The 54333-nt window shown below is 63.7% G+C and carries 49 protein-coding genes; 23 read left to right on the top strand and 26 right to left on the bottom strand.

Going from position 1 to position 54333, the window contains the following annotated elements; genetic code table 11:
• Positions 1-80: 80 nt before the first annotated feature.
• The 4 genes from MPN20_RS09900 to MPN20_RS09885 form a co-directional block, all read right to left on the bottom strand.
• Complete coding sequence (locus tag MPN20_RS09900; protein WP_242781621.1) at positions 81-1088, bottom strand: glycine betaine ABC transporter substrate-binding protein; 1008 nt, start codon at positions 1086-1088, stop codon at positions 81-83.
• 32 nt (positions 1089-1120) lie between these two features.
• Positions 1121-1993 (bottom strand): ABC transporter permease subunit, encoded by an 873-nt coding sequence (locus MPN20_RS09895; RefSeq protein ID WP_347566818.1) that lies wholly within the window; start codon positions 1991-1993, stop codon positions 1121-1123.
• Complete coding sequence (locus MPN20_RS09890; RefSeq protein WP_242781619.1) at positions 1993-3372, bottom strand: glycine betaine/L-proline ABC transporter ATP-binding protein; 1380 nt, start codon at positions 3370-3372, stop codon at positions 1993-1995. Before MPN20_RS09890 ends, MPN20_RS09895 begins: the two co-directional genes overlap by 1 nt.
• A gap of 386 nt (positions 3373-3758) precedes the next feature.
• Complete coding sequence (locus MPN20_RS09885) at positions 3759-4574, bottom strand: alpha/beta hydrolase (protein WP_242781617.1); 816 nt, start codon at positions 4572-4574, stop codon at positions 3759-3761.
• Between the two features lie 56 nt (positions 4575-4630).
• On the opposite strand from MPN20_RS09885, the gene MPN20_RS09880 reads away from it, so the two are divergent.
• Entirely contained in the window at positions 4631-5620 is a 990-nt protein-coding gene (locus tag MPN20_RS09880) for a type I 3-dehydroquinate dehydratase (RefSeq protein WP_242781615.1), read from the top strand.
• Between the two features lie 123 nt (positions 5621-5743).
• Here MPN20_RS09880 and MPN20_RS09875 read toward each other — a convergent pair whose 3' ends face one another.
• On the bottom strand, positions 5744-6043 hold the full coding sequence (locus MPN20_RS09875) for a DUF4235 domain-containing protein (protein ID WP_242781613.1): 300 nt from the start codon (positions 6041-6043) through the stop codon (positions 5744-5746).
• Between the two features lie 257 nt (positions 6044-6300).
• Here MPN20_RS09875 and MPN20_RS09870 point away from each other — a divergent pair, with 257 nt between their 5' ends.
• Positions 6301-6498 carry a hypothetical protein gene (locus MPN20_RS09870; RefSeq protein WP_242781612.1) on the top strand — a complete coding sequence of 66 codons (198 nt, stop codon included), beginning with the start codon at positions 6301-6303 and terminating at the stop codon, positions 6496-6498.
• Here the strand turns inward: MPN20_RS09870 and MPN20_RS09865 are convergent.
• Together MPN20_RS09865 and MPN20_RS09860 are read right to left on the bottom strand one after the other, a co-directional pair.
• Positions 6485-7375: an aminotransferase class IV gene (locus MPN20_RS09865; protein WP_242781611.1), complete on the bottom strand. Its 891-nt coding sequence runs from the start codon at positions 7373-7375 to the stop codon at positions 6485-6487. The genes MPN20_RS09870 and MPN20_RS09865 overlap by 14 nt on opposite strands.
• Before the next feature lie 107 nt (positions 7376-7482).
• Positions 7483-8586: a VIT1/CCC1 transporter family protein gene (locus tag MPN20_RS09860; protein ID WP_242781625.1), complete on the bottom strand. Its 1104-nt coding sequence runs from the start codon at positions 8584-8586 to the stop codon at positions 7483-7485.
• Between the two features lie 359 nt (positions 8587-8945).
• On the opposite strand from MPN20_RS09860, the gene MPN20_RS09855 reads away from it, so the two are divergent.
• From MPN20_RS09855 to MPN20_RS09840, 4 genes are all read left to right on the top strand, one after another.
• Positions 8946-10943 (top strand): M28 family peptidase, encoded by a 1998-nt coding sequence (locus tag MPN20_RS09855; protein WP_242781610.1) that lies wholly within the window; start codon positions 8946-8948, stop codon positions 10941-10943.
• Positions 10944-11139: 196 nt separating this feature from the next.
• Positions 11140-11601 carry a DUF3817 domain-containing protein gene (locus MPN20_RS09850; RefSeq protein WP_242781609.1) on the top strand — a complete coding sequence of 154 codons (462 nt, stop codon included), beginning with the start codon at positions 11140-11142 and terminating at the stop codon, positions 11599-11601.
• Positions 11602-11704: 103 nt separating this feature from the next.
• The gene (locus tag MPN20_RS09845) at positions 11705-13507 is read left to right on the top strand and encodes an SPFH domain-containing protein (protein ID WP_242781608.1); all 1803 of its coding nucleotides are present in this window, start codon (positions 11705-11707) and stop codon (positions 13505-13507) included.
• A 264-nt stretch (positions 13508-13771) separates the two neighbouring features.
• On the top strand, positions 13772-14680 hold the full coding sequence (locus tag MPN20_RS09840) for a cation diffusion facilitator family transporter (RefSeq protein ID WP_242781606.1): 909 nt from the start codon (positions 13772-13774) through the stop codon (positions 14678-14680).
• A 53-nt stretch (positions 14681-14733) separates the two neighbouring features.
• Here MPN20_RS09840 and menC read toward each other — a convergent pair whose 3' ends face one another.
• Complete coding sequence (gene menC, locus MPN20_RS09835) at positions 14734-15858, bottom strand: o-succinylbenzoate synthase (RefSeq protein ID WP_242781604.1); 1125 nt, start codon at positions 15856-15858, stop codon at positions 14734-14736.
• Between the two features lie 307 nt (positions 15859-16165).
• On the opposite strand from menC, the gene MPN20_RS09830 reads away from it, so the two are divergent.
• Positions 16166-17110 (top strand): FkbM family methyltransferase, encoded by a 945-nt coding sequence (locus tag MPN20_RS09830; protein WP_242781603.1) that lies wholly within the window; start codon positions 16166-16168, stop codon positions 17108-17110.
• Positions 17111-17217: 107 nt separating this feature from the next.
• Here MPN20_RS09830 and MPN20_RS09825 read toward each other — a convergent pair whose 3' ends face one another.
• Entirely contained in the window at positions 17218-18390 is a 1173-nt protein-coding gene (locus MPN20_RS09825; protein WP_242781602.1) for a M20 family metallopeptidase, read from the bottom strand.
• 117 nt (positions 18391-18507) lie between these two features.
• Here MPN20_RS09825 and MPN20_RS09820 point away from each other — a divergent pair, with 117 nt between their 5' ends.
• The gene (locus MPN20_RS09820; RefSeq protein ID WP_242781601.1) at positions 18508-19986 is read left to right on the top strand and encodes a glutamate--cysteine ligase; all 1479 of its coding nucleotides are present in this window, start codon (positions 18508-18510) and stop codon (positions 19984-19986) included.
• A 9-nt stretch (positions 19987-19995) separates the two neighbouring features.
• Here the strand turns inward: MPN20_RS09820 and MPN20_RS09815 are convergent, their stop codons facing one another.
• On the bottom strand, positions 19996-20292 hold the full coding sequence (locus MPN20_RS09815; RefSeq protein ID WP_242781600.1) for a cupin: 297 nt from the start codon (positions 20290-20292) through the stop codon (positions 19996-19998).
• Between the two features lie 116 nt (positions 20293-20408).
• Here MPN20_RS09815 and MPN20_RS09810 point away from each other — a divergent pair, with 116 nt between their 5' ends.
• Positions 20409-20990: a peroxidase-related enzyme gene (locus tag MPN20_RS09810; protein ID WP_242781599.1), complete on the top strand. Its 582-nt coding sequence runs from the start codon at positions 20409-20411 to the stop codon at positions 20988-20990.
• 135 nt (positions 20991-21125) lie between these two features.
• Positions 21126-22265 carry an aminotransferase class I/II-fold pyridoxal phosphate-dependent enzyme gene (locus tag MPN20_RS09805; protein WP_242781623.1) on the top strand — a complete coding sequence of 380 codons (1140 nt, stop codon included), beginning with the start codon at positions 21126-21128 and terminating at the stop codon, positions 22263-22265.
• Between the two features lie 15 nt (positions 22266-22280).
• On the opposite strand, the gene MPN20_RS09800 is transcribed toward MPN20_RS09805, so the two are convergent.
• From MPN20_RS09800 to MPN20_RS09790, 3 genes are all read right to left on the bottom strand, one after another.
• Positions 22281-22640 carry a metalloregulator ArsR/SmtB family transcription factor gene (locus tag MPN20_RS09800; RefSeq protein WP_242781598.1) on the bottom strand — a complete coding sequence of 120 codons (360 nt, stop codon included), beginning with the start codon at positions 22638-22640 and terminating at the stop codon, positions 22281-22283.
• 98 nt (positions 22641-22738) lie between these two features.
• Positions 22739-23767 carry an ABC transporter substrate-binding protein gene (locus MPN20_RS09795; protein ID WP_242781596.1) on the bottom strand — a complete coding sequence of 343 codons (1029 nt, stop codon included), beginning with the start codon at positions 23765-23767 and terminating at the stop codon, positions 22739-22741.
• Positions 23768-23770: 3 nt separating this feature from the next.
• Complete coding sequence (locus MPN20_RS09790) at positions 23771-24358, bottom strand: peptidoglycan-binding protein (protein ID WP_242781594.1); 588 nt, start codon at positions 24356-24358, stop codon at positions 23771-23773.
• Positions 24359-24530: 172 nt separating this feature from the next.
• Here MPN20_RS09790 and MPN20_RS09785 point away from each other — a divergent pair, with 172 nt between their 5' ends.
• The 4 genes from MPN20_RS09785 (at position 24531) to MPN20_RS09770 (ending at position 27530) form a co-directional block, all read left to right on the top strand.
• Positions 24531-24752, top strand: a complete 222-nt coding sequence (locus tag MPN20_RS09785) for a hypothetical protein (protein ID WP_242781592.1) — start codon at positions 24531-24533, stop codon at positions 24750-24752.
• An 80-nt stretch (positions 24753-24832) separates the two neighbouring features.
• Entirely contained in the window at positions 24833-25615 is a 783-nt protein-coding gene (locus tag MPN20_RS09780) for a HEAT repeat domain-containing protein (RefSeq protein ID WP_242781590.1), read from the top strand.
• A gap of 220 nt (positions 25616-25835) precedes the next feature.
• Positions 25836-26951 (top strand): MerR family DNA-binding transcriptional regulator, encoded by a 1116-nt coding sequence (locus MPN20_RS09775; RefSeq protein ID WP_242781588.1) that lies wholly within the window; start codon positions 25836-25838, stop codon positions 26949-26951.
• Between the two features lie 84 nt (positions 26952-27035).
• Complete coding sequence (locus MPN20_RS09770) at positions 27036-27530, top strand: SRPBCC family protein (RefSeq protein WP_242781586.1); 495 nt, start codon at positions 27036-27038, stop codon at positions 27528-27530.
• Between the two features lie 3 nt (positions 27531-27533).
• Here the strand turns inward: MPN20_RS09770 and MPN20_RS09765 are convergent, their stop codons facing one another.
• Positions 27534-28175, bottom strand: a complete 642-nt coding sequence (locus MPN20_RS09765) for a MarR family winged helix-turn-helix transcriptional regulator (protein ID WP_242781584.1) — start codon at positions 28173-28175, stop codon at positions 27534-27536.
• An 86-nt stretch (positions 28176-28261) separates the two neighbouring features.
• Between MPN20_RS09765 and MPN20_RS09760 the strand changes: the two genes are divergently transcribed.
• Positions 28262-29455: a hypothetical protein gene (locus MPN20_RS09760; RefSeq protein WP_242781582.1), complete on the top strand. Its 1194-nt coding sequence runs from the start codon at positions 28262-28264 to the stop codon at positions 29453-29455.
• Between the two features lie 142 nt (positions 29456-29597).
• Here MPN20_RS09760 and MPN20_RS09755 read toward each other — a convergent pair whose 3' ends face one another.
• Complete coding sequence (locus MPN20_RS09755; RefSeq protein WP_242781580.1) at positions 29598-31529, bottom strand: acetate--CoA ligase; 1932 nt, start codon at positions 31527-31529, stop codon at positions 29598-29600.
• Between the two features lie 218 nt (positions 31530-31747).
• Between MPN20_RS09755 and MPN20_RS09750 the strand changes: the two genes are divergently transcribed.
• Positions 31748-32557, top strand: a complete 810-nt coding sequence (locus MPN20_RS09750; RefSeq protein WP_242781578.1) for a hypothetical protein — start codon at positions 31748-31750, stop codon at positions 32555-32557.
• Between the two features lie 12 nt (positions 32558-32569).
• Here MPN20_RS09750 and MPN20_RS09745 read toward each other — a convergent pair whose 3' ends face one another.
• From MPN20_RS09745 to MPN20_RS09730, 4 genes are all read right to left on the bottom strand, one after another.
• A complete protein-coding gene (locus tag MPN20_RS09745) occupies positions 32570-33541 on the bottom strand; it encodes an NAD-dependent epimerase/dehydratase family protein (RefSeq protein WP_242781576.1) in 972 nt (323 codons plus the stop codon).
• A 61-nt stretch (positions 33542-33602) separates the two neighbouring features.
• Positions 33603-36461 (bottom strand): alpha/beta fold hydrolase, encoded by a 2859-nt coding sequence (locus MPN20_RS09740; RefSeq protein WP_242781574.1) that lies wholly within the window; start codon positions 36459-36461, stop codon positions 33603-33605.
• Positions 36462-36468: 7 nt separating this feature from the next.
• Positions 36469-37497, bottom strand: coding sequence for a 3-oxoacyl-ACP synthase III (locus MPN20_RS09735; RefSeq protein WP_242781572.1), 1029 nt, complete (start codon positions 37495-37497; stop codon positions 36469-36471).
• A gap of 127 nt (positions 37498-37624) precedes the next feature.
• Complete coding sequence (locus tag MPN20_RS09730; RefSeq protein ID WP_242781571.1) at positions 37625-38716, bottom strand: hypothetical protein; 1092 nt, start codon at positions 38714-38716, stop codon at positions 37625-37627.
• 192 nt (positions 38717-38908) lie between these two features.
• Between MPN20_RS09730 and MPN20_RS09725 the strand changes: the two genes are divergently transcribed.
• Positions 38909-39712 carry a 3-oxoacyl-ACP reductase gene (locus MPN20_RS09725; RefSeq protein ID WP_242781570.1) on the top strand — a complete coding sequence of 268 codons (804 nt, stop codon included), beginning with the start codon at positions 38909-38911 and terminating at the stop codon, positions 39710-39712.
• Between the two features lie 112 nt (positions 39713-39824).
• On the opposite strand, the gene MPN20_RS09720 is transcribed toward MPN20_RS09725, so the two are convergent.
• The 4 genes from MPN20_RS09720 to MPN20_RS09705 all read right to left on the bottom strand — a co-directional run bounded on the left by MPN20_RS09720 (position 39825) and on the right by MPN20_RS09705 (position 44091).
• Positions 39825-40385 (bottom strand): hypothetical protein, encoded by a 561-nt coding sequence (locus MPN20_RS09720; protein WP_242781569.1) that lies wholly within the window; start codon positions 40383-40385, stop codon positions 39825-39827.
• 622 nt (positions 40386-41007) lie between these two features.
• Positions 41008-41577 carry a dienelactone hydrolase family protein gene (locus MPN20_RS09715; protein WP_242781568.1) on the bottom strand — a complete coding sequence of 190 codons (570 nt, stop codon included), beginning with the start codon at positions 41575-41577 and terminating at the stop codon, positions 41008-41010.
• Between the two features lie 93 nt (positions 41578-41670).
• Positions 41671-43254, bottom strand: a complete 1584-nt coding sequence (locus tag MPN20_RS09710) for an FMN-binding glutamate synthase family protein (RefSeq protein WP_242781567.1) — start codon at positions 43252-43254, stop codon at positions 41671-41673.
• 141 nt (positions 43255-43395) lie between these two features.
• A complete protein-coding gene (locus MPN20_RS09705; RefSeq protein ID WP_242781566.1) occupies positions 43396-44091 on the bottom strand; it encodes a TM2 domain-containing protein in 696 nt (231 codons plus the stop codon).
• 181 nt (positions 44092-44272) lie between these two features.
• On the opposite strand from MPN20_RS09705, the gene MPN20_RS09700 reads away from it, so the two are divergent.
• Together MPN20_RS09700 and MPN20_RS09695 are read left to right on the top strand one after the other, a co-directional pair.
• Positions 44273-45493, top strand: a complete 1221-nt coding sequence (locus MPN20_RS09700; RefSeq protein ID WP_242781565.1) for an MFS transporter — start codon at positions 44273-44275, stop codon at positions 45491-45493.
• A gap of 79 nt (positions 45494-45572) precedes the next feature.
• A complete protein-coding gene (locus MPN20_RS09695; RefSeq protein ID WP_242781563.1) occupies positions 45573-46457 on the top strand; it encodes an enoyl-CoA hydratase-related protein in 885 nt (294 codons plus the stop codon).
• Positions 46458-46493: 36 nt separating this feature from the next.
• Here the strand turns inward: MPN20_RS09695 and MPN20_RS09690 are convergent, their stop codons facing one another.
• A complete protein-coding gene (locus MPN20_RS09690) occupies positions 46494-47192 on the bottom strand; it encodes an NUDIX hydrolase (RefSeq protein ID WP_242781561.1) in 699 nt (232 codons plus the stop codon).
• A gap of 272 nt (positions 47193-47464) precedes the next feature.
• Here MPN20_RS09690 and cls point away from each other — a divergent pair, with 272 nt between their 5' ends.
• Positions 47465-48961, top strand: coding sequence for a cardiolipin synthase (cls, locus tag MPN20_RS09685; protein ID WP_242781559.1), 1497 nt, complete (start codon positions 47465-47467; stop codon positions 48959-48961).
• A gap of 159 nt (positions 48962-49120) precedes the next feature.
• Here the strand turns inward: cls and MPN20_RS09680 are convergent, their stop codons facing one another.
• Positions 49121-49567, bottom strand: coding sequence for a YtxH domain-containing protein (locus MPN20_RS09680; protein ID WP_242781557.1), 447 nt, complete (start codon positions 49565-49567; stop codon positions 49121-49123).
• A 125-nt stretch (positions 49568-49692) separates the two neighbouring features.
• Complete coding sequence (locus tag MPN20_RS09675; protein ID WP_242781555.1) at positions 49693-50715, bottom strand: agmatine deiminase family protein; 1023 nt, start codon at positions 50713-50715, stop codon at positions 49693-49695.
• A gap of 214 nt (positions 50716-50929) precedes the next feature.
• On the opposite strand from MPN20_RS09675, the gene MPN20_RS09670 reads away from it, so the two are divergent.
• From MPN20_RS09670 to MPN20_RS09660, 3 genes are all read left to right on the top strand, one after another.
• On the top strand, positions 50930-52105 hold the full coding sequence (locus MPN20_RS09670) for a CoA transferase (protein ID WP_242781553.1): 1176 nt from the start codon (positions 50930-50932) through the stop codon (positions 52103-52105).
• A 185-nt stretch (positions 52106-52290) separates the two neighbouring features.
• A complete protein-coding gene (locus tag MPN20_RS09665) occupies positions 52291-53124 on the top strand; it encodes a DUF5819 family protein (protein WP_242781551.1) in 834 nt (277 codons plus the stop codon).
• Entirely contained in the window at positions 53114-54229 is a 1116-nt protein-coding gene (locus MPN20_RS09660; protein WP_242781550.1) for an HTTM domain-containing protein, read from the top strand. Before MPN20_RS09665 ends, MPN20_RS09660 begins: the two co-directional genes overlap by 11 nt.
• Positions 54230-54333 lie beyond the last annotated feature (104 nt).

Genomic DNA, 54333 nt, shown 5'->3' with positions numbered 1-54333 from the left:
GGATTCGACCGGACCACACGATGTCGCTTTCACCAGGAAATCGATTCAGGCGAACTGCCGGATCTCTTCCTCAGATTGGACTACTTCTTAGCGAGTTCGCCCTTCTTCCACTGATCGACGAAGTCCGAGTTATCCTTCAGCCATTCGGCAACGGCCTTTTCGTGGTCCTTGCCGTTGTAGTTATCCTCGGCGAACATGAGGTTCTCGAGGCTGGCGAGGTGCTTGTCATCGAGAACTAGGTTCTGCAGCAGCTGCGAGACGTACGGGTGAGCCTTCGCAGAGTCCTTGCCGGAGAAACTGAAGATCCTCTCGGCATCACCCATCGCGTTCTTCGGATCTTCCAGATCGCGAATCGGGAAAGCGTCGTAGGCCCAGTGCGGACGCCACAGGGTCACGGCCACGTTCTGCTTGGCTTCTGTCGACTTCTTCAGCTGCGCCAGCATGGCAGGCGTTGACGAGATCTTGAAATCGAGGTCCTCGAGACCGTATTCCGGAATCGCCTTTTCCTTCGTGGTCTTCGTCAGGCCGGCTCCGGCTTCGATGCCGTAGAGGGTGTTGTCGTATTTGTCGCCCATGTCCTTGAGGTCGCCGATGGTCTTGGCCGGCGAATCATCGTTGACGGCAATGGTCAGCTTGGCATTGTCATACCAGCAGCCGTGGTCGACGAGCTTGTCACCGAACTGTTTGATGTAGCTCTCGTGAGTCAGCGGCAGCCAGCCGTCGGTGAAGAAGTCGATATCGCCTTTGGCAACACCGGTGAACATCGGTCCGGCGTCGAGTTCCTCGGTCTTGACCGTGTAGCCATCCGACTCGAGGACGTTCTTGAGCAGGTAGATCGTGGCGTAGGACTCGTCCCAGCCGCTGAAGATGCCAAGAGTGACGGTCTTCTCGTCATCAGTGGTGCCTGCGACGTCCTTCGAGCCCTCGCCCGGCTTGCACTTCGCCCAGTCCTTGCCGCCGGCATTGGTTTCGTCACCGCCGCTACCGCCCGCAGGTTCTCCGCCGGAGTTGGAAGCACCGCACGCGCTGAGCACGAGGGCCGTAGCAGCGAGGACGCTGCCCAGCTTGGCCAGTTTTGTGTTTTTCATGGGATTCTCCTTTGTGTCTCGAATTGTGTGGATCAGGAAGAGGCTGCTGCGGCCTTGCGTGCCCGCTCGATCGGAGTTCTCTGTCCAAGCGCTGCCGTGACGCGGTCGAGGAAGATCGCCACGACGACCACCGACAGTCCGGCTTCGACAGCAAGCGGCACATCCAGGGAGCTGATGCCGCCCACGACGGCGCCGCCTAGGCCGCCGGCGCCGACCATGCCAGCGAGGACGACCATCGACAGCGCCAGCATGATGACCTGGTTGATGCCAGCCATGATCGTCGTCATTGCCAGCGGGATCTGGATCTTGGTCAGGATGTGTCCGGACGTTGCACCGAATGCCTGGCCCGCTTCGACGACCTCGGAATTGACCTGGCGGATCGCGAGCTCAGTGAGGCGGACGCCAGGTGGCAGGGCGAAGATGATCGTAGCGATTGCGCCTGGAGTCTGCCCGATGCCGAACATCAGGATCGCCGGCACCAGGTAGGCCAGGGCGGGCATCGACTGCATGAAGTCGAGGATCGGCTTGACCACGGCTGAGACCCAGCTGATCTTCGCGGCGAGAATGCCGAGCGGGATGGCGATGATGAGCGCGACGATGACCGCGACGATGACCAGGGCCAGGGTCGACATCGTGTTGGCCCATTGATCGAGGGCCCGAACAACGTAGAAGCCGATGAGGGTGAAGAGTGCGACCTTCCACCCGGCGGCGAAGTAGGCCACGACTGCAAGGATGACGATCATCACGAGGTAGATGGGGGTGGAGAAGGCGAGGTTGAGAATATCGTAGAGTCCGCCAAGGATGAGGGTGATGAAGTCCAGCAGCCACTGGAATGTGGCGGTGAACCAGTCGAGGAAGTCGCTGACCCAGGTTCCGAGCGGAAGTCGCGGATTCATGAAGTCCATTACAGACCCCTCCTTTCTGCGTCATCGCCGGCTTCGACGGCATCAGCGCTGGACACGGACTCATTGCTGGACACGGACTCACTGGGCAAGTCGTATTCGTTGGCGAAGGCCGCTCCGTCTTGGGAGTCGTTCTCACCAGCGGTCGGCGAGACGACCAACGGCTCGAGTTCCTCCTTGACGGCGGGTATCTCTCCCGTTGCCGGTCCCGGATCGGCCATCGAATTGAGAAGTGCCACGCGCGGAACGATCCCGAGCAGTCGATTGTTCTCGTCGACGACGGTCAGCGGCACCTTGGCGGTGGAGCTGGGCGCGAAGAGTTCGGAGATCGGAGTCTCCGGGCTGACCGAGTAGAGATCCGTCTTCTCGACGATGTCACGCAGGGTCCTGTGCCCCTCGCGTGCTGCTGTGACGACGGTCCGGTCGCTGACGAGTCCGAGGACCGTGCGGTCGTCGTCGAGGACGAGGAGCCCGGAGGAGTTATTCTCCTCAAGGGTCTTCATTGCCAGGCGCGGGCCCGAGTCGACGTTGATGAATGCCTTCGTCTGTCGCATGATCGACGAGGCGGTGAGGACACGTGTGCGGTCGACGTCCTGAACGAACTCTGCGATGTAGTCGTCGGCAGGTTCTGTGAGGATCTCTTCTGCGGTGCCGATCTGGACGATGCGGCCGTCACGCATGACGGCGATCCGATCGCCGAGGAACATCGCCTCGTTGAGGTCGTGGGTGATGAAGATGATGGTCTTGTTCAACCGTGATTGGAGTTCGACCAGCTGTTCCTGCATCTCACGCCTGATCAGTGGATCGAGAGCGGAGAACGCTTCGTCCATGAGCAGGATGTCGGTCTCTGCCGCGAGTGCGCGAGCCAGGCCGACGCGCTGCTGCATGCCGCCCGAGAGCTGCTGCGGGTATTTGTCTCCCCAGCCATCAAGCCCGACTGTCTTGAGCCATTCGTCGGCCTTCGCCAGTCGTTTGGCCTTAGACATCCCCTGGATTTCCAAGGAGTATGCGGCGTTCTCGCGGACAGTCCGGTGCGGCAGCAGCGCGAAGTGCTGGAACACCATTGAAACGTGTTTGCTGCGGACCTTGCGGACAGTGGACGCATCCGCCTTGGCCAGATCGGTGCCGAGGACCTCGACTGAGCCCGAGGTGGTGGACCAGAGTCCGTTGAGTGTGCGAATCAGTGTCGACTTTCCTGACCCGGACAGTCCCATGACGACGAAGATCTCGCCGGCTTCGACCTCGAAGCTCGCATCGATGACAGCGGCCATGCCGAGCTTGGTCAGATCGTTACGGTCCGCGCCCTCTTCGAGTCGTTTGACGACTTCGTTCTGGCGCTTGCCGAAGACCTTGTAAACGTGTGATGCCTTGACGACGCTCACGTGGTTCCTCCTTGCATCTTTGACACTCCGCAAGAACGAGAGGCTTCACCCCCGTTTTGTGTTTCGACAGAGGCGATTCGGATAGGTCCGATCGTTCGCTCGCCTCGTCGCACACGGATATCTCAATTCCTATTATAGATTTGTTCAGGCTTTTCAGCAGGAATTTTGTCGAAATGGCAAGGGGCCGTTATGTTCGCATGCGCTCTGACCTGGAGCGATGCATAAAGATACGTTACTTGATTGTTATAAATGATGGTTGAGGCATATAGGCATGACGTTATCCTTTTTGTTACATTTCGCGTGTCATTGATGCAGTAAGTCGATCTGGCGATGCCAGGGATTTTCTGAGGAACAGCTGCAGGGGCGGTTTCAGCCGCCGGACTCGGTCAGGAAGCGCCGGACTCGGTCAGGAAGCTGACGATCTCCGGTGTGATCACCTCGGCGAACTCCTCGAAGAAGCCATGGCGGCCGCCGGGAAAGATGAGGATGCGGGAGTCTGGGATCCGTTCATGCAGCAGATGCGCGTTCTCGACGGGATTCATCTGATCATCGTCCCCGTGGATGATGAGCGTGGGCGCAGTGATCTCCGGTAGGCGGTCCCACGCATTGTGATTGGCGCTGATGCGCAGATGAGCCGCTGACTCCTGGGAGCTCATCGTGTCATCGCCGAGCAGCTTGCTGTACTTCGGGGCTACGGCCCACTCCGGCGTGTAGAACAGCGCGGAGAGATACTCGGTGTGTTCACGACCGCGCAGACGCGCCAAGGACTGCCCCACTTCACGCGGTCGTTTGACGGAGTTCGGTCCGCCGGGCGTCGTGCACGCGAGAACGAGGGCGCTGACACGGTCAGGGAAGTCGAGTGCCAGCATCTGTGCGACGCGACCACCCATCGACGTTCCGTAGACGAAGGCGTGCGAGATGGTGAGATGGTCAAGCACCTCGGCAGCATCCGCCGCAAAGCTCGCCGTCGACAGCTCACCGAACTCATCGAGCTTCCCGCGACTGCCTCCGGTTCCGCGGTAGTCGAAGGTGACGGTCCTGAACTGCGGTTCGAACTCCGAGCGGAGTCCGTCCCACCATTCGTGCGAATTCGCCTGACCATGCAGGAGAAGGAGAGGAGGAGCCTCGGGCGGTCCGCTGACCTGGATTGCGAGGCGAAATCCGTCGCGTGCGGTCATGGTCAGGTGCTCGGTCTTCTCCACTGGGATCTTCCTCTTCGCTGTTCTGGCCGCCGGGCTCGAACGCCTACGCTTGAGCTATGAAGCAGCTGCCGTTCCTCAATGATGCCGCAGGCGGGTCCGCGACGCCCGCGGTGCTCAATCCTCGCCGCCCTGCCATCATCGTCCCTGTTCAGGTCACCGGCTCGGGAGGGTTTGCGGAGCGCTGCCGGACGATCGCGGCCACGGGGATCGTCGATGTCATCGAATGGCGCATCGATCTGCTGATTGCCGAAGCCGCCGGTGCGCTGGCCCTGGCCGATGATGATCGCACAGTCCAGGCAACGGCACAGATGCTCGCCGAGGCGGTCGTGGCGCTGGCTCCGGCCGCCTCGGCAGGACTCCCCGTCCTCGTCACGCTGCGAACCGGGTTCGAGGGTGGTGTCGTCGACATGAGTGAAGATCTCTATGCTCAAGTTCTCCTGCACCTGATCGCGCAGTTCTCCGACGTTACAGAGGGCGGCTCGAACAGTACTCGGATCGAAGCCGAGATCGATGCGCAGTCGAATGCGGTGGCCGAAACTCAGGTCGGTACTCAAGCTGAAACTCAGGTCGGCCGTCAGGCTGAAGGCCAGGTCGGTCCTCAGGCTGAAGGCCAGAGGGCGGATATGCCGATTGCTCTCGACGTCGAGATCGACCGTCATGCGGCGCGTGACCTCATTGCAGCAGCGCACGAGCGGAGAATTCCGGTCGTCGCATCGCACCACAACTTCTCGAGCACGGACGCGCCGGAGACGCTGCGCGCGACGTTCGAGACCATGTCGGCGGCCGGCGCTGATGTCCTCAAGGTCGCCATGATGCCGCAGTCCTCCGGCGATGTCGCGGACCTGCTTCGGACCACGGCTGAGGCGGATGCGTCCTTCGATCGTCCCGTGCTGGGGATCTCGATGGGAGAGGCAGGCCGGACCAGTCGGGTCATGGGCGGAGACTTCGGCAGCTGTGCATCGTTTGCGCAGCTGGGGCAGTCGTCGGCGCCCGGCCAGATCGATGCGCTCGACCTGGCCGGGATGTTCGACCGACTCTACTGCTGAGCGATCACTGCTGTCCGATCACTGCTGTGCGATCAATGCTGAGAGATCAGCAGGTGTGAGTCATCAATCGTGCGGCCGGGCGCGGCCGATCAGAGTATTGCCGATCAGCCGAAGCGCGACTGGTCAGTCGACGCCTTCTTCGATCTGCTTACGGAACTTCTTGGGCAGAGCCTGGTCGCCGAAGCTGTTGCGAACGGTGCTGGCGGCAACGCGCTGGACGACGAGCTGTGCCACTGCGACTCCGACACCGGAGACGATGGTCCAGGCGAGAGCCTCGGACATCGAGATTTCGTCATCGACGGGGTTGTTCGGTGCGGGGCGTTTGGTCGACTTCTCCCATGCGAATGTCAGCACCTTGCGAGCTGCGAATGCCGCCACGATGGGCGCTCCGACGCCGATAACCTGCCAAGCGAGCTTTCCCATGCTCGTGTCCTTTCGTTAGACGCTGTTGAACTGACGATGCTGGATCGCGCGAATGTCGCTGGGGCGCGAATCCGCACGGAACCACACTATCGCAGGAGACTGACGTTGATGCAGGTTCCATGCTCTCCGCCATCGGCGGGCCCCTGCCCTCCACCATTGCGCGGACACGATTTCATACTTTTGAGGGATGTGCGCGAGCCCCACTGCCGATACCTTTGAAGGACAATCGCAGAGAACGAGGCGTGGGAGAAGCGCGAATGCTCAGGAAATGGAAACTCGTGGTGGTCACAGCACTGTTCATCGTGGGCGCAGTGTGCTTCTTCCTCGGGCTCTTCCCCTCATTCGCTCCCCTCTTCTGGGGCCTGTGGATCGCAGGATGCAGCGCCTGCATCTTCGGACTCATCCTGGCCGTCGTCGTGCCGTCGAATCGCCCCGGAACAGTCAGCCGGCCTTGATCAGAGTCTGGAGCTTCGTAGTCAGATCATCGTCAACGGCGATCGGATTCCCGTCCAGCTCCCTGAGTGCGGCGGCCGTGCGCATCGAGGACACGTACCAGGCACCGTCGGCGCTCAGCACATCGGCGATGCTGAGATCTGCGTACTCGGCCGTGAGTCCGAGTCCGGCCGCATGATCGAAGATCAGCCGCTGGGTCGTGCCCGACAGCAGACCGGCCGCGGGATCCGGGGTCAGCAGATGGTCGCCTCGGCGGATGACGATGTTCGAGGTCGGGCCTTCGAGTACGACCCCGTCATGGGAGACGAACAGCGCTTCGTCGGCCCCGCGCTCGACCGCGTATCTGCCTGCGGCCTGATTGACCGCATAGGACAGGGTCTTGGCGCCGATGAGCAGCCAGGGTGCTTTGCTTCCCAAGTACGCGTCGTAGCCGCGATCGAGGCTGACAGCGCTGATGCCCTGGGCGCGGACGCGCTGGATCGAATCGTCTACCGGCACGGGGAATGCCCACCCGCGCGGAGCTTGCCCGCCGCCCGGCTTCTGCCCGCCGCGTGAGCATGCGTAGCGGACACCGAACTCGGTGATCGACGGATCGGCGGCGACGACCTCGGCGATCACGGTGTCGAGGGCTCGGTTCCACAGGTCCGGATCGGGATCCGGAAGCTCCAGCGCCGAGGCGGATGCCCGGAACCGTTCGAAGTGGCGACCACGTGACACCACGGTCACCTCATCCGGGGTCTCGACCTGCACCAGAACGGTCTCGAAGATGCCGTCGCCGCGGTGGGCGGACAAGTCCGTGACCGGAAGCTGAGCTGCGGCGAGGTCGGCCCGTTCGAGTGCGGGGGAGGACGGGTCGATGAGGACGAGGATTTCGTTCATGCCCTCAGTCTAGATTCCGTGGCCTTCGGTGCAGGACCGAGCCAGCGTCTGACGCCGAGGGTCCACAGCGCTCGCCGCCGACTCTCCACAGGGATCGAGGCGAAGCGTCAGCCGCCGCTGACACCGAAGAGCAAGCCGAGGCCGTAGGTCACGGCCGCCGCGCCGAAGCCCACTGCGAGCTGGCGCAGTGCCCGGGGTCCCGGTGCGGTACCCGAGAGCAGGCCCACAGTGCCGCCGGTGAAGAGAAGCGCAATGCCGACGAGTCCGGCGGACAGAGCCACAGCCGGGAGCCCGGACATGCCGAAGAGGTAGGGCAGGATCGGGATGACGGCGCCCGAGGAGAAGAAGCAGAAGCTCGACACGGCGGCGCCGAGGCCGGTGCCCAGCTCATCGCGGTCGACGACGGCCTCCGGCCCGGGCAGCTGCGGGGCCGTCTGACTCTTGGCTGCAGCGATTGACTTGTGTGCGCGGGCATCGGCCTCCCCGGCGTCCATGCCGCGGGCACGGAAGACGAGGGCGAGTTCGTTCGCATCGATGTTGAGGTCGGCGATGGCGTGCCGGGACTCGGGGTCGGGTGTCGAGGCGTCGAGCAGCTCGCGTTGCGAGCGGACCGAGATGTACTCGCCGGCCCCCATCGACAGGGCCCCGGCGAGCAGCCCGGACACACCGGTGAGCAGGATGACGTGGTTGCTCACGCCGGCCGCGCCGACGCCGAGGACGAGGGCGAGGTTGGATACGAGCCCGTCATTGGCGCCGAAGACCGCTGCACGGAAGTTGCCAGACAGGCGGGCTCGGGAACGGGCAGCGAGAGCGCGGACCACCTCGGCGTGGATCCGCTCATCCGCGGCCATCTCCGCCGAGGCGGCTTCCTCGTCATCGTAGGGGGAGCTCGTCTCGGACTGCTGTGCCAGTGCGAGGACGAAGACGGAGCCGAACATGCGACCGAAGAACGCCAGGCACAGGGTGATCAGGTCAGGGGTGCGCTTCTTCTGAGCCTGGTCGCCGAGGAGGTTGATCCAGTGTTCCTGGTGTCGGGACTCGGCGGTGGCTAGGGCGAGGAGGATTTCGCGGTCCTCGCCGGTCCGACGTTCTGCCAGATCGCGGTAGACGCGCTCTTCGAGGCGTTCGTTCGCAAGGTAGCGCTGCCAGCGTCTGATGGTCTTGCGGTCAGGGGTGTGGAGGCTGTCCGGGACCGTTGCTTCTTTGTTCATCACTGGTCAGATTCTAATCGAGACACCATCCTGAATTCAACACTTGCGCAATCGACGAAGTGTTGGTTGTTATCAATTCGTTACATCAAAGACGTTACTGGTGAGTTAGATTAAAGACCAATGTGAGTTGTGTCACCGTTTCGTTATAGAAATATGTATTTCGTGACCTATCGCGAAGTCAATGCGAAACGTCGGAATCAAGCTTCCCCTTGAGCGCAGTTGTCTGAACCAGTGCTGATGCCAACGTCGGTGCAGCCCTGGTGCCTGCCGTCGCGCCCATGCTCTTCGAGCGCCCGAAGAAGGTTGCAGTGGAGAGCATTCTGGTTCGTCTGGCACATACAAGGAGCGAAAGGAACTCCATGAAGTTAGGCATCAAAGCATGGTTCGCGGTCACCGCCACGGCCGGGCTGGTACTGGGCGGGATGACCCCCGCGCTGGCCACCGGGACCGCGGGGCCCACCGAACATACGGATATGGGCGTCACCGGCGACGCTGTGATGAATCATCTGCAGAAGATCTCGGACATCTCGACCGCTCACGCCGATGAAGGGTTCCGCGCACTCGGGACGCCCGGCTACAAAGAGGCCGTCGAGTACGTCGAGAAGACTCTCGAGGCCACCGGCGCCTACAACGTGAAACGCCAGGACCTCGAGCATGAGTCTCAGAAATTCCCCACCGTCGAGGTCAGTGTCGACGGTCAGGCGCTCAAGGTCATCCCTGCCAGCTTCACCGAAGGAACCACTGAGCCTCTGACGGATCTGCCGGTCGTCCTGCCTGTCGACGATGACTACAGCGACCTTGCCAGCGGACAGCTCGGCTGTGCGTCCAGCGACTTCGACGACAGTGCCAAGGGTGCACTCGTCCTCGTCGCCCGCGGCACGTGCGCCTTCGGAGAGAAGACGCAGGCCGCCACCGACGCAGGTGCCGCCGCGGTCATCCTCTACAACAACGACACCTCGGCCCCCGATGAGGACCTCAACGCCACCCTCGGCGAGCGCATCAAGAACGGCGCACCGACCGTCGGTGCCAGTTACAACGTGGGCAACGATCTGCTGACCGCGGTGCAGGAAGCCGGTGCGGACGAGGCTCCGCTTGCGGACTTCACCCTCGAGACCGAATACACGACCGAGACCACGTGGAACGTCATCGCCGAGACCAAGGCCGGCGACCATGACAACGTGCAGATGCTCGGCGCGCACCTCGACGGTGTGGACGAAGGTCCGGGCGTCAACGACAACGGTTCCGGTACTGCAGCCCTCCTGGCCAGCGCCGAGGCGCTCGCGAAGCAGCCGACGGATCCGGACAATGCCATCCGCTTCGGCTGGTGGGCTGCGGAGGAGGAAGGCCTCGTCGGATCGACGCATTACGTCGAGAGCCTCAGCAAGCCCGAGCTTGCGAAGGTCAAGTCCTACATGAACTTCGACATGATCGGCTCCGACAACTACATCGTCGGCACCCTGGACTCCGACGGCTCGGACGTTCCGATTCCGGACGGCGTCAATGTGCCCGAAGGATCGGCAGAGCTCGAGAAGATCTTCACCGACTACTTCGCCGACAACGATCAGAAGAACGTCGGAACCGACTTCTCGGGCCGTTCGGACTACCAGGCCTTCATCGACAACGGAATTCCGGCCAGCGGCCTGTTCTCCGGTGCTGACGGAACGAAGACGGAGCAGGAAGCCGAGTGGTTCGGCGGCACTGCGGGCGACAAACACGACACGAACTACCACCAGGCCACGGACACGATCGAGAACGTCAACAAGGACTCGATCGATATCTTCGCCCCGGCCATCGCCTATTCGGTCCACACCTTGGCCTACGACTTGAGCGCTGCGCCGACCGATCCGCCGGCGCCGACGGAGCCTCCCACAACACCGCCGACCGATCCTCCGACGGACGGCCCGACGGATGATCCGACGGATCGGAGTCTGACCATCGATCCGAAGACGATCGAGGCGGCTGACTTCGTGGGGAAGAAGGGCGTTCAGGTTGCGGCCGCCGGCTGCACCGCCGACACCACCGCGACGATGACGGTCGAGCCGCGTAACGGTGAGATCGAGAGCTTCGAGCAGAGCGCGGATGTCGCTGCCGATATGGTCGCGAAATTCGGCGTCCGCGGTCTCGATGAGTCGGCTGCTGAAACCTATATCGGAAAGTACGACGTCGCGGTCGACTGCGATGGCGGAGATTCGCTGCAGGGAACCTTCGAGGTCGTTGCAGCCGACGAGGGCCCGGGAGCAGGCGGTGGGGGAGACCTGCCGCGTACCGGCAGTGAAGCGCTGCCGCTCGTGATCTCGGCCGGAGCACTCATCCTGCTCGGCGTCGTGATGACGATGGGTGCTCGCCGCAAGCGCTGAGCAGCCGCAGAGAGAACCTGAGGCCGGGCGTCGGCCGGATCGTTGATCAGTGAGACCTGATCGCTGAGATTCGATCGACGCACGGACCGCAGGCCCCGATGCCACGCGGGCCGGTGACTGGACAAGTTCGCCGGCCCGCGTGTTCATTCATTGCTCTTCAGCACCCGCTCATCTTGGTCAGGCACAATAGTCTCCCGTGACCCCCAAGCGCTTCTTCAGATTCTTTGCCATCGCCGAGACCGTGACCTGGTCTCTGCTCATCATCGGAATGATCCTCAAGTACGTCACCAAGACGACTGAGATCGGTGTGCGCATCGGCGGTGGAATCCACGGCTTCGTCTTCATCTGCTTCGTCATTGCCGTCATCGGCGTCGGAACCTCGCAGATGTGGAGCAAGCGTCGGATTGCCACCGGTCTTGCCTCAGCGATCATTCCCTATGCCACGATTCCCTTCGAGGTCTCGGTCGCGAAAGCCGGTCTGCTCGAGGGTGGCTGGGGGCTCGGCGCCGATGGCCGGACACCCAGGAACTGGTTCGAACGGCTCACCTCGTGGGCAATCCGCAAGCCATGGCTGGCGATCGCCGTCGGAATCGTCGTCGTCATCATCATCTTCAGCGGGCTCCTGTTCCTGGGCCCTCCCGGCGACTGGGGCAAGTGACTTCCCTGGGCAATGTCAGGGGCCTCGCATAGGATGATGGCAATGGGCCCGGTCCTCAGCGACCGCCCTGCACGCACATCCTCGAGTGTTGGAAGGCCCACTGATGGACCTGCTTCTAGGCGCCGGCGGTATCGGTGTCATTGTCATAGTCGTTCTGATCGCACTCATCGTGATTCTGCGGTCCTACAAAATTGCCTCCCCGTCGGAGGCTCTGATCATCACCGGGCGGAATGCCTCGGGTGCCGGCGGTAGCGGGCGCATCGTCATCGGCGGTCGCGCGGTCGTCTACCCGATCGTTCAGAAGGCGTTCTTCCTGTCGCTGTCATCGCGCCAGATCGCCGTCGCGATCGACGGAATCTCGATGAACGGCATCGCACTGCGACTGCACGGAGTCGCTCAGGTCAAGGTCGGCGGCACCGAGGACGATGTCCGCAAGGCCGCCCAGCGCTTCCTCGATCAGCAGGACCAGATCGAGCCCTACAGCACTGAGATTCTCTCTGGCACCCTGCGTGCCGTCGTCGGCACGCTCACCGTCGAGCAGATCATCCAGGATCGCGCCTCCTTCGCCGCTCAGGTGCAGGAGGAGTCCGCGCACTCGATGAACAACCAAGGTCTGGTCATCGACACCTTCCAGATCTCCGCCGTCGAGGACGAAGGCAGCTATCTGCGTGACTGGGGTCGTCCGCAGGCGGCTGAAGTGGCGAAGAACGCCGCCATCGCCGAGGCGAATGCCAGTCGTGCATCGGCCGTCGAAGAGGCGTTGCAGAACGAAGAGACCCAGAAGCAGCAGGCGCTGACCGACCAGGCCATCGCCGAACAGCAGCAGCAGCTCGCCCTGCGTCGGGCGGCGCTGAAGGAAGAAGCTGATCAGCGTCAGGCCTCGGCCGACAACGCCGGTCCGCTGTCCGCCGCGGCAGAGAAGCAGAAGCTGCTCGAACGCGATCGGGTCGTGGCGAAGGAAGCTGCGGAACTGCGTGCCGAACAGCTCGATGCCGAGGTCAGGCGACCTGCCGATGCTGAGCGCTACCGCCAGCAGGCTGAATCGGACGCTCGTGCCTATGAGATCGAAGCTCAAGGTCGAGCTGAAGCCGCAGCTGAGCTGCACCGTCGATCGAAGGACGCTGAGGCGATCCGGCTTGAAGGTGAGGCTGAGGCCGACGCGATCAGGGCACGCGGTGCTGCTGAGGCCGAGGCGCTCCAGGCTCAGGCTGAGGCGTACAAGAAATTCAACGACGCCGCAGTGCTGTCGAAGGTCCTCGAGGTTCTGCCGAACATCGCCGGAGAGCTCGTGGCCCCGTACGCGAACATCAAGGATCTCTCGATCGTATCCACCGATGGGGAGTCGAAGCTCGCGAACTCGGTGTCGAACAATCTTGCACAGGTCCTCGAAGTCGTGCGGGGCACGACTGGAATCGACCTCGGCGATCTTGTCACCAAGGCGAAGAATCAGGGCGGATCAACGTTCTCGCGCAGTCAGGACCGGGACGATTCCGGACCGTCGGATGCAGGGTCAAGCAAGGACTCCGCGGATGACGGACAGATCGTCGAAGGGCAAGTCTCCGGCGATCGCGAGGAGCGCTCGAAGCGTCAAGGTCCGGGGCCCGTCGATTGGACTGATCCCAGTGCATGGGCTCGCAGCGGCTTCGATCCGAAGGACTACCTCGACGAGCACGGCGACCTTGACCTCACGCACATCGGCGACGAGGTGAAGAAAGCCACCGGCATCGATGTCCAGTCCTACATCGCCGAGGCGAAACGGCGCCGCGATGAGCGCGACGGCGGGTCCGATGGTTCGGGCGGAACCCATGGCAAGGGTCCCCGTGACCAGGGTCCGAACGGCGGCGGTCCGAAGGACGGCGGTCCGAAGGACGGCGGCCCGAAGGGCAGCGGGCCGGACAAGAAGTGAGTCGCACGCTTGGCGAATGTTGCGCTGGTCGCGTCGCGTTCGGAAGCGGCGTGAGGATTCTTGAGCGATTCCGAACTGTGAATGGCTTTGAGTTCTGAGCAGTGAATGACTCCCCGTCGTGGGCAGTGAATGACTCATAGTCCTGAGTTGTTGAAGTGCAGGTGGCCAGCGCGGAAGCGGGCACCTGCACTTCTTCTATTGAGGATTCTCACCAATGCATAAAGACATGCGCATATGTTAATGTGATGGTGTAGGGAGGTTTCCATGGCACACGATCACTCACACACTTCCGGGTCGCGTCGACGGCTGGCCGTCGTGTTCGGCATCGTCCTGGCGATCTTCGTCTTCCAGGTCATCGGCTCGATCATGACGGGCAGCTTGGCGCTCCTCATCGATACCGGCCACAACGCCGTCGACCTCATCGGGATCGGCATAGCCCTGTTCGCCGCCACGTTGGTTCGCACGCCGCCGAAAGGTCAGAAGACGTGGGGGTTCCGTCGCGCAGAGGTCCTGGCCGCCGGTGCTCAGGCCACACTGCTGTTGGGCCTCGGTGGATACAGCCTGATCGAGGGCATCCGCCGCTTCTTCCTCCCACCAGAGGTCCCCGGGCCCGAACTCATGGTCTTCGGCGCGATCGGGCTCGCTGGCAACATCGTCTCGATCATCATCCTCAGCTCAGCGAAAGAGGACTCCCTCAACCTCAAAGCTGCATTCCTCGAAGTCATCGCCGATGCTCTCGGATCGGTCGCCGTCATTCTTGCCGCCGTCTCGATCTGGCTCTTCGACTGGGGCCGGGCCGATGCCGTGGCAGCGCTGTTCATCGCCGCCCTGATCGTTCCCCGGGCATTTTCGATCCTCCGCGAAACGGGATCGATTCTGCTCGAGGTCGCTCCCAAGGAGCTCGACCTCGACAAGGTCAAAGCACATATCGAAGGAATCGAGCACGTCCGCGAGGTTCACGATCTGCACGTGACGAGAATCGACTCGAACCTGCCCGTGCTCACGGCACATGTGGTGCTCGCCGACGAGTGCTTCTACGACGGACACGCGCCGCGAATACTCACAGCACTCCAGGAGTGCCTGGCCGAGCATTTCAAGGTAGCGATCGAGCACTCGACCTTCCAGTTCGACCGAGCGAAGGACGCTGCCCAGGAGACGCACACCCACAACTGAGCGACTAGACGCGGGCCGAGGGAGTCGCTGTTGCCTCCTGGGGGAGCAGCCGATCAGCCCTGCGGCAGCAGCTCGACAGAATCGGTGCGGAACCTCTCGAACTTCGCCGGATCGATCGAGACGCCGAAGCCGACACCCGTTGGCACGTCGACCTTGCCGTCGTACATGACGATCTCCTCGGTGATGTCCTCGTGGAAGAAGCGGTTCGAACCCGAGATGTCGCCGGGCAGCGTGAATCCGGGCAGCGACGCCAATGCGGCGTTGGCCGCACGGCCCAGCCCGGTCTCGACCATTCCACCGTGCCAGACGGCCACACCGTGAGCGGCCGACAGGTCGTGGATCTTCTTCGCCTCGATGAAGCCGCCCACTCGGCCGGGTTTGATGTTGATGACCGCAGCCGCGCCCATCGAGATCGCGTCAGCGGCCGCCTCGGCGGAGACGATCGACTCGTCGAGGCACATCGGCGTCTCCATCAGCTTCGCGAGCTCGGCATGCTGACGGATGTCGGCCTCACCCAGAGGCTGCTCGATGAGCAGAAGACCATATTCGTCGAGGCGGCGCAGATGCGAAGCATCGACGAGGGTGTACGCGGCGTTCGCATCGACCTGGAAGCCGAAGTCGTCACCGAAGGCCTTGCGCACGGCGGCGATGGGCGCGATGTCCTTCCCGGGCTTGATCTTGAGCTTGATGCGGGCGTAACCCTCTTCGAGGTAGCCGCCGATGACGCGCACGGTCTCCTCGACGGAGTCCTGAATGCCCACCGACACTCCCGACGGGACCGAATCGACGACCCCACCCAGGTAGTCCTTGAAGGACTGATCATTGAGTTTGAGCTGGGCCTCGATGACCGCCATCTCGATCGCGGACTTCGCCATCGGGTGACCGATGACGTGGCGCAGGTGCCAGGACACCGTTTCTGCGGTGAGGTCATCGATGCCGAAGAGGATCGGGGCCAGCCAGCGCTTCGTGACATCGATGCCGGACGCCACGTACTCGGAGGAGTAGAGCGGAGAGATCATCGCGACGGATTCTCCCCACCCGGTGATCTCGCCCTTGGGGGTGTCAAAGGTCGCCTCGACAAGATAGCAGTCCTTCTCGGTCTCCCTCATGAACGAGGTCTCGAAGGGAGTGACCAGGGGAATCGATACCTGATGGAGGGTCATTGACTTGAGTTTCATGCGCCGTGCACCTTCTTTGTGATTGGAGCTGATGATCCTGGTCTCCAGCCTATAGCTTCGGCAGCAACCGCCTCGGCGCTGGGCTTGCGGCGAGATCGGACCGAGCGCCCGGCTCCACCGTGAACCGCACGATTCTGAGGTGAACGAACGGTGGTTTCCAGCCCGGATATCGACGCTCTGTCACCTCACTCCAGCACACAGCGGTCGGGCCAGGTCGACAAACCTGCCCGTGCAGTCGGATCCGACGCTGGATGGTGCGTCAGCGACATTGGTACGGTGGACAAAAGAGTCACCGAGGGGGATCACCGTGAATGACTACCTGAGTACGCTCAAGGCCCGGAAGCAGTCATGGTTCGGGCTGAAGCTGCCGGTCAAAGCCGCCCTCGCCCAGCCGATCCTCCACCCGCTGCTGCGCACCGTCGCGCCTCACGTCAAAGGGATCAAGGTCGGAAGACTGCCTGCCCCGATCGGTCTCACCGAGGTGCGCGGGCGTGCCGGTGACGCCGACTTCTACCTTGTCGATCCGTTCCGGTGCGAGATTGCGAAGGAATTCTATTGGGGCAAGGGTCGACGGACCGAGGAAGAGGATGCGTTCGCCCTCGAACTCATGGTCGACCTAAGCAAGGACGCAGAGGTGTTCCTCGACATCGGCGCCTACACCGGGGTCTTCACGATGGCCGTCCTGGCCGCCAACCCGCAGGTGCACGCTCACTCGTTCGAGATCATCCCCGCCGTCGTCGCAGGCCTGGAGAAGAACGTCGCCCGCAACCAGCTCGGCGATCGGGTCACGGTTCACCCGTCGGGCGTGGGCAAGCCGGGCACCACGATGCAGGTGCCCACCGGTGACGGAGGATCAGCGCTGCCGTCCTTCTACGCAGCGAGCATGGACTTCGACTCGGGCGCCGAGGTGCGCTTCTCCTCCCTCGACGAACTCCTCCCGGACATGCCGGATGGCACGCCCCGAGTGACCGTGAAGATCGACGTCGAAGGTGCCGAGAACGACGTCTTCGAGTTTGGGCAGGAGTTCCTCGAGGCGCTGAAACCGGACATCCTATGCGAAGTCCTCGATGACAGAGCCCGTCCCGATGAGCTGATGCGAGTGCTCGGCCGCTTCGGGTACCACTACTATCTCGTCGAACGCGACTGTCTGAGCGCGCGTGAGACGGTCGTGCCGGACCCGCACTTCCGCGACTGGCTCTTCACGACGAAGAGCCAGTCGACGATGCGGGACGCCGGCTACCCTGTCGACTGACCGACGGTGAGCTCAGCGAAACCGGTCTCGGCCGCAGCCGCAATGGACTGCGACGGGCCGCAGCCGCAATGGAATGCGACGGTCAGTGCAGGGTGCCTACGCTGAGCTCAGTCCTGCAGCTGGTCGGCGATGAGAGCCGCGAGCAGTGCTGTGCGCGGGGCGATCTGATCGATGACCGCGTGCTCGTGTTCGGCATGCGCGCCATCGCCCACGGCACCCAGTCCGTCGAGTGTGTCGATGCCGTCGCCAGCGGTGAAGTTCCCGTCCGAAGCTCCGCCCACGGATACACCTTCAGGTGCCGGAAGGCCGAGGTCGGCCGACAGTGCGGTCGCGCGTTCGAACAAGGACGCCGACTGCTCGCGCTCGAACGGCGGGCGGTTGATGCCGCCGAGAACCTCGATCGTCGATCCTTCGAGCTGCGGCTGGGTTGCCAACTTCCGGATTGCGGCATCGACGCGCTCGAGCTCGGCCGCGGTGCGGGCACGGACGTCGATGTCCACGCGCGCCTCGGCGGGCACGGTGTTCGACGTGGTCCCCGCACTGATCACGGTCGGCACCACTGAGGTCCCAGCTGAAGCGTCGGCGAGATCCGCGACCAACGGCAGGTGCAGCGCCAGCGCCATTCCCGCATTGATCCCCTTCTCGGGTTCGAGGCCGGCGTGGGATGCCTTGCCTTTGAAGGCGAGGACATAGTTGCTCGTGCCCTTGCGCTCGAGCTTGAGCGCACCACCTGCGCTCGCCTCCATCACATAGACGGCCTTCGCTTCGGCCGCTTCGGCGCGGATGAGGTCCGAGGACGAGATCGATCCGATCTCCTCATCGCCGGTGACCAGGATCGACAGACCGTTGAGCGCATCCTCGCCGAGGTGCTCGCGCAGGATCGCTGTCGCGTGCACGCTCATGATCGCTCCGGTGAGCATGTCGAAGCTGCCCGGACCGCGCAGGATTCCGTCATCGGTGGAGAACGGGATGCGCTCGAGCGTCCCGTGCGGCCACACGGTGTCCTGGTGGTTGAGGAGGACGACTCGGGCGGGACCGTCGCCGAAGCGCAGGCGCACATGCGTGGTGTCCCCGACGGTGATGGTCTCGGCTGTGGCGCCGAGGCGCTCGTGCAGCAGTGCGACGAAATCCTGCGCACCGGCGGCGACAGCATCTTTGTCGTGTGAGGGGGTTTCGAGCGAGATGACGCGTTTGAGGTCATCGAGCATGAGAGGAAGGCGTTCGGCGGCCTTCCCGAGGAGGTCGGCGGACTGGAGATCTGAAGGCAGAGTCGTAGTCATGGCCCAGATTCTACGGCGGGTGCTGAGCTGTCGGTCGAGATGTCCGCATCCGGCGATGCGCAAACGCATGCCTTCTCGGGGGAGCGCAAACCCCTTACTCTGTGGTTTGCTTGTCCCATGGGTGAGGCAGTCAATTCGAAGCGGTATACGCCGGAAGAACGCACGCTGTATCGGGAGAAGCTCGCGGAGAACCTCGAGCTCTTCGACACGTACCTGCGCCACGCGGATTTCAAGTCCGCGGGCACGATCGGTCTTGAGCTCGAACTCAACCTCGTCGACGAGGACAATCAGCCGAGTCTGAACAATACGAAGGTCCTCGAGCACCTGGGCGACGAGTACCAGTCCGAGATCGGCGGCTTCAACCTCGAACTCAACCATCCCGTGCTGCAGGTCGCCGGGCGTGGGCTCAAGACTCTGGAGGCCGGGATCGCACACCGGCTGGAGCGGGCCCAGAAGGCCGCCGAGGCGGAAGGGCTCAAGATCGCATCGATCGGAACGCTGCCGACGCTGTCCACCCAGTTCCTCACCGAGGCGAAGTGGATGACCGAGGAGAACCGCTATGAGGCTCTGAGCAATTCGGTCATCGATGCGCGCGGCGAATACGTCCGCATCGAGCTCGACGGTGAGGAGAAGTACAAGCACGAGTTCTCCGACATCGCGCCCGAAGCCTCATGCACGTCGATGCAGCTGCATCTGCAGGTCGCGCCCAACAAGTTCGCCGAGGCGTGGAACGCCTCGCAGGCGATCGCCGCGGCGCAGGTCGCAATGAGTGCGAACTCTCCGCTGTTCGTCGGTCGCAAGCTGTGGCACGAATCCCGGATCCCCGTCTTCAGCCAGTCGATCGACACGCGCACCCCGGAACTGGTCAACCAGGGGGTACGCCCGCGGGTGTGGTTCGGCGAACGCTGGATCACGAGCGTCTTCGACCTCTTCGAGGAGAACGTCCGCTACTTCCCGCCGCTGCTGCCGGAGATCAAGGACTTCGTCGAGTTCAGTTCGGCCGATGCCCCGAAGCTCTACGAGCTCAATCTGCACAACGGCACCGTGTGGCGGTGGAATCGCCCGATCTACGATTCCTCCGACAGCGGAGCGCATATCCGGGTGGAGAACCGACTGCTGCCGGCCGGTCCCACCCCCGTCGACATGGTTGCCGACGCCGCCTTCTACTACGGACTTGCCGAGTTCCTGGTTGGAGAGAATCGCCCCGTCTGGTCACGGATGTCGTTCCGTGAGGCCGAGGAGAACTTCTTCTCCTGCGCCAAGGATGGCATCAATGCCCGCGTGACGTGGCCGAAGATCGGTCACATCGACGTCGCCGACCTCGTTCTCGACGTCCTCATTCCACAGGCCAGGCGCGGCCTGAACCGTCTGGGCATCGACAAAGATGTGATCGAGGAATACATGTCGATCATCGAAGGACGTGCCGAGAAGCGCGCCAACGGTGCGACGTGGCAGCTGCGCATGCTCGAACACCTGGCACCGAACAGTGCCCCGGATTCGCCCGAGCGCAGTGACGGACTCAAAGCGATGATGGACGCTTACCTGGCCAACCAGGCCTCCGGCGAACCGGTTCACACCTGGGACCTGCCGGCCTGAGAGGCTGAGTCAGAGTCGTTCGACCTCGACGAAGACGACGTCTGCGCCGCCGCCGGGATTCGAGACCTCATGCTCAGCACCGGCGGGACGGGTGTAGCTGACTCCTGCTTCGAGTTCGGCGTCGATCTGCGTGCCGTCCGAGTTCTTCACGACCATCGTGTCGGTGACCATGGGGACGACGACGTATTCGTGCTCGTGCTTGTGCATCGGGATGATGCCGTCGGGTTCGATCGTCCACTTCGTCACACGGAACACGCCGTTGTCGAGCTGAACCTCACCGGTCGAGCCGGTGTTCTCGTCACTCATGATTCCACTCCTCGCAATCGTCATCGATGGGCCTGCTCTCACAGTAGCCGCCATCGCCGAGGCATCCCAGCTCGGTGCGTGACCCGCGGCACACATGCCCGGCAGAGGCGACTAGCATGAGCAGTATGCGCTACCCCTACGCTGACATCGATAATGTCGAAGACGATATTCGCGAAACGATTCTGGCTGTGTCCGAGAAGTCGGGCTTCGTGCCCAACGTATTTCTCTCCCTCGCCCGCCGACCAGCGGAGTTCCGAGCGTTCTTCGCCTACTACGACGCACTCATGGAGAAGGAGACCGGGAACCTGACGAAGGGGGACCGGGAGATGATCGTCACGGCCACCTCGGCGGTGAATAAGTGCCTCTACTGCGTCGTCGCGCATGGGGCGGTCCTGCGGATCAAGGAGAAGAAGCCGCAGGTGGCCGATCAGGTCGCGGTCAACTATCTGCAGGCCGACATCACCGAGCGGCAGATGGCCATGCTCGACTTCGCCATGAAGGTCTGCAAGGAGCCCTGGACTGTCGGTGATGACGACTTCGCCGCCCTGGCCCAGCACGGCTTCGACGACGAGGATGCCTGGGACATCGGCGCGATCACCGGTTTCTTCGGACTCTCGAACCGGATGGCACACGTCGGTGGGATGTTGCCCAACGATGAGTTCTACCTGATGGGCCGCGTCCCACGCGAAAGGAAGTGACGTATGGTTCTCAACCCGTCGACTGCCGGATCCCAGCCCCTCGACTTCCGGACCGATGGTGTCCGGACGGCTGAGGCTCGGTCCGCAGGCCCACACGCCTCAGCGCGGGCTGGCATCGTCGAGCCCTTCGCAGCGATGAACATCGTCGCGCAGGTCCAGGAGATGGCTCGGTCCGGTCGCGACACCATCGCGATGTGCCTGGGCGAGCCGACCCAGGGTGCCCCCGCGCCCGTGCGCAGACGAGCCGCTGAGGTGCTGACTGATGGCACCAACCTCGGCTACTCCGCGGTCTTCGGCATTCCCGAACTGCGCGAAGCCATCGCCGGGCACTACCGGGATTGGTACGGTGTCGACATCCCGACTGAGCGGATTGCGATCACGACAGGATCCTCAGGCGCATTCCAGACGGCATTCCTCACCTGCTTCGATCCCGGAGACCGTGTCGCCTTGGCCCGTCCGGGCTACGGCGCATATAAGAACATCCTTGCGGCATTGGGCTGCGAGATCGTCGAACTCGACTGCGGCGGCGACCACGGTTTCCAACCCACTGTCGACCTCCTCGAGCAGGCTCACGCCGAGGCACCGCTCAAGGGCCTGATGCTCGCCTCACCAGCGAATCCCACGGGCACGATGATCACCGGCGAACACCTCGGCGAGCTCATCTCCTGGTGTCGCGATCACGGGGTCCAGGTGATCTCCGACGAGATCTACCACGGCATCAGCTACATCGGCACGCGCGGCGAGACCGCGTTGAGTCACGATGACGACGCGATCGTCATCTCCTCGTTCTCAAAGTACTGGGCGATGACGGGGTGGCGCCTCGGCTGGGCGATCCTTCCCGAGCCGCTGATCCGGCCGGCCCAGAACGTGAGCGGAAACCTGTCGCTGTGCGCCCCGGTCCCCGCCCAGTACGCAGCGGTCGCAGCGTTCACCGATGAGTCGTACGCGGAATGCGAAACGGCGGTCGAATCCTTCGCCCGCGCCCGCAAGCACGTTCTCGATGCCACTGCCGACCTGGGATTCTCCGATATGGCACCGCCCGATGGGGCGTTCTACATGTATGCGCGCATCGACGAGATCCTCGCGCGGGCTGACTCCGGCATCGACACTGCGGCGGGATGGTGCGAAGCCCTCCTCGCTGCCACAGGTGTCGCACTGGCACCGGGGAACGACTTCGACTCCGTCAACGGCTCGCGGTCGGTGCGGCTGTCGTTGGCTGTCGGTGCGGAGAAGACCGCCGAGGCGATCGATCGGATCCTCGACTTCATGAAGTGAGCATGAGCCGGCTGGTCAGTGCTCGTGACCTTCGACGGTGTGGGCCAGCGCATCGAGGATGATGTGTGCGACGTGGTCGTCCTTGAGTGAGTAGTAGGCTTCGCGGCCGATCCGATTGACGCCGACGAGGTGGAGGCCGCGCAGGAATTTCAGATGCTGGGACACCAGGGGCTGCGACAGAGCTGTCGAGTCGACGATGTGCGTCACCGTGGCCTCGCCGTGGGCCAGCACCAGCAGCATCTTCAGCCGTGACGGAGTGGCAAGAGCTTTGAACAGATCGGCGGTCTCGGAAATGGCCTCGAGATTGCCCTCGGGGTTGCGCAGGAGCTGCTCGACTGCGACGTTGACCGGGGCGGAGTCTGAAGTGGAGGCCATGGGTAGAGATTACCGGAAACGAGTTCGCGGGGCTGAACGTCACGAATTCGGTGATGGCCAGGACGCAGCGGAGGATGGTTCGCGGCAGCGAGCCGGAGTCAGGAAACTCCCTGTTCAGCCTTGTTCAGGTCCTCAGGGAGGTTGTCGAGGGCCCATTTGTCGCTGAGCGGGGACGGGTTCGTCAGCGCGTTGAAGCTGTCGTCGTCGAGCACGGTGTAGTGCTTGCCGCGGATGACCTTGACCTCACGGTAAAAGGGATCGGCGAGCTCCGCCTTCTCGAGCATTCCTCCGCCGCTGGCAGGGAAGTGGATGAGGAGGATGTCTGCGTCGAGATCGTCGACGTTCGACTTCGTGACCGAATGCTTGTCTGCCGAGTACTTCTTCGCTGCCGCATCGGGGAGCAGACCGAGGCCGGTGAAGAGACTGTCGTCGGTGCCGTCGTAGGACAGGTAGTCGATCGATGACTTCTTCACGTCGGCCACCGCGTAGGTCGTGTCCTCGAGTTCGAGGTGATGCGAGGCGACGTCCTCGGTCTTCTGCGTGACGTCATTGACGACACCTGAGGCATTCTTCGCTTGGTTGAGAGCAGTGGCGATCGCTGCCGTCCGGTCAGTCCAGGTGGCGTCGTCCTTGGCCGCGACGACAGGGGCGATGTCGGAGAGTTCATCGAAGTGCGAGCCGGCATCATCGAGGCCGGTGGCCAGGATGACATCGGGCTGCGCCTCCTTGATCGCTGTGAGATCAGGACCCTTCTGCGCATCGTACGTGTCAGGGGCTGTCATTCCTGCGTCGTCGAGTGCGGCTGATGCCCACGGGCTGAGGTCGAGTTTCGAACCGGACTTCTGGTTGGTACCGGACTTCTGGTTGGTGCCGGTCGACGAATATGCCGGGGCGATGACGGGATCGGCACCGAGTGCGATCGCAATGTCGAGGTCGATCGAGCTGGTGACTGCGATCTTCTTCGGCTCGGACTTGATCGTTGTACTGCCGTAGGGGGAGTCGATCTTCTGCGGGTAGGGCCCGTTCCCGTGGCTGGCCGAGCCGGGAAGGATCGAACATCCGCTGATGACGGTGGCTGCGGCCAGTCCCAGGGCAGTCAGGACCAGGGTCTTCTTCGCGACGGACATAGGTCAGCTCAGGGCTTCGACATCGGTCTGGGTGCCGATGAGGTCGTCGGCCAAGGATTCCCATTGCTCGTAGGCGTTGGGCAGCGCTGACCTTTGGACCGCCTGGGCAGCTTCGGTCGGACTCATCGTGTGCCATCCGTCGACCTGCTCCAGCCCGGGATTCTTGATCTCCGGGTTGATGCCGTAGAAGGACTTCGTGGCGTAGACAGGATCATTGAGTTTTGTGGGCTCGCCCCAGCCCTGAGACGGGCGCTGCTGGAATAGGCCGATCGAATCGCGATCGCCGGCGTCGAGATTGCGCAACGACGATTCCTGAAGTGCAGTCATGAGCGCGATTCTGATCGCTCGGTCGTCGAAGTTACCGCCACGGCCGATGCCGATGATGAGTCGGGCGTTGTCGATCTGCTGCTCGGTGAGCTGATTCACTGAGGCCATCTGCATCTGCCTGATCTTGGTCGAGCCGAACGAGAACGGGGAATTGACGATGATGACAGCCGCCACGATCAGTGCCGTTACTGCTGCCCCGAGGCCGATCAGGGCGCCAGTGAGCACGGACCGGCGGCCCTTGCGGTGGCGAGTCTGTCGAGGCATGAATATAACGATAATGCAACAAACTTAAGGAGCAATGTGTCCACGCCGTGCCTTTTGTCACAGGAGGGTCACGGATGAGGTGGGAGGGGAGATTAGGGACTGATGTTCCAAGCCTGCACCATCAGCGGAAATCCAGGGCAGCGCAACAGCGTCTGACGTTACTATCGTCCACATGGTCTACCGTCCACGCAACACTCGCCGCCGATTGTCATTAGCCGGGTGCATGCTCCTCCTGGTGATCCTCGGCATCGTCGGTTTCTCTGTCGTCTCCGTCATCGTCCTCACAGTGGTCGGGCTGACGTCGGGCGCTGGCATCCCCGACCAAGCGCCGAACAGCCCCTCGTCGTCGAGCAGTGCTCCGCCGTCCGGTGGCCAGTGGACGAGCGGCGGATGAGCACTCCTCCCGTCGTTTCCCCTGCCTCTTGACCTTGACACGATGTAAAGGTCTTGACTGGGGTCAAGGAGGTGGACTCAATGACCAATCCACACGCGACTGAGGCACTGAAGAATCAGTCGACGGGCACTGCGCCCGCACGGAAGACTGCGCCTGCACAGAAGATTGCGCCTGCACGCGAGCCGGACGATTCCCTCGCGCTCGGCGAGGTTGACCCTGTCGTCTCCGCTCTCTCCGGGGCGAACTCGCAGAAGAGGCTGCAGGCCGCAATGGCCATCGGCACGACTGCCGAGGACCGCCACCTCGACATCCTCATCGAGCGGTGCAGGATCGAACCAGACTTCTTCGTCCGCGACATGCTCACCTGGGCGCTGACTCGAATGCCCGCCGAGGTGGTCGTGCCCCGACTCATCGCTGAGCTGAGTTCGGATGTGCCCCAGGCGCAGAGTCAAGCGCTGCACACGTTGTCGAAGATTGGAGACCCACGGGCCTGGGCGGCCATCGATCCCGCACAGAGGGGGCTGGAGCTGATCGGTCATCCTGATGCCGAGGTCGCTCGCAGTGCCTGGCGATCGGCAGCGGCCCTGGTGCCGGGCGACCACCGCGAAAAGTTGGCATCGGCCCTGGTCACGCAGCTGGGCAGAGGCGATCTCGAGACGCAGAAGAGCCTGAGTCGCGCGATCGTGTCCTTGGGCGACGATCTCGTGTCAGTGCTCGATGGGAAGCTACAGGCAGAGGAAGAAACAGTGCGCACGCACGCCATGGCGACCCGGGATATGTTCACCGATCCGGACGCCGGCTTCGCCCACGCCTTGAGCGAGGCCAAGCGAGTGGTCGCATTGGGATCCGAACTGTCGGAATAGACGGGCTTTGGGAAGGGTCAGTCGAGGATCGCCGGGTGGGGCAAGCCCGCGTAGGTCCTCGGCCGGCGGCTCGGATCCCTTCCTCAGAAATGGGCAGCGGCGCAGTGGTGTGCTGCTGTTCGGGCGGGCAGGATGATGCGGAGAGTCGCATCGTGATCGGGGTTCATTCCGATTCGCTCTTGCCTGTGCTCTCTATAGTGGAGAGGGGAGTGTGGTGCGAATGCTGATCGGCGAAGTGGCCAAGCGGTCGGGCGTGAGCGCAAGAATGCTGCGTCATTACGAATCCCTGGGCCTCATCGAGCCCAGCGAACGCACCTCCGGCGGATATCGGGAGTATTCGGCAGATGACATTGGGCGCATCTTCCATATCGAGGGGCTGCGCAAGCTCGGAATGTCGCTGTCGGAGATCGGGGCTCTGCTGTCCGACCCCACTTTTGAACCCAAGACGCTCATCGGCGACCTCATCGCCGCGTCGAAGCAGCGCATCACGGCCGAACGTGAGCTGCTCCGTCACCTCGAGCAGGTCGGCGAGCTCAGCCATGCCGACGGAGAAGCACTGCTTCTGACCATCGATCTCATGCGTTCCCTCGAGTCCGGTGACGTCATCCAGCGGCACAAGGCGGCACTGGGCAGCGGGGTCGACGGTGCCGTCCCGGTGGAGTCGCTGTCCGTCGCGGTTCTCAACGAATCGGTGCTCAACGCAGCCGGCGCAATGAGTTGGGCACTCTCGCACTCCGGGCCCGAAGCCGTTCATCATTTGGCGAAGGGAATGCGTGATCATTCGGTCGATATCCGACGCAATGCGATTCGGGCTCTTGACGAGATCCGCCGCAAGACGCCGAAGGAGGACCTGGGTGACTCCGCGGTTGCTGTCATCACCGATGCGCTGCACGCCGCACTCGGAGACCTTGACCTCGATGTGCGCAGCACGGCAGCGCTCATCCTGGGGCAGATGAGGGATTCTGTTGCGATCCCGGATCTGCTCGAGCTGGCAATGGATGGGCCCAAGGACATCGAATCCGCTGAGGCGCTGGCCGCCTTCGTCGCCGCAGCATCGTCGTCGGAGACAGGGTGGGGTGGGCCGGAGCGCGTCGGTTCGACTGCATCGTCGTCGACCCCGGATTCGGATCGGATCATGGCGGAGCTGCGCCGACAGGCTCGTTCGCCGGAGCCTGTGACGCGATTCCGGGTTCTCCAAGTTCTCATCGAGATACCCGATGCCGAGATCGATGACTTCATCAGCGAACTCAGCACCGATGAGAACTTCGAAGTGGCGGCAACGGCGACCGCGGCATTGAATCGTCGCCGGGAGTCTCGGCGAGCCGAAGCTGAATGATGCGCTGGGGTACAGTCGAGGCCTGAGTACGGAGAGCGCCTGGACCCAACGACGGATCCGGGCCTGGGCGGGAAGAGGAATGGCATGACCGAATCAACACCGGATGCAGCGGACTTGGCGATCTTCGACACGATCGACCCTGCGCTCAAGGTCGTCAGTGCGGAGATTCTGGTCGAGGCGCCCCCTGCCGAAATCTTCGACCTCATCGCCGACCCGGCTCGCCAGCCGGAATGGGACGGCAACGACAACCTGGGCGCGGCCGCTGCAGGCCAGCGCGTGACCGGTGTCGGAGGTTCGTTCATCACGACACTGACCAAGGGTGTGGATCGAGAGAACCATGTCGTCGCGTTCGAAGAAGGGCGACTCATTTCCTGGATGCCCTCGGAAACCGGCGGTGAGCCCTTTGGGCAGAAGTGGACATGGGAGATCGAACCCGCAGGCGATCGTTCGAGCCTGGTCCGCCAGACCTACGACTGGACACAGCTGCGTGATCCCCGGCGACTGCCGCGTGCGCAGTCGACTACGACAGAGAGCCTGCTGGCGTCGATGGATCGACTCAAGGCGCTTGCCGAGGCCTGACTTTCAATTCGGCCAGGCGTCGGCCAGCCGGGAGAGCAGTCGCGCCAGGAGAGCCCGCTCTTCGTCGCTGAATTCTTCGAGTGCGTGGTCGACGGTCTGTCGCTGTGCTCCGCGGAATCTGTTCGAGATCGCCTGCCCTTTCTCTGTCAGAGCGATGAGAGTGCGTCGCGCATCATCGGGGTCGGCTTCTCGTTGGAGGAGTCCCAATTCGACGCCTTGAGAGACAAGTCGGGAGGCGCGGGGCTGGTCGACGCCGATCTTCTCGCCGATCGCGCTGACTCCGAGGGCGCGTCCTGCCTGTACGAGAGTGATGAGCAGCTTCAGCTGAGCCCGACCTCCGAATCGTCCTCCGAACTTTCCGCGCCAGTCGTGCCCATCCTCGTGGCGTCCATGCTCTCCGTGGCGACGGTCGTTCTCACGTGATCGGTGACCTTCATGGCGCCCATCGCCCTCGCCCGGTTCGTCGCCGCGTGAGTGTCCGCGTCCACCGAAGGGATGCTCTCCCCGTCCGGGGCCCTCGAACATTCCTGCAGCGCCGCCGAGTCCGCCGGGAGGCCCGAAGCCTCGAGGTCCACCGGGCCCCCGCTTCCACTGCAGGCGAGTGAGGGCCTCGGCAATCGTCTGGCTGTCGTCCTCTGTGCTCATACTCCGATTTTACATGTTACTTGACATGTTCTTGAAATGCATGTCATGCTACATATACATGTCACATGACAAGTAAAGGAGTTGACATGACTACGCACGACAACGACAACAGCAACGACAGCAATTTCAACGACAATGCCGACGACCAGGTCTCGGCGAATAGCGACAGCTCCGCAGGGGACTCCACGGCAGACTCCGCGCCGGACTTCACTGAGGAATTCGCGCAGCCGGACGGCGGCGGTCTCTCGGACATGGACAATCGCGCGGACTTGGGCGATCGCGCGGACTTGGACGATCGCGCGGACTCGGACGATCGCGCGGACGATTTCGCTGATGCAGAAGGCGATCGGAACGGCTCGGGTGCCGATTCCGACCGCGCCGGCGACCACGGCGTCGGGAGTCCGTCCGATGGCTCGGACCTCCCGCATCTGTTGAAGAATGTGAGCCGACTGCTGCGCAGGGAATTCGTCGCCGCAGCTGCCTCGGCCGACATCGATCCACGCGAAATGATGCGGATGCGTCGAGACCGACGCTGGAATGCCGACGAGTCGGGCGCTTCACCCGTCGCAGAAGGCCCAGCCCGATCGGGCGAATCGGCCAACGCTGACGAACAGGTCAACCCCGACGCTCCACATGCTGCGGGCAAGGCGGACTGGAAGCGTCGGTGGAGCGAATCGACAGGCAGCGACGAGCGGGCTCACCTCTGGGAGGGCTTGCAGACGATCCGCGATCGAGTCGGAGCCAAAGTCGAAGACGTTCTGACATCAGAGGAGGCCGACTCGCTGGCAGCCTCATTGGAGAAGATCATCGACCGACTCGGTGGCGGCGAATTCGCCTCCGAAGGGCGTCCGTTCGGGCGTCACGGCTTCCCCGGAGGCCGGGGTGAAGGTCAGAACCACCGCGAAACCTGCGATCATGAACACGGCCGCAGCCACGAACACAGCCGCAACCACGAAAACGGTCGCGGTCGCGGCCGCGACCGCGGACATGGAACGGGACGAGGAGTCGACCCGCGGTTTCGCGGCGGACCAGACGTCGGCTTCGGCGATGAGCGCGATCGGGGCCCTTTCGGCGATGGGCGCGGCCTGAACTTCGGAGAGCGCCGCGGTCCAGGCTTCGGCCGCCGAGGTGGCCGTGGCCGCGGAGACGGTTCCAGTCGTGGAGACAGCTTCGGGCGTGGAGGCGGCTTCGGTCGTGGAGATGACGGGCGCGGCCGGATGGCCGAGGCCGCCTTCGAACGCGGATTCGCGGCCGGCTTCAAGCACGGCGTTCGATCCTGAGCGCAGTGGAATCGGAACCGAGGCAACACGCGGGTGGGTGACCGGCGCTCGTCGATCACCCACCACCTGCTGTCGACGGTGCACCGCAGGCAAGCAGTCGCGCCCGCTGTCCGCCCGCTGAAGCGACGAGGGGCACACTCGCTCAGCGCCGGTTGAGCACCGATTCGAGAGAGTCGAGCACTGACCGGTCCTCGATTGTCGAAGGCACAGCCGGTGAATCGACGCCGTCGGCGATCTCCCGCATCGTCTTGCGCAGAATCTTCCCCGACCGGGTCTTCGGCAGGGCCGGAACGATGTCGACCTGCTTGAAGGCGGCGACGGGGCCGATCTCCTTGCGCACCAGGGCGACCAACTCAGCGATGATCGTATCCGGATCAGTCGCCTCGGCGGAGTCGCCGAGCACAACGAGGGCGCGCGGACTCTGGCCCTTCGTCTCATCGTGAACGCCGATTACGGCCGTCTCCGTGACCGCCGGATGCGAGGCGATGACCGCCTCGATCACACCGGTCGACAGACGGTGGCCTGCGACGTTGATGACGTCATCGGTGCGGCCCATGACGAAGACGTACCCATCCTCATCCAGGTATCCCGAGTCGCCGGTGAGGTAGTAGCCGTCGAAGGCTGCCAGATACGAGGAGACGAACCGGGAATCATCACCCCAGACCGTGGCCATCGTGCCGGGAGGCAATGGCAGCTTCATGACGATGAGTCCCTCTTCGCCGGCTGGTACAGGCTTGCCTGAGGCGTCGAGTATCTCGATCTGGTACCCGGGAACGGGCTTCGTCGGTGACCCTGCCTTGAGCGGGAATCGGTTGAGTCCGAGCGGGTTGGCAGCGATCGGCCACCCCGTCTCCGTCTGCCACCAGTTGTCGACGACGGGGATGTCTCGACCGGTCGCCTCGGCGAGGATCTGTGTCGTCCATTCGTATGTGTCGGGGTCGAGGCGCTCGCCGGCGAGGAACGACGCCCGCAGGCTCGAGAGATCGTACTTCTTGATCAGCTCGCCCTCCGGGTCTTCCTTGCGCACCACGCGCATGGCCGTCGGTGCAGTGAAGTGGACGTTTACTCCGTGTTGCTCGATGATGCGGAAGAACGTGCCCGCATCCGGAGTGCCGATCGGCTTGCCCTCGAAGAGGACAGAGGTGACTCCGGCGAGCAGCGGCGCGTAGACGATGTAGGAGTGCCCGACGACCCAGCCGACGTCCGAGGCGGTGAACATCGTATCCCCGGGGTTGAGGTCGAAGAGAGTCGGCATCGAATAGGCCAAGGCGACCGCGTAGCCGCCCGAGTCGCGCACGATGCCCTTCGGTTTGCCCGTCGTGCCTGAGGTGTAGAGGACATAGAGCTCGTCGGTGGCCTTGACGGTCACCGGGTCGATCCCCTCCGGGGAGGCGGCGAGGAGTTCGGCGTAGTCGAGATCGTTCTCGCCCAGCTCGCACCGGTGTTCGTCGCGTTGGACGATGACGGAGAACTCGGGTTTGTTCTGTGCCAGGTCGATAGCTTCGTCGAGCATCGGCTTGTATTCGAGGATGCGGCTCTTCTCGACTCCGCACGAGGTGGAGATGACGGCCTTCGGAGCGGTGTCGTCGATGCGCACGGCCAGCTCGTTCGGTGCGAATCCGCCGAACACGACCGAATGGATCGCGCCGATGCGGGCACAGGCGAGCGTGGCAACAGCCGCCTCGGGGACCATCGGCATGTAGATGACGACCCGATCGCCTTTGGTCACGCCTTTGTCGGAGAGGGCTCGGGCGAAGCGTGAAACCTCGCCCAGGAGCTCCGTGTATGTGATCGTGCGGATGGTGTCCGTGACGGGGGAGTCGTAGATGATCGCTGCCTGATCGCCACGTCCGGCCTCGACGTGGCGGTCGATGGCGTTGTAGCAGACATTGAGTTCGCCGTCGGGGTACCAGCGGTAGATCGGGGCGTTCGCATCGTCGACGGCTCGGGTCGGCTCCTTGACCCAATCGATGTACTCTGTGGCCTTCTCAAGCCAGAACCCTTCCGGGTTCGCGCTGATGGCGTCGATGACATCGTCGTAGCTGGGGGACTGCTTCTCTGCGCTCGTGTTCATGTATTCATTGTGACTCATGGCACACACCCGCGCCGAGGCTGGTGCGGGTGGAATTCCGTATCTGCGGGGGTTGTGTGGGGGCCGAATTTCGTCTAGTGACGCCGCCCGCCGCACGATCAGAGCCGATTCACAGGGGCACCGCCCGAATTCCGATATCCCACGATAGGTATTGTGCGGTCATCGACTGATCGTGGGAGCAGACAAGGCACAATGGGGACATGAGATACCTTGTTGCATTCATCATCGGCATCGGCGCCCTGTTCGGAGTCAACGCCATCACCGGTATCTTCTCGATGCCGCGTCCGTGGGGTTCGCTGCTCATGGGAGCGACAGTCGGAATCACGATGGTCATCGTCCTGCTGATCTGGGAGGCAGCCAGGCCGACCCGCAAGGACTCCGCTCCCGCGAAGCCCGCGATGAGTGATGAGGACCGTGCCCGGGCGCGCGCCGAACGTCGGGAACGATTGGCCGCCGAGGCGGGGGTGAGTCTCGAAGGGATCGACGGCAGCGGTGCGAAGCCGAAGGCATCCGCGACCGATCCGTACGTCCCCGAAATTCCCGGAGAGGACAAGCCCGCGGATGCGTCAGTCGGTGCGAAGGACGACGCGGATGGAATCGAGTCGACGAAGGACCAGGCAGCCACGGATCGCTCTGCGGACGAAACGGGCAGTGACGACTCAGACGAATTCGACGAGGATCAGCTGGCGAACGACGAGACGTCGTCTGCGACGGTCGAAGAATCGGCGGCGGCTGAACCCGGAATCCACGAACCCGAAGGCGAAGCACCGAAGTCTCTGCGCGCTGACGAAGTCGACGAAGAGGCAACCGGATCGTCCTTGGAGAACCCGCCCGCAGGAGAGCCGGGCTTCTCCGTAGACGCGCTGGAAGACGCAGAATCCACCAGCTCAGACGGCACTGCACACGCCGATGCGGCTGAGAGCTCAGGCGATCCTGAGGGCTCGGGCGATCCTGACAGCGCCGATCACGACAGTGCTCCGATCGGCGAGAACTCCGACCCGAAGGACTGACCGAGGCAGCGCCTAGTCGCGTGAGTAGTGCTTCGCGAGGATCTCGAGCCCCTGCTCGACGCTGACTCGCGGTGTCCAGCCCAGCACTTCCTGCGTCCGCCGCTGGTCGAACCAGTGGGCGGTCGAGAGCTGTTCGGCCAAGAACCGCGTCAGCGGCGGTTCGTCGTCGTGCTCACCCAGATCCCACACCTTCTCCACCACGGACCCAGCCGCCAGAGCAGGACCCACGGGGATGCGCAGCTTCGGCTCCTCGGCCCCGCCGGCGATCGCGATCCGTGACATCAGCTCGCCGATGGGACGCGGCTGACCGTTCGTGACCACCAAGGCCTCACCATGTGTGGAGTCGACGGCGTCGACGGCCGCGACGATTGCCTCGACCGCGTTCTCGACGAAGAGAGTATCGACCAGCGCCGCACCTGAGCCGAGCACCGGCATGCGCCCGGACCGCGCACGGTCGATGACCCGTTCCGTCAGCTGTGCATCTCCCGGGCCCCACATCAGGTGGGGACGCAGGACGAGAACCTTGAAGTCGTCCGAGTCGGCCTCAAGGGCGATGAGCTCACCGGCGGCCTTCGTGCGCGCATACTCGCCGCGAGCTGACTCGGGTGAGGCGGGACCTGCACCGTCGCCGATGATCGAGTCTCCGGTGTGCGCCACAGACGGCGAGGAGATGTGGACCAGACGCCGGACTCCGGCCGCCTGCGCGGCGTCGATGAGCGTGCTCGTGCCGCCGATGTTCACCGCCTCGAAATCACTCGGGTCGCCCATCATGGACACCTTCGCTGCCAAGTGCACGACCGCCTCGGCGCCGGTGAGAGCCTGAGCAACGGTCGTTGGATCGGTCACAGAGCCGACGACATCGTGGGCGCCCTCGACGGCGGAGGGACGGCGCTGCAGCGTCGTCACCTCGTGGCCAGCGGCAACAAGGGCTCGGGCGACGGATGAACCGAGCAGCCCGGAGGCGCCGGTGACGGTGATCTTCATGCGAACTCCTCAGCGAAGCGAATCGGGCAACCGTGCAGTCGCCCGGGCTCAGTGGACCGGATCAGACCTTGGTGCGCACTGACCCGCCGGCCAGCACGTGATCGGCCCACGCGGCCAGACGCGAGCGGTCGATCTTCGAGTTGTGTCGGATGTCGGTTGGGAACGTCGGGGCGACGAGGACCGCGGTGAGGTCATGGCCGACCACGCGGGCGACTTGTCCGCGCAGCCGTGCTGAGATATCCAACGGTGCCAGACCGGGGGAGAGGTCCGTGCCTTCGGCATCGAGGACGGCAACCAGCGACTGTGTGCCCTCGGGGCCGATGCCGACGACGGCACTGCGGCTAACCTGCTCGTCGGAGTCGATGAGCGCTTCGAGCCCGCCCGGTCCGACGGGTCCGCGCGGCGTCGTCACCACGTGCTGCAGGCGACCTTCGAGCCAGACACGGCCTTCGGCATCGATGTGTCCGATGTCGTTCGTCCGGTGCCAGGTCCGTCCGCCGAGGTTGTCGCGCGCCGACTGCGCGGTCGTCGCCCAAAGGTTGTCGTAGCCGGACTTGATGTGCGCGGCGCTGACGACCAATTCACCCAATCGGCCCTGCGCGGCAGTGCCCTGGAGCAGCGAATCCGCAGGAGTTCCGGACGCGTCGATCGGAGCCAGCGCGAGCTCGACACCGTCGATCGGTCGGCCCACACACACGCCGAGATTGCTGGTGGCGGCCGCTTCGGCCACACCATGACGGTCGATGTCGGTGAGCAGGAGGCCCTCGGTCATCCCGTAGGGCGAGTGGATGCTCGCGTTCGGGAACACCTCGGCTATGGCCTCCATGAGTTCCAGCGGCACCGGCGCACCAGCAGAGAGCACGAGTTCAACGCGAGAGCAGGCGGCCTTCTGCTCGGCATCGAGAGCAGAGGCGGTGGCTGCGACGTTCGTGTACGCGGCGGGGGAGGCGAAGACCATGGTGGCGCTGCCGGCGATGATCGAATCGGCGATGGCGCTCGCCGTGAGCGTTTTGGGCTTCGTCACGGACATGTCCGGCGTCACCGAGGTGGCTCCGATGGCGGGCCCGAGCAGTGCGAACGGAGGGAATCCAGCAACCAGGCCGGTGCCTTCCTTCACGTCGAAGACGCTGGTCAGCACCGCTGCCAGTGCCGAGATGTCGCCGTGTGTATAGCGCACGCCCTTGGCCGGTCCGGTCGAGCCGGAGGTGAAGAGGATCGCGGCATCGTCGGTGACCGCGGGGGTGGGGAACTCGGCGCGGTGCGGGGTGCGCGAGAGTGCCGTCAGGCTGGTCTCGACCTTGAACAGTCGGCGCTGCAGCGGGCCCAGCGGGGACACGGAGATGCGACGTCCGGGCCAGTTGAAGGCGCGGGCGAGGCTGAGTCCGGGCAGTTCCCCGATGATCCATTTCGGATCCGCCGAGGTGGTCGCCCGAGTCATGCCCTTCGGCCCGAGTCCTGCGTCGGCGACGACCGCGACCGCGCCGATCTTCAGGCAGGCGTAGAGCGCTGCGGTGAGGTTGTTGCCGGGCGGGACGAGCATGGAGACCCGATCGCCGGGACGCACGCCGAGGTCGAGCAGGCCGTTCGTGATGCTCGTGGTCACGTGCCAGAGGTGACGCCAGGTGATCTGCTGTGCCGGGTTCTGCGAGAAATCCACCGAGGCGATCGACTCGTCATCGCGGCGGGCGTCGAGGATCCCGGTCACCGGGCGAGCCGGTGCGGCGGACGTCGCCGAGGCTGCTGCGGCGTGTTCGTTCGACGGTGTCGGGTCCGTGGTCGCCTGCGAGTCTGGTGCCGCTTTCGGGGTCACCGGGAAGGTGGCCGCGGTCGGGAACTGCGCCGCGAGCCAGTCGGTGACGACTCCGGCCACGTCGTAGTCCTCGCTGACGAGGTGTGAGCCGAGTTCGAAGCGGTGGACGTCGGCCTGCGGCAGACGTTGGCGCAGATCGCGCAGGTAGCGTTCGAGGAACACCGGGTCCTTCGGTCCCCACACGAGCAGAGCCGGGTGGTCGAAGGCGGCGATGTCCGCGCCGATGCGCTGCAGCTCCGGGTCGGAGGCATGCTTGTCGTCGACGGGAATGTCTGCAACGAAGCCGCCGATGCCGTGTCGCAGCGCAGCCGTCTCGTACGGAGCGCGGAAGGCGCTCTTGGCCGTCGGATCGAGATCGCCGAGGCTGAGCGTGACCCGCAGGAATCCGTCGGTGACGACGGTGGCGGTCGGCAGCATCGGGCCGGCGAGGGTCGCTCGCAGCGGAGCGGGGATCGGCGAGTCCTCAGGCTGATGGACGGCGGTATTCAGACTGATCGCCGCGGAGACGAGGTCGGCGTTGCGTGCCGCCCATCCCAGGGACAGGACTCCGCCCCAATCGTGGCCGATCGTGACGATCGGGTGATCGGTCCCGGTGGCAGTGGTGGCAGTGGTGGCAGCGGTGGCACTGCCGGCCGACGTGCCGGAGGACCGGACGGGTGCGGCAGCCGACGAAGCCTCGACGGCAGCGGCGCTGCCGGCAACCTCGGCGAGGAGGGTGGTCGCGACCGCATCGAAATCGCCGATGCGCTGGGAGATGCGGCGCACCTCGGCGTTCGCGGGCGTCGGCAGCGAATCGTGGGCCAGGCGCTCAGAGAATCCCATCTCGAGCTGATCGGGGGCGATGAGCCTCCACACGCGTCCGCCGGCGCGAGCAGAATCCACTGTCGCCTGCGCGAGGTGGCGCCACAGGTACGACCAGGTCGGGTTGCCGTGCAGAGCGAGGATGGTGCCGCTGGGTTCGAGCTCGGCGTCGGTGAGGACGTCGAGGGTGTCGAGGACGTGGAAGGAATGTGTCCCGTCCTCGGTCTGCGCGTCGACGATTCGGGACCAGGCGGGGTCCCACTCGGGCAGCTTCGGAGGAGTCGTGGCCGGCCGTGCAGGAAATTTCATGAGGTCTCTACCACTCGATTTCGGTCATTGCGGTGTTGAGGCCGGAGCCGACACCCATGCACAGGATGCGGTCGCCACGTTTGAGGGTCGAAGCTTCACGGCTGAGCGTGATCGGCAGCGAAGCGGGTCCGACGTTGCCCAGCTCCGGGTAGGTCACGGGAATCCGGTCAGGGTCGAGATCGGCGGCCTTCGTGATCGAATTCGTGTGCACGTCGGAGACCTGGTGCATGACATAGCGGTCCATGTCGCGCCAGTTCCAGCCGTCGGCATGGGCTTCTTCCCAGGCGGCGACGACGAGTTCCATACCGCCGGCCAGCAGACCTTTGGTGTCGGTGAACATCCCGTTGTGGTCGCCGACGCACAATTCGTGGTGCTGGGTGGCGGCGCGCGTGATGCCGCCGTGGATGCGGTGGCCTTCTGGGTGCTTGTCGGCGGGTCCGAGGACAGCGGCTGCGGCACCGGAGCCCAAGGTCAGCGAGGCGAACTCGTTGAGGTACTCCTCGCGGGTGATCTCCGGCCGATTGAGCCGACGCAGCGTGGCCTCTTGGACGCGGGAGGCGTCCTCACCGGCGACGACGAGCCCGTACTCGATCTGACCTGCATCGATCATGTTCGCGACCAGAGTCATTCCGTTGACGAAGCCCAAGCACGCATTCGCGATGTCGAAGTTCATGGCCTGCGGACCCAGCCCGATACCGGCGTGGACGCCCACGGCCACGGAGGGCTCGAGGTGTTCGCGGGTGACCGAGGTGTTGACCATCAGTCCGATGGCATCGGGGGGCACCCCTGCCTCGACGAGGGCGTTCTTGCCGGCTTCGATCGCACCGTCGGCGAACTGACTCGGCTGGTCCCAGTTGCGACGCGAGTGGACACCGGCCACACGCTGCAGGAGCCTGGTGGGCAGGCGGAGGTTGGACAGAGTATCGGCGAGGCGCTCGTCGAATTCTTCAGAGGTCACTTCATTCGGGGCGATGGTCTCGGTCAGCCCGAGAAGCGCCACGTTCGAGTGCCGGAATGTTGCGTTGCCGTTCGCCAATTGAGGTTCTCATCCCTTTTCGGGTAGTTCGTCACAGTCTTCGGAGGGCCGATGCGACGCACTCGGTGGCACGACACGACGGAGGAAGTCCGGAGACTATCTTATATCCCTGTTGCTGAGATGTTCATCAGCGTGTGAACCAGGTGAATGCGTCGTAGAGCGTTCCGGTGGCGCAGAGCACTGCTATCACACAGAGAACGATCGAGGTCACAGTGTGTGAGACCTTCGACGATTGGAAGCGCACCGCGCGCGAGTGGGACATCGGGCGATCGGTGACGAAGTGCCCGAAATTGGAGAAGATGCGCCAGTCCATAACGTCGACGAGCGACTTCGCAGCCAGGACGACGACGATGATGAAGCCGATGGCCATCAGGAGGAAGAAGACGAAGCCGAGGAACCCGTAGTCGGTGAAGAACTGGACGACGCGATCACCGATGGACATGGCGAAGGCGGAGAAGCCTTCGCTGAAGGGCAGCGGATCGAAGGAGTCGGTGATCGAGTTGAGGTTGAAGCCGTCGCGCTCCGTGCGCTGGGCGCCGATGAACATCGTCACCGATGCGGCCAGTGCGACGAGGAGGTTGATGATCGTGATCGTCGAGTTGTCCGGCCAGAAGTCAAGGGACTTCAGCGTGTAGGTCGAGGCCAGAGCAACACAGATGATCGCGCCGGCGAGGGCTCCGATCGTGGCCGGCAGGAGGAGGTTGTTGAAGAATACGAAGGCGATGACCGCGATGAGGGCGGCACCGGCGATGTAGGTGAATACGGCGAGCGTGTCGCCGTTGGAGGCTGACGCGGCTCGGCGGTTCTGCTCGACCAGCTGTCCCGAGTAGCTGATGTTCTGCGTCAGATCCGCCTTCGTTGCGCGCGGTTCGGCATCAGCGCCGGCAGTCGGCATGACGCGCGTTTCGTCTTCGTTGCCGTACGCGCCCTGACCATATGCGCCCTGACCATATGCGCCCTGACCATATGCGCCCTGACCATACGCGCCCTGACCGTAGGCACGGGTGTTCTGGTCGTAGGCGCGAGTGGCCTGATCGTAGGACTGGGTCCCGGGTTGACCGCCCTGCCCGTATCCTCCCTGCTGCGGTGCCTGTCCGTTCTGCGAACGGTATTGGGGCCGCGGCTGCCATCTGCCGACGCGTGCGGCGATGAGGTAGACGAGGAGGACTGCGAGTGCTGCGAGAACTCCAATGGAAATGCTGGCGCCGATCTCGCTCATAAGGGACTTCCTGGGGATGGACAACGATGGTCGTCTACGTAGTCTAAGGAGCTTTGGCGCGGTAATCACGTTCGGCCGCCTGGGCATGACCGTTTGCGGGACCGGTGGAGTGCCCCGGCGGTAGGGTGAGAACACGACCTGTCACGTCGTTGTCAGCGACGTGGCCCGCCCAGCGTTCGAAGGAGAATCGCGATGAGCAATGCCCACGCTTTCACAACTGCTGCCATGCCCCTGGATCAGCAGGTGGTCCTTGTGACCGGTGCAGGACGTGGAGTGGGGTCCTCGATCGCGAAGGCATTCGCCCACGAGGGCTCGGCGCTCGTCATCAACTATCGGTACTCGTCGGAGACCGCTGAAGAGCTCGCCGAGGCGATCCGCGCCCGAGGCGGTCGTGCAGTGGCGATCGAGGCCGACGTCACCGACTCCCGTGCCGTTGACGCGATGTTCACTGCAGCGCACGCCGAGTTCGGTGCTCCGGTGTCGACCGTGGTCAACAGCGCCCTCGTCGATTTCTCCTTCAACGGTGATGACAGGCAGCCGGCGGATGAGATCGACTTTTCGGACTTCGTCGTTCAGTTCCGCGGTGCAGTGGGTGCTGCACTCAACACGGTTCAGGCGGCGATGAGCGGATTCCGTGAGATCGGGTCGGGCCGCGTCATCAACATCGGCTCGAACCTTGTCCAGAGTCCCGTCGTTCCCTATCACGACTACACCGCGGCGAAAGCTGCGCTGTTGTCGCTGACCAGGACGTTCGCCAAAGACCTTGGTCCGAGCGGAGTCCGGGTGAACATGGTCTCGGGCGGACTGCTGCGCACCACGGATGCATCCTCGGCCACGCCCGAGGCAGTCTTCGACCAGATCGCTGAGGCGAGTGCCCTCGGCCATGTGACCACTCCCGAAGAGCTGGCCTCAGCAGTGGTGTTCTTCGCCTCCCCGGGCTCACGTGCGGTCACGGGGCAGAACCTCATCGTCGACAACGGCCTCGTCATGAACTGACACGGTCTCGCATAGGGCGTCGATTGTCGACGCTGCGGCTCCGCCCCGCGTCGTTGACGTCGAGAGCAGACCCTAGCGGCGAAAGCCGATCGCAGGGAGTCTGCTCTCGACGCTAGGCTCTGCTCTCGGTGATGTGGCGCTTGATGGCGACGAACATGTCCCTCCTGAAGAGGTCGGCCCAGACCAGGTTGAAGACAGTGAAACCGGCATTGCTCAGTCTCATATGCCGAGTGTGGTTATCTTTGCTTGCGCTGTCCGGTCCGTTCTCGTTGAGGTAGTACTTCCCCAAGCCGTGGAACTCGACTATCAGCGGCAATTCTTCATGTCTGAAGTCGCACCTGCCGATGAAGTTGCCGGCATGATCGCGGACTGTCACCTGTGGAACCATCTCGGTGATTGCGAACCGGTGGAATTTCACCGCGCAGAGTGACTCGCCCTGCGACTCATGCCGCGGGTCGGAGAGAAGCACTGCCTGCCGGGCGGCTCTGCAGCCTCTGCGGCGTGTGCTCATGTGATTGAGAAGGTCGGTTTCGCTGATTCCTCGGATTCTTCGCGCCTCGGAGATCATCGGCACTGACACTTCCAGCGGGTAGTCATGGGCGATGTCGACGAGGGTGCGAGGCAAGTCGGTGACAGTGAAATCTCCGATGACAGCCCGGCTCGAGGGAAGCATCGTGCGGTCATAGATTCGCAGTGTAGGGAAGTTTGCGTGATATCCGTTGCGGATGATCTCGACCTGATCGGTGGCCGGAAAGGGAGGTTGGACTCCGTGCAGCAATGCGGCAGAGATATGAGAGTAGACGTCACCGGGTCGGAGTTCGTGGAGTCGTGAGCGGATCAGCGGTTTGAGCCGTTCACTCTGATCGCGAATATCGCCATATGTCCGCGGATAATCGATCGGCTCATCTGGTCCAGTTGAATGCAGGGCTGCGTGGTCGGGGAGATCGCAGGGGTGGGTCAAAGAAAAGTGCCCCCGACGTACCTTCTGAAGGCAACACCTCAGTGCTTGGCGGATGGTGGTGTCGCTCAAACCGAGCTGGGCCAGCTCTTGCTTCGTGAATACCTGAACCATCAATAGATAATGTCATCAAACACCATCAAATGCAATCAAATGGCACATATGGAAGATGTGGTGCGAGACGAGGAAAATATCGAGAGCCGACCGCAGCGTCGAGGGTCGACCGCAGGGAGTCTGCTTTCGACGCTACGGTCGGCTCTCGACGCTGGAGGCCGCGAGAAGGAAGGAGGCGTCGCAGCTGTGCGCCTTCGGTCCTTCGCGAGCTCCGGGCTTGTGCTCAGGCCTTCGCGAGGAAGCTCAGTGCGCGCGTGAACAGAAGGTCCGCGCTGTCCTCCCGATAGTCGGAGACCGTGGGGTCGCTGAACAGGTGCGCGTCGCCGGGGTAGAGGAAGTATTCGGCCGGCGCACCGGTCCGGGCGGCGGACTCCATCAGAGTCTCCTGACCCCCGGCTTCTCGCCAGACGTCATCGACCGAGAAGTGGATCTGGACCGGAACCTGTTCCTGCCACCTGGTCGGCTTGGGGAAACCGCCGCCGTGGAAGAGCAGAGCCCCGCGAGCACGCGGGTCGTTCTTGCCCATCTGCTGGGCGATGCCCGCGCCAAGTGACAGCCCAGCGAACACCAGCTCATCGGGCAGTCCCTCGCAGGCCGCTGCCACGCGGTCGACAAGTGTGGAGAACCCGACTTCCTGTGCGTGGCCGACTCCCTCATCCGCATTCGTGAATGTCCGACCCTCGTAGAAGTCCGGAGCGGAGACGGTGTGCCCCGCATCGGTGAAGCGCTCGGCGATCACATCGATGCCGGGAGTCTTGCCAAGTGCGGAATGGAGCAGTACGAGATGTGCCATGACTTCCTTGTCTCTCAGCGGCGATTCTCAGCGGATCTGTGCCCGAGACGCTCGGGCACAGACGGTCTCAGCCCCTCACCGGGGCTGCCGCGCTCAGCGGCTCTGACCGCGCGGGATGGTGAACGTGTCCGCGCGTGCCGCGCTCCAGTCCGCCGCCCAATCGTCGGGAGCGCCGTTGAGCAGCTGGCCGGGCTTGAGCCAGTCGTAGAGCCGGGCGTATGACCACGATTCGGAGGCCGAAACGTTGCGGCGCAGCATCGTGGGTTCCAGGTCGTCCGGGTGAGCCGCGCCCATCGATGCCATCAGCCGAACAGCCTCGGCGACGGTGCCCTCATGGTAATTCTTCACGCGGGTCGACTTGTCGGGAACGTCGACCGCACGGGCCCGACGTGGGTTCTGCGTGGCGACGCCCACGGGGCACTTGCCGGTGTGGCAGACCTGCGCCTGGATGCATCCGGCGGCCATCATCATCGCGCGTGCCGAGTTCGTGAAGTCCGCGCCCTGGACGAGGCGTTTGACGATATCGGAACCACTGGCGATCTTCCCCGAGGCGCCGATCTTGATCCGGTCGCGCAGTCCCGCGCCGACCAGCGCGTTGTGCACGATCATCAGTCCCTGAGTCAGGGGCAGGCCGACGTGGTCCTCGAATTCGAGCGGTGCCGCGCCGGTGCCGCCTTCGGATCCGTCGACGATGATGAAGTCCGGAGTGATCTCGGTTTCGAGCATGGCCTTGCAGATCGAGAGGAACTCGGTGCGGGAACCGACGCAGAGTTTGAAGCCTGCAGGCTTGCCGCCGGAGAGCTCACGCATCTTCGCGATGAAGTGCAGCAGTTCGACCGGGGTTGAGAACACTGTGTGGTTGGGTGGGCTGATGCAGGTCTTGCCGACGGGGATGCCGCGGATCTCCGCGATCTCCTCGGTGACCTTGGGTCCGGGCAGAACGCCGCCGATGCCGGGCTTCGCGCCCTGAGACAGCTTGAGCGAGACCATCTTGACCTGCGGGTCCTGCGCCTTCTTCGCGAAGACCTCCGGGTCGAAGTCGCCCTCAGGGGTTCTTGCCCCGAAGTACCCGGTGCCGATCTCCCAGATGAGGTCGCCGCCGAATTCGCGGTGGTAGGGAGAGATCGAACCCTCCCCGGTGTCGTGGGCGAAGCCGCCCATCGCTGCGCCCTTGTTGAGCGAGCGGATCGCGTTGTTGCTCAGGGATCCGAAGCTCATCGCCGAGACGTTGAGCAGTGAGATGTCGTAGGGCTGCGTGCATTCCTTGCCGCCGATGCGTACCCGCGGCGGCGTCGGAGCGTTGGTGATCGGCACGTTCGTGTGCATGAGCGCTTCGTAGCCGGTGCGGTTGACATCGTGTTCGGTGCCGAACGCGTGCTCGGAATGGATGCCCTTGGAGCGTTCGTAGATCGTTGTGCGGGTATCGCGGCTGAACGGCCGTCCATCCCAGTTGCGTTCGATGAAGTATTGCTGGATTTCGGGTCGAATCGACTCCAGGAGGAATCGGGCGTGCCCTGCGATCGGGTAGTTGCGCAGGATCGAATGCTTCTTCTGGGTCAGGTCCCACGCGGCCAGGGCTCCCAGCCCGAGCGCCGAGGCGGCTGCTGCGAATCGAGCGACCTGCTTGCCTGTCGAGTCACCGTTGGCCATGCGAACAATGGGGTACTGACTTTTCACTGTGCCTCCTAGGACTGTCCTTGTTTCGAGCCTAGACGGCAGAAGGGTGGATTTCAGGAAAGGGTCGGCTAAATTCCCATGCAAGTTCGCTTCGGAGTCGCTGAAGGGGCCATCGCCGCGCTGCGTCGCCGAGGCTCAGCGTCAGAATATTCGGCCGATGAGGGCGGCGATGACCTCATCGAGCTGGAGCGAGTAGGCGACGATGATGAGGAATCCGGTGGCGATCCATGCGATCTCCTTGCAGGAGTCGTACCCGGCCAAACGGCGTTTGTCGTAGCGCTGCCCACCGGCCATGACGACGACGAGGTCGATGGCCCACCACAGGCCGAGACCGCCCACAGTCAGGAATTTGAGCAGGCCTGTGACCCAGCGGCCCGTGTAGAAGCGGTCGGCGCCGAAGACGCCGAGGAACAGCGACAGGATCCACGTCACGACGAAGGATCGATTGGCGGGTTCATCCGCCGAGGTTGCCGCGGGGTTCGCGGGCACGCTCGCCGAGGTTGTCCCGGGGTTCGCGGGCACGCTGGCCGAGGTTGTCCCGGGGTTCGCGGGCACGCTGGCCGAGGCCAGCGACTGCCCGGTCGAGTCAGGGAACAGAGTGGAGTCGGTGCGGTCGGAGGTGCTGTACTGGTCGGCAGCTCCGGAGCGCATGCGGGGGTCGTGCTCGGGCGGAGAGGACACGCTCATCATGGTGTTCTCCCTTTCATCATTCATGGCCTTCAGCTGTTCGGCGATGTCGGGGAATCGAATCGCTCTGATCGAGGAGTCGTACCGTCGAACTGGGAGAGCCGGGTATGGGGATAGGCGGGGAACCTGAGTCCAGCCTACGAGACTCATGTGTGTTCGCACATTGAGGTTTTCCCCCTCATCGCCGGTGAATCCGAAGATGATGCCCGCGCATTCTGTGCCCGCCGACCCGTCCTGCGCCCACCCTCACTCACCGTCCTGTGCCCACTCTCACTCAAGGGAGACGGGGAATCGTTTGGGAGTGCCGCCTCGGCGGGCATAGCGTAGAGACATGAGTACTGGTGAGCCGAGCGCGACGAGTACTCGGCGAACCGTCATTGCAGTGTTTCTGGCCGGCGTCTCGGTCTTCCTCGTCCTCTACGAGACTCAGGGGCTCATCCCCGCCATCCGCGAGGCCTACGGCATCGACGCCCCGACAGCGAGCCTCACCGTCTCCGCCACGAACGTGGCCATGGCTGTCTTCCTCATCCCGTTCTCGATGCTCGCCCCGCGCATCGGCCACGCGCGGCAGATCGCCGGCGGAGTCATCCTCGCCGCGATCCTAGCGCTCATCATGCCGTTCATGCCCAGTCCCGAACTGCTCATCGCTGTCCGGTTCCTCCAAGGTGTGGCGATCGCCTCTGTCCCGGCCACCGCGATGGCCTACCTGTCGCTGCGACTGCCGTCATCGGCACTGCCCGGAGCGATCGGGGTCTATATCGCCGGCAACACGATCGGCGGCCTCGCCTCACGTCTGCTCACCGGAGTCGCCGCGGAGATCCTCGGCTGGCACGGGGGACTGGCCTTCACCGCCGTCGTGTCGCTGGTCTTCGGAATCATCGTCGTCTGGCTGCTGCGCCACGACGTGTTCGCCACCGCGCGGGCGGCCGCTGCGAAGGAATTCGTCGATGATCCTGCACCCGCACCGCCGCCTCGGCGCTCGCCGATTCCCCTGGGCTTCGGCCTGTGGCGGATCTACCTCACCGGCTTCCTCTGCATGATCGTCTTCGGCGGATCATTCACGATGCTCGGCTCCCGGCTGCAGCTCGACCCGTGGCGCCTGAGCGAGGGCGCAGTCGCCCTGTTCTTCCTCATCTACCTCGTCGGCACGGTCGTGACTACGTACTACGGCCGCCTCGCGACGAAGTACTCACGCACCCGGCTGACGATGATCGGCATGATCACCGCGATCGTCGGCGCGGGGCTGACACTGGTCGACTCACTGGTCGTCATCATCATCGGCATGTCCCTGCTCACCGGGGGCTTCTTCCTCGGTCACACCGGTGCCTCGGCGGCCGCCAGCGCGTCACGCCCCGGCGTCGACACGACACGCTCAGCGGCCATCTACCTCACCGTCTACTACCTGGGCACGAGCCTGGGCGCATGGCTCTCGGCCGTGCTGTTCACCGATTTCGCCTGGCCGGGCGTGGTCGCCATGTGCATGACTGCGCTGCTCGCGGTCGTGGTCTTGACGCTGACCGGAGCTTCGATAGGGTTCAGGAAACGCACCTGATCAGCTGATTCGCCGCCGCGACCGCCGACATCGACGTCACCGGCTCAGAATCCGCAGCCACCCCATCGGAGGACCTGCTATGCCCCAAGCCACACACTCGACCATCGTCTGCTCGATCGACGACGGCATCGCCCACGTCGAGATCGACCGTGCCCACAAGCTCAACTCGATCACCCGTGAGGTCTTCGAAGACCTCGTCGAGATCGGCCTCGCGCTCAAGGACTCGACCGAAGTCAAGGCAGTTGTGATCTCCGGGCGCGGGCGCGCCTTCAGCGCAGGTCTCGACATGTCCGAGATGGCGCGCATCGCACAGACCGGTGCCCCCACGCAGTCCTCCGCCGAGGCTGCAGCTGAGTCCACCGCCGCCACCGATGCCGGGGCAGGATCCGAATCATCGACTGAGAGCGTCGTCGACCTGGGTGGCCGGCTGGGCGCGGCTCGGGCACTCGCGCAGAAAGCCGTGCACGTGTGGTCGCTGGTCGAGGTGCCCGTCATCGCCGGGGTCAAGGGTCCCGCGTTCGGTGCCGGAATGCAGATCGCGCTGGGCGCCGACATCCGCGTCGTCGGCCCGGACGCGAAGCTGTCGCTGATGGAAGTCAACTGGGGAATCATCCCGGACATGTGCGGCACCCAGCTTCTGCCCCGGCTCGTGGGCCCCGGCATGGCCAAGAAGCTCATCTTCACGAGCGAAGCCGTCGACGCGCAGGCAGCGCTGCGGATCGGACTCGCCGAGGAGGTCGCTGAGGACCCGATCGCCCGTGCCCTCGAACTTGCGGCTGAGATCGCCGGCAAGTCGCGTTCGGCGCTCGTCTGGGCCAAGAAGCTCGTCGACCTGTCCTATGAGGCTGAACTCGTCGAGGGCTTCGACGCCGAACAGCAGGCGCTGTCCGAGCTGCTCGGCACGGACGAACAGAAACAGGTCGTCGAGGCCGGCCTGGCACGACTGCGCGCAGCGAAGGCCTGAGACGAACGTCTGAGACGAAGACCTGGGGCGAACCCGTCAGCCGTGGTTGCCGGGGACTTCTGGGCGGACGGGATCGATGGTCTTCTGGGCCTCGGCGATCTGCGTGGCCGAGTCGAAGGTGCTCAGTTCGTTCATCAGAAAGAGCGTCGGACGCATGAGCTTCAACCGCCCTTCGGACTCGTCGATGAGGATCTCGTTGACCGGCAGCCACTCACTGTTGTCCGCCTCGGTGGTCTGATGGTGCGGAGCCGAACCCGGAGCGGCGGAGACCGTGTAGAAGTAGGTGTCGAAGCGCTTCGGCCGTCCCACCGGAGTTACCCAGTTGGCCCATGGCTTCAGAGCGGCCGGGTCGAGGACCGAGCCGGTCTCCTCTTCGACCTCGCGCACAGCGGTCGCCAGCAGCACGCGCCAACCATCGGCCACCTCGGCGATGGAGGACTTGCTCCACGCCTGCCGATGGACATCGGCATTGGGCACCTCGATGGTCTTCGCGACTTCCTCATCGAACGCGTCGACGCGACCGCCGGGGAACACGACGACACCCGCGGCGAAGTCCATCGTCGTCACCCGATGCTGGACGAAGACCTCGAGGCCGCGCTCGCCGTCCCTGACCATGAGCACGCTGACTGCGGGCTTGACGGGCACGGATGTCGGGTCAGAGACATCGGGGGTGCGGCTGGCGCTGTCAGCGCTGTCGGACGGGTCTGAACCCTCGGGGGAGATGTTTCGGATCACGGTGAGCACCTTCGCTTCTGTGGACTGACTGCAGTTTCCATTATGGCCTCATGCCCACACCGCCGAGGTGGTGGGGTCGGCCCGCGCAGTCGAAAGGGTGGGGTGCGGCGATCGGTGAGGTGGGGTGCGGAGACGATCTGCGAGGTGGGGTCGGAGGGGCGATCAGTGGGCACGATACGATGGAGTCCAGATGAACGACAGCGCGATTCTCAACGGTTCTTGAGGGTCTGTCCAGTGCCCCGTTCGGGTGCTGAGCGCGGATGAGCACGGAAATGAGAGGCGTGGAGATCTACCCTTTCTTCACGATCGAACAGGCATGGCCGAACTGGGTGATCTTCACTCTGCTGGCCGTCGATATGGTGATCCGCATCGTTGCGCTCGGCTGGATACCTCACAACCGCCGGCCCTCGGTGGCGCTCGGGTGGCTGCTCGCGATCTTCCTCATTCCCTACGTCGGCATCCTCGCGTTCCTGCTTCTCGGCTCGGCCAAGCTGCCGAAGAAGCGGCGGAACAAACAGACGCTCATCAACGACTTCTTCCGTGAGCAGACCCAGGGCCAGGCGATCATCGGTGACAGTGCACACATGCCCGAGCCGCTGAGCACTTCTGCCCAGCTGAACTTCGACCTCGGTGCCCTGCCGATGACGCACGGCAACTCGTTCGACCTCCATACCGACAACCACGAGTGCATGGAGCGGATGGCTGACTGCGTCGACGCTGCGAAGTCGTACGTGCACTTCGAGTTCTACATCGTCGCCATCGATGACACGACGAGGCGGCTCTTCGAATCCCTGCTCGCGGCTCACGAGCGCGGTGTCGAGGTGCGGATCCTCATCGACCACGTCGGTTCGCTGGGCTATCCGGGGTATTCGGAACTGGTCAAGAGGCTCGACTCCTCCGGTGTGCACTGGCGTCGTTCCCTGCCGATCCGCCCGTGGCGCGGCGAATACCAGCGGCCTGACCTGCGCAATCACCGGAAGATCCTCGTCGTCGACGGGGAGCTGGCCTTCACCGGTTCGCAGAACGTCATTGACCGTTCCTACAACAAACGGCGCAACCTGCGGAAGGGATTCCAGTGGATGGATCTTTCGCTCAAGTGCACCGGCCCAGTCGTCAATGAGCTCGACGCGGTCTTCATCACCGACTGGTATTCGGAGACGGACGAATTCTTCGACACTTCGACCCAGCCGCGGCTGGAAGCTCCACAGAACGGCGGCATCCAGGCGCAGGTGGTGCCCTCAGGCCCGGGGTTCGAAGATGAGAACAATCTGCGCCTGTTCAACCACCTCATCTACAACGCGAACCGCACGATCGTCATCTGCTCGCCGTACTTCGTTCCCGACGAGTCCCTGATGCACGCGCTGACGACCGAAGCCCGGTCAGGCGTCGAGATCAGACTCTATATCGGTGAGACGAGTGACCACTGGGTCACGCAGAGGGCGCAGCAGTCGTACTACGACGATCTGGTGCGTGCCGGGGTGCGGATCTTCATGTATCACGCCCCGACGGTGCTCCATTCGAAGTTCCTCATCATCGATGACGAGGTCTCGATCATTGGTTCCTCGAACATGGATGAGCGGTCGTTCGCGATGAACATGGAAGTCACGATGTTCATCGTCAACAAGGAATTCACCGAGCGGATGTACGCCCTCGAAGCGGAGAAGTATGCGCCGAACTCAGTCGAACTCGACGTCGAACGGTGGCGGGACAGGCCGCTTCTGCACAAATACGTCGAGAACGTGGCCAGGCTGACCAGCTCGCTGCTGTAGAGGCGGGCGACCTGCCGCTGTGGGCTCGTGGGAACTCTGCAGGCAACAAAAGCCGGCGAGGGGAATTCCCCTCGCCGGCTTCTGCGATTGTGATCGGCACCTGTGCTCGAGGCCGGTGTCAGCGATCAGTCATCGCCAGCGATCAGTCATCGTCAGCGATCAGTTGTTGTCAGAGACTCCGGCCGGGCCTTCGTCATCGAGGCTGCGCTCGGGATCGCTCAAGACGTCGCCACTCTTGTTCGAAGTGGCAGCCGACTTCTTGCTTCCTGTCGAGCCGGAGGCCGAACCGGACGATGAGGCGGAGCCTGCACTTCCTGCTCCAGCCGCGCCAGCGGTACCCGCAGTGCCTGCGGCAGCGCCGGTGCCTGTGCTTCCTGCACCTGCGGCGGCGTTGACCTTGTCGGCGGCAGTCTGGACGGCGTCGGCGACGACAGGCGACTTCTCGCGAATCGTTTGGTTGGCCTTGTCCACGGTGTCCTGCACGCGTGGATCGGTCCAGAGATCCTGAGCCTGAGCCTTGAGCTTCTCGTAGCTCTGACGCCCGGTGCGCGACCCGAGTACGAATCCGACTCCCAGACCAGCCAGGAGAATCAATCTCTTCTTCATTTTCCTGCTCTCCTCTTCAGCTTGCCGTGACTGCTTTCGACACAAATATCTGCCGATCCGCTGTCCGTTCCGATCCGACGATCGAGCCGGCTTGCGACATCTGCAGTGTGTCCTGGTTCACCAGCTTATACCGCAGAAGGCTGCTGTTGGGTGATGCAGTGGATTCCGCCGCCTCGAGCGAAGAGCTCGCGCGCGTCGACTCCGACGACTTTCCGTCCCGGATACACCTTCTCGAGCACGGCGAGGGCTTCGGCATCGGTCGGGTCGTCGAACGTACACGCAATGACGCCGTCATTGGTGACGAGGTGGTTGACATAGGAGAAGTCGACCCACCCTTCGTCATCGCGCAGCACCTCGGGGGCAGGGATCGCTACGACCTCGAACGGCTGGCCCTCGGCCGTCGTCTCCGAGGCGAACTGCGTCTTCAGCTGCTGACTGAACTCGAAGTCAGGGTGCTCGGGATTGCGCTGGTCGTGGATGAGCACAACTCCCGGACTGGGCATGGCTGCGACGATGTCGACGTGGCCGCGCGTGCCGAAGGTCTGGTTGTCGCGGAAGAGCCCGTGCTCGAGCCAGATGACCTTCTTCGCGCCGATCGTCCGCGCGAATTCGGCTTCGACATCGGCTTCGGTCAGCTCGGGATTGCGACCGGGGTCCAACTGCACGCTGCGGGTCGCCAGCACTGTGCCCCGTCCGTCGACGTGGATGCCGCCGCCTTCATTGCGCAGCTGCGAGCCGACGACGGGTATGCCTGCCTGCTCAGCGACGAAGACGCCGATGTGCTCATCGTTGTCCCACTTCGCCCACTCCTGGGCGCCCCAGCCGTTGAAGACCCAGTCGACTGCGTGCAGTCGGCCTTCGCCATCGGTGACGAACGTCGGGCCGATGTCGCGCATCCACGCGTCATCGAGTTCGGCATTGACGATGGTGATCGAGTGGGTGGTCCCCTCGCCGAGGTGGCGGCGGGCATTGTCGGTCTGCGAGGTGGAGACGACCACCGTCACCGGGGTGAACTCGCTGGTCGCGCGGGCGACGGCGGCCCAGGTGCGACGGGCAGCCTCGGCGTCCTCCTCGGTGTCGCCGAGGGCATAGCCGGAGGATGGGAAGGCCATCCAGATGCGGTCGTGTGCGTCAGTCTCAGCGGGCATGTGAAACGTCATCGTTCGTCCCTTCGAAGGCGGCGGTTGGAACGAGTCTAGCGAGATTCGCCTCGACGAGGTCAACGAATTCCGCACCCGGTCAGACAGGGGTGGGCCTGCGGAGCGCGGCGGTCGGGCGGCTATTCTGGCAGGAATGGTCAAGTCTGGCAGCGGAGCTCGGGCCCCGGAGGGTCCGATCCGACTGCGCCAAGGGAGGCAGCACGTGGAAGAGCAGGATCTGCAGGAGATATTCGGCCGACGTGGAAGCGGGCCGCTGGCCGGGGTGGTCGTCGCGGACTTCTCCCGAGTGCTGGCCGGGCCCTACTCGACGATGATGCTCGCGGACCTCGGTGCCACCGTCATCAAGGTCGAGGGCAGGACCGGTGACGATACGCGGCACTGGGCACCACCTCGGCGCGGGGACGATGCGACGTACTTCCTCACGGCGAACCGGAACAAACATTCCGTGGTCCTCGACTTCAAGGACGACGACGACCTGGCGCTCGCACAGGAGCTGGGCAGACGTGCGGACGTCCTCGTGGAGAACTTCAAGGCCGGGGGACTGGCGAAGTACGGCCTCGACTATGACACGGTCAAAGTCGACAATCCCGGGGTCATCTACGCCTCGGTGACCGGATTCGGACGGGACAATCCGCAGCCCGGATACGACCTGCTCATCCAAGGACTCTCCGGGTTCATGAGTGTCACTGGTTCGCAGGAGTCGGGCCCGGTCAAAGCCGGAGTGGCCGTCGTCGACGTCTTCACCGGACTGCACACGACCGTTGGGATCCTCGCCGCTCTCGCCCACCGCAAGGACACGGGACAGGGGCAGCTGGTGGAGACGAATCTGCTGTCCTCGGCGCTGTCGGGTCTGGCGAACCAGACCTCGGCGTACGTGGCCGGGGGAGTCGTGCCGCAGGCCATGGGCAACGCGCATCCGAGCCTCTACCCCTACCAGCCCATGCCCACCGCCGAGGGCCAGATCATCATCGCCGTCGGCAACGACAACCAGTTCAAGTCCCTTGCCGCTGTTCTCGGGCACCCCGAGTGGGCCGAGGATGAACGCTTTGCGAACTTCTCCGACCGCAACGAGAATCGAGCCGAGCTCGAACCGGAGCTGATCGCGGCGCTGAGCGAGAAGACGAACCAGGAATGGTTCGACATCCTCTCAGCGGCCGGCTTGCCGTGTGCCCCGATCAACACGATCGCCCAGGGCGTGGACCTGGCATCGACGCTGGGTCTCGAGCCCGTCGCCGAGGCGGGGACCGGGGACCGTGTGATCCCGACCGTGCGCAATCCGATCCGTCTGTCCGAGACCCCGGCCAGCTATGAACTCGCCCCGCCGACATTGGGAGGCAGTACCGATCTGATCAAGGACTGGCTGCGCGACGAAAGGTGAGCTTGGCGCACAGTTCCGGCAAGATCTGTTCTTGAATCGTTGCCGATTCACGGGCAGACGAGTCGGTCTGCCTCAAGTACCCTGGAGTCTGTACGAAAGCACCCTAGTCACTGGGGAGTCGCTGAACATTTCGCATATGGTCAGCGGGGACTTCGCGAGGTGGCGCACTGGATCCCAGGACGAAGATGGACGCAGACACAGCCGAGACGAAGCCGCCGCGCTCGTCTCAGAATTCGGCCAAGACAGGGTCGAAGACCGGACGCTCACGGGTCATCAAGCGCGTGCTCATGGTTGTGGCCATGCTGATGACGGCGTTCCACCTCTTCGCAAGCTTCTTGTGGATCGCGCCGGCTTCGGCGCTGCGCGAGGTCGTTCCCGGGGATCTTCTCTCCAAATACATGATTCCGCTGTGGGGCCAATCGTGGAGCGTCTTCGCTCCTGAGCCGATCAACGGCGACTACTACTTCGACGTTCGAGCCGTGGTCAAGACGGCTGACGGCGGTGAGAAGGTCACGGACTGGATGCGCGCGACCGATGTCGAACTCGACCACTCCACATACCGTCCCTTCCCGCCGCGCTCGGCCGGGCTGGGAATCGGAGTCGCCTCGGACCTCAAGGGTTCGTGGGACGACCTGCCCGATGATCAGAAGGCGATCGTGAAACTCGACTACTTCAAGGGCGAGGACTCCGTCGACCGGCTGACGTCGAAGCTCAACGACTACAGCGATCCCAAAGGCACAGTCGCCAGCTATCTCAAGAGCGAGCGACTCGCGACAGCCTATGCGACTCAAGTTGCGAAGGCAGTGTGGGGCGAAGACGTTCAAAGGGTGCAGTATCAGGCTGCCCGGCAGAACGTCGTGCCCTTCGCGCAGCGAAACAACCCGAACGCCGAACGTCCGAAGATCCAGCCGGTTCCGGTGGGATGGCGGGCACTCGTCGTCGAGGAGCACCAGTCCGATGAGGAATTCGCGAAGTACTTCTGCGCCTCCGATGAAGTGAGGTGCACCAGTGACCAGTGACAACAAGTCCACACGGACGCACGCCGAAGTGAATCTCGAACCGTCGGCACCACAGTCGAAGTCATACGCAGATTCAGGCGAGAGGATTCCGGTCGCCTCCCGCGTATTGGCGAAGATCGCGCAGGGATGGAACTGGCTCGAGGCGATGCTCATCGGCCGCTATCACGCGACCTATGGCCTCGCCGTGACCCGTATCTTCATCGGCGTCACAGGTCTCGGTCTGCTGCTGACGAACTTCAATGCCAGGCACTACGCCTTCGGAGTCGGCAGTGCCTGGAACGGCGAGATCGCCGAACCCAAGAGCGACTTCCCGAACATCTGGCTGTTCTCCCTCTTCCATCACGCGGTGACGACTCCGCCGCTGTTCACCGCGATGATCATCGGCCTGGCGATCCTCGCCGTCGTCATCATTGTGGGCTGGAGGACTCGTTTCGTCCTGCCGTTCTATCTTGTCCTGTGGGTGAGCTTCATCGAGCTCAACGACAGTGCGGGCGATCAGGGCGACAACGCCTACCGCATGTTCATGATCGCGATGCTCTTTGCCGACACCACGCGACGCTGGTCGTTGGATGCTCGCAGGCGGAAGAAGAACGGCAAGTCGCCCGACTCAGAGGGCGGCGAATATCGGTGGATCCTCATCATGGCCAACAACCTGGCCATCGTCGTGTTGGCCTTCCAAGTCTGCGCGATCTACATGTCGGGCGGCCTGTACAAAGCCGGAGGTGCTGCCTGGCAGCACGGCTTCGCGGTCTACAACCCGCTCCAGACCCAACAGTTCGGGACGTGGCCGGTGCTCTCGGACCTGGCGACGACCTGGGGTCCGATGGTCGTCATGATCTCGTGGGCCTCGGTCCTGTTCCAGTGCGCCTTCCCGTTCATGCTCTTCAACCGGTACACACGGATCGTGGGACTGGTGGGGATCCTCAGCTTCCACTTGGGCATCGCACTGCTCATGGGGTTGCCGTGGTTCTCGCTGACGATGATCGCCGTGGATGCCATCTTCATCCGCGACCGCAGCTTCGAGAAGCTCGGCGCACTGCTCAAGCGCTGGTGGACATCCACCTCCGAGGGCATGGAACGAGCGAAGGCGAAATCCTCGCGCTAGGAGCCCCCGTACGAGGAGCCTCCGCGCGAGATGCCTGCGCAGTTGAAAGGGCCCCGTCTGAGTCTCAGAGCCCTAGTTGAAACTAGTGCTCTGAGACTCAGACG

Source organism: Brevibacterium sp. ZH18 (genome assembly GCF_022748595.1).
In the GTDB taxonomy this organism is placed as follows: Bacteria; Actinomycetota; Actinomycetes; order Actinomycetales; family Brevibacteriaceae; genus Brevibacterium.
This window is presented reverse-complemented; position numbering and strand designations above follow the sequence as displayed.

Coding starts and splice junctions, on each gene's coding strand:
- MPN20_RS09900 (WP_242781621.1), bottom strand. CDS start 1,088: ATGAAAAACACAAAACTGGCCAAGCTGGGCAGCGTCCTCGCTGCTACG.
- MPN20_RS09895 (WP_347566818.1), bottom strand. CDS start 1,993: ATGGACTTCATGAATCCGCGACTTCCGCTCGGAACCTGGGTCAGCGAC.
- MPN20_RS09880 (WP_242781615.1), top strand. CDS start 4,631: ATGAAGCAGCTGCCGTTCCTCAATGATGCCGCAGGCGGGTCCGCGACG.
- MPN20_RS09875 (WP_242781613.1), bottom strand. CDS start 6,043: ATGGGAAAGCTCGCTTGGCAGGTTATCGGCGTCGGAGCGCCCATCGTG.
- MPN20_RS09870 (WP_242781612.1), top strand. CDS start 6,301: ATGCTCAGGAAATGGAAACTCGTGGTGGTCACAGCACTGTTCATCGTG.
- MPN20_RS09865 (WP_242781611.1), bottom strand. CDS start 7,375: ATGAACGAAATCCTCGTCCTCATCGACCCGTCCTCCCCCGCACTCGAA.
- MPN20_RS09860 (WP_242781625.1), bottom strand. CDS start 8,586: ATGAACAAAGAAGCAACGGTCCCGGACAGCCTCCACACCCCTGACCGC.
- MPN20_RS09855 (WP_242781610.1), top strand. CDS start 8,946: ATGAAGTTAGGCATCAAAGCATGGTTCGCGGTCACCGCCACGGCCGGG.
- MPN20_RS09845 (WP_242781608.1), top strand. CDS start 11,705: ATGGACCTGCTTCTAGGCGCCGGCGGTATCGGTGTCATTGTCATAGTC.
- MPN20_RS09840 (WP_242781606.1), top strand. CDS start 13,772: ATGGCACACGATCACTCACACACTTCCGGGTCGCGTCGACGGCTGGCC.
- menC (WP_242781604.1), bottom strand. CDS start 15,858: ATGAAACTCAAGTCAATGACCCTCCATCAGGTATCGATTCCCCTGGTC.
- MPN20_RS09825 (WP_242781602.1), bottom strand. CDS start 18,390: ATGACTACGACTCTGCCTTCAGATCTCCAGTCCGCCGACCTCCTCGGG.
- MPN20_RS09820 (WP_242781601.1), top strand. CDS start 18,508: ATGGGTGAGGCAGTCAATTCGAAGCGGTATACGCCGGAAGAACGCACG.
- MPN20_RS09815 (WP_242781600.1), bottom strand. CDS start 20,292: ATGAGTGACGAGAACACCGGCTCGACCGGTGAGGTTCAGCTCGACAAC.
- MPN20_RS09810 (WP_242781599.1), top strand. CDS start 20,409: ATGAGCAGTATGCGCTACCCCTACGCTGACATCGATAATGTCGAAGAC.
- MPN20_RS09805 (WP_242781623.1), top strand. CDS start 21,126: ATGAACATCGTCGCGCAGGTCCAGGAGATGGCTCGGTCCGGTCGCGAC.
- MPN20_RS09800 (WP_242781598.1), bottom strand. CDS start 22,640: ATGGCCTCCACTTCAGACTCCGCCCCGGTCAACGTCGCAGTCGAGCAG.
- MPN20_RS09795 (WP_242781596.1), bottom strand. CDS start 23,767: ATGTCCGTCGCGAAGAAGACCCTGGTCCTGACTGCCCTGGGACTGGCC.
- MPN20_RS09790 (WP_242781594.1), bottom strand. CDS start 24,358: ATGCCTCGACAGACTCGCCACCGCAAGGGCCGCCGGTCCGTGCTCACT.
- MPN20_RS09785 (WP_242781592.1), top strand. CDS start 24,531: ATGGTCTACCGTCCACGCAACACTCGCCGCCGATTGTCATTAGCCGGG.
- MPN20_RS09780 (WP_242781590.1), top strand. CDS start 24,833: ATGACCAATCCACACGCGACTGAGGCACTGAAGAATCAGTCGACGGGC.
- MPN20_RS09775 (WP_242781588.1), top strand. CDS start 25,836: ATGCTGATCGGCGAAGTGGCCAAGCGGTCGGGCGTGAGCGCAAGAATG.
- MPN20_RS09770 (WP_242781586.1), top strand. CDS start 27,036: ATGACCGAATCAACACCGGATGCAGCGGACTTGGCGATCTTCGACACG.
- MPN20_RS09765 (WP_242781584.1), bottom strand. CDS start 28,175: ATGAGCACAGAGGACGACAGCCAGACGATTGCCGAGGCCCTCACTCGC.
- MPN20_RS09760 (WP_242781582.1), top strand. CDS start 28,262: ATGACTACGCACGACAACGACAACAGCAACGACAGCAATTTCAACGAC.
- MPN20_RS09755 (WP_242781580.1), bottom strand. CDS start 31,529: ATGAACACGAGCGCAGAGAAGCAGTCCCCCAGCTACGACGATGTCATC.
- MPN20_RS09750 (WP_242781578.1), top strand. CDS start 31,748: ATGAGATACCTTGTTGCATTCATCATCGGCATCGGCGCCCTGTTCGGA.
- MPN20_RS09745 (WP_242781576.1), bottom strand. CDS start 33,541: ATGAAGATCACCGTCACCGGCGCCTCCGGGCTGCTCGGTTCATCCGTC.
- MPN20_RS09740 (WP_242781574.1), bottom strand. CDS start 36,461: ATGAAATTTCCTGCACGGCCGGCCACGACTCCTCCGAAGCTGCCCGAG.
- MPN20_RS09730 (WP_242781571.1), bottom strand. CDS start 38,716: ATGAGCGAGATCGGCGCCAGCATTTCCATTGGAGTTCTCGCAGCACTC.
- MPN20_RS09725 (WP_242781570.1), top strand. CDS start 38,909: ATGAGCAATGCCCACGCTTTCACAACTGCTGCCATGCCCCTGGATCAG.
- MPN20_RS09720 (WP_242781569.1), bottom strand. CDS start 40,385: ATGCTTCCCTCGAGCCGGGCTGTCATCGGAGATTTCACTGTCACCGAC.
- MPN20_RS09715 (WP_242781568.1), bottom strand. CDS start 41,577: ATGGCACATCTCGTACTGCTCCATTCCGCACTTGGCAAGACTCCCGGC.
- MPN20_RS09705 (WP_242781566.1), bottom strand. CDS start 44,091: ATGAGTCTCGTAGGCTGGACTCAGGTTCCCCGCCTATCCCCATACCCG.
- MPN20_RS09700 (WP_242781565.1), top strand. CDS start 44,273: ATGAGTACTGGTGAGCCGAGCGCGACGAGTACTCGGCGAACCGTCATT.
- MPN20_RS09695 (WP_242781563.1), top strand. CDS start 45,573: ATGCCCCAAGCCACACACTCGACCATCGTCTGCTCGATCGACGACGGC.
- cls (WP_242781559.1), top strand. CDS start 47,465: ATGAGAGGCGTGGAGATCTACCCTTTCTTCACGATCGAACAGGCATGG.
- MPN20_RS09680 (WP_242781557.1), bottom strand. CDS start 49,567: ATGAAGAAGAGATTGATTCTCCTGGCTGGTCTGGGAGTCGGATTCGTA.
- MPN20_RS09675 (WP_242781555.1), bottom strand. CDS start 50,715: ATGCCCGCTGAGACTGACGCACACGACCGCATCTGGATGGCCTTCCCA.
- MPN20_RS09665 (WP_242781551.1), top strand. CDS start 52,291: ATGGACGCAGACACAGCCGAGACGAAGCCGCCGCGCTCGTCTCAGAAT.